We start from the raw sequence: 56,193 nt of genomic DNA, 5'->3' as shown, positions 1-56,193 counted from the left end.
TGCTGCGAACGGCGCCGGGTTGGCTGGCACCGGACGCTTACCGCGACGCCAGAAGAAGAACGTCACCATGCTCAGGTTGACCAGCGCGAAGGCCCAGAACAGGCCGCTTCCACCATGGGCGTTCATCGCCGGCGAAATCAGCAGCGGGCTCATCGCCGAGCCCAGTGAGTTGATCAACAACATGCCTTGAATCATCGGCACCAACGTTTCGACCGGTGCACGGTCGGCAGCGTGGCTGACGGCGACCGGGTACAGCGCGAATACACCGCCGCCCAACAGGAACAGAGCCGCCGCGAGCATGGCCGAGGACAGCGGTACCAGCACGATCACCAGCGACAGCACGGTGCACGCGGCGCACAGCACGGTCAGCACTTGCAGGCGATCCTTGCGGTCGGACCAGCGCCCGACCGGGTATTGCAACAGCATCGCGCCGAGGATCGTCCAGGCCATCATGCTGCCGACTTCGCCGACGTTCAGGCCGATGCGTTGCAGGTACAGCGGCAGCAGGGTGTAGATCGCCGCTATGGTCACGCCGGAGCCGAAGCAGCCGACCAGCCCGGTCGGTGATACGCCGAGCAAGGCCCGTGGCTTGAGCGGTTCGACCTGTTCCAGTAATGGCGACACTCGCGGCAGGATCACAATCGGCAACACCGACAACGTCGCCAGCATGCCGGCGACCATGAACGGTGCGGTATCGCCCAGGCCGGTGATTTTCCCCAGCGTGGCCTGGCCGAGCACCCCGGCGCCGTAGAGGACGATCATGTACAGCGCCAGCAGACGCCCGCGAATCTTCGCGTCGCCGGCCAGCAGCAGCCAGCTCTCGATCACCAGAAACACACCGACCGTGGCCCAACCGTTGATCAGGCGCAGGACGACCCAGCCCCAGGTGTCATAAAACAGCCCTTGCAGCAGGATGGTCGCGGCGATCAGCGAGGCGAAGCTGCTGTAGGCGCGGATGTGGCCGATGCGCAGGATCAGCCGGTCGTTGAAGATCGCCCCCAACGTCAGACCGATGAAATAGGCCGAGGAGACGATGCCGATCATCGTCGCCGATTCGCCGGCAGCGCCCAGGCGCAAGGTGGTCAAAGAAGACAGAAAGCCGTTGCCCAGCGCAACAATGAACAGCCCGAGCAGGGGCGCCAGCGCCATGGCCAGCAAACGCGGTGTCATAAAAACCTCAAGTGATCGAACAGCGGAACGTGCGCCTCTGCGCATGCGAGTGCCAAGCCGAAGTGTGTTGAAGACAAACGACCGCCGAACGGGCAGGACGATTGAGCCTGGCGCACTGTGTGAAAGTGGCCGGCTGTTCAAACCTGAGGGTTGTCATGGCTGCGGGCAGGCGCCGGTCGGGCGACTGCAAGAGGAGGCGCGATTTTAAGCCTTGTGTGGCGTTTGCCAAGGTGCCGGGCCTGCGACGCTGGGACGCAGGCCGGCCGATGTTGCCCCGAATGCCAGTCAGCCCACGGACTTCAACGGAATCGGCCCCTTGAGCCGGTCCGTCATCGTGGCGCAGTACCAGTCATCGAACTGGCAGACGCCGGTCTCCGCTGTTTCCGAGTACGGCCCCGGTTCATAGGACGGAGAGGTCACGCCACGCTGGGTACCTTCGACCAGCGTGCGGTCCTGATCGTTGGTGGCGACCCAGACTCGGGTCAGGCGTTCGAGGTCGTAATCCACACCTTCCACCGCCGTGTCCGGCACCAGCCATTTGGTGGTGACCATGGTTTGCGTGGCGCTGATCGGGAGCACCCGGAAGCTCAGGGCGTGGTCGCCGAGGAAGTGGTTCCAGGTGGACGGGTAGTGGAAGTACAGCAGCGCACCGATGTCCGGTTCGGCGGTCTTGTCCAGACGCCCTGCGACTGCAGGCTTGCCGTCCATGGTGTAGCTGACGGCTCCGGAGGACAACGGGATGCGGGTCATGCGGTACTGGCCGTTGATGTCCATCACCAGTCGGCTCGGCAGCCCGGCTTTCTCGCAGGTGTTCCAGTAGGCCGTCAGGTGCGGATCATCTTCGCCGCCGGCGCCACCCACGGACGGGTTGTCGACGTAGGATTTCAGCAGTTCGGGGTGGGAGCCGTCGCAGTGGTAGCACTCGCGGTTGTTCTCGAACACCAGTTTCCAGTTGCCGTTCTCGATGATGGTCGACTCGAAAGCCACTTTGCAGTTGTCCAGATAATGCGGGGCAATGAACGGGCTGACGGCCTTGCGAAAGCCTTCGAAGTCCGGCGCCCTGGTGGCGACGCAGACATAGATGTAGCTGTGCACGATCTCGCAGTGCACAGGCTTGAGGTTGTACTGGGTCTTGTCGAAATCCTGGCCCATGTTGCCGGCGTACAGCAGGTTGCCGTCCAGCTCGTAGGTCCACTTGTGATAGGGGCAGACCATCTTCGCGACCTTGCCGTGCTCGTGTTCGCAGATCTTGGCGCCGCGATGGCGGCAGGCGTTGTGAAACGCGCGGACTGCGCCGTCCTTGCCGCGCACCACGGCGACCGGGTAATCGCCGATCTGCAGGGTGAAGTACTGGCCGGGCTTGGAAATTTCGAAGGTGTGCCCGGCGAAAATCCAGTCTTTGTGCCAGATCTGTTCGAGGTCCTGGCGGTAGACGTTTTCATCCTTGTAGAGGGCGCCCGGCAGCGAGTGCCAGGGTTTGCGCTGGGCGATCAGGTCAACCACGGTGTCGTTGTTATTCATTGTTATCCTCGTCATGCGCGTAGGGCCGGAACGGGTTCCAGCCTATCTGTGCCAGGAAAGCCGTCACAAACGACATTTCCGGTGGGCAATCGATGCGTTGAGGTTATGGGTGAGGGCGCGCGAAAACCGGCTCGAGCGTGGCGATGGCCGACGCAGACTGATCCAGATTGCGAATGGCCTGTTTCACCGCGAGGCTGCGTTCGCGGCCGAGGCTTGAGGCGAACAGGTCGAACTTCTGCTCCAGCTCTTCGCGGCTCAGGGCCGTTTCGGGATCGCCGCGTGCGGCGGTGATCGGGCTGACGAGCACGTTGCCGTTTTTCAGGGTAACGGTGACGCGCGAGAGGATTTCAGTGGGGAACCGCGCGGAAATATCGGCGGCTTCGACAATCTCGATGCACGCGCTCAAGGCGCGAATGTCGGCGGCGTGAATGGATTCTCCGGTGACTTCGTCCGGCCCGAGTTTGCCCCTGACGATCAGCGCTGCCAGCGGAAAGGCCAGGGCGTATTGCGCCTGATCGGCATCCGCCGGGGCATGACCTTGCAGGCACATCGACTCGTAGAAGGTTTCGACGCGGATCGTTTCGATCACCTCGGCATTGAGCGCTGGATTCTCCTTTTGCAGTTGCAGCATCGCGGTCAGCGCCGGTTGCGCCCAGCGGCACACTGGCCAGGGTTTGAAATACTGGCTGTCGATTTCCCAGCGCTCACCAAGGTCGCGCCAGTGCTCGGCCACCGAGGCGTCCTCGACGGTTTCTGCCGGCGCGCCGGTCACCCCTTCCTTGGCCATCAGCAGGGCATTCAATCCGACAAAGGCGCCGCTGCCGTGGGCATCGCGCAACATGGTCGGAAACGCGATCAGGCGCATCATCGGGCAACGGGCGCTGAAGTACTCGGCGATGCCGAGTGCATGGCGGAACGTCGGCTCGTCAAAACCCAGCAACCGGGCGCCGGCGCAGATCACACCAATCGCCGAAAAACCGCCGGACGCGTGATAAGTCGGGGAGGTCGCCATCAGCGCTGTTCCTGCGCGCAATCCGGTTTCATAACCGAGGCACAACGCGCTCAACAGCTCATGCCCGCTGACGTCTTTGCCTTGGTGATGCAGGGCATCGGTGAGGGCGAGGAGGGCCGGCACCACGGTCGCGCCGGCGTGCCCCTTGGATCGGAAGTGGCCTTCGTGGGCATCGAGGCTGTCGGCGGAAAAGCCACCGGCCCAACCCGCGCCCAGCAGGCTCACACGCTGACCGTCGAACAGCAGGCGGCTGCCGTACTCGCCGGTGGGGTAGTGTGAAACGGCAAAACGGCGCAGCGCCACACTGGTGTCGTTGGACGCGGCACCGGCCATGACACCGATGATATCCAGCAAGCTGTTCTGCAGGATCTCCCGGGTCTTGGCCGGCGCCTGGAGGAAATCAAAGTCGCGGCAGAATTCGTAGAGTGACATTCAACAGTTCCTTCCTGTGAGGGGAACCGGCCAGATCCCGGCCGGCGCCGCTCCACAATGAGTCAGGAAGGTGATGCCGCTCCAACGACATTTTCGTCGGGCAATTGATAACTAAACCGATGGCTAGCGGCGCGGAAACTTCGACAGGATCCAGTCGCGAAACCGGCGCAGGGCGTCTTCGTTGTCCGCCGTCTCTCGGCAGCTCAGGTAGTGCCAGCTGTTGCGCAACTGCACTTCCTGTTCAATCGGGCGCACCAGCAAGCCGCGCTGCAACAGCGGCGCAACCAGGTGATTCCAGCCCAGTGCGATGCCCTGATGGGTCAGCACCATGCTGATCAGCAGGTTGTAGTCGTTGGCATTGAAAATCTGCGGGCTGGTCGCCGGGCGGTCGTCGATGTCGATGGACTGAAACGCCAGCCACACGCCCCAATCGACATGCTCGGCGACTTGCGAGCGACCATAAGGGCTCAGGTTCAGCAGGGCCGAATCGCGCACGCCTTCGATGGTCGAGATTTCCGGGTGCTGCTCCAGGTACTGCGGCGTGCACACCGGGTAGATCAGGTCGTGGCACAGCGGGTAGCTGCGATAGCCTTCGCGGATGCGCGAAATCTTGGTGATGAACACGTCGGGTTGCACGCCCGGTTCCATGGTCAGGAAATTCTGGGTGGTGATCAGGTTCAGTTCGATGCCTTCGCTCTGGGCGAAGAATTCCGGCAGGTGATTCGACAGCCACAGTGCAGAGAACGCCGGGGAACAGCAGATGGTCAGCACTTTCTTGCCGGACTGGCTGCTGCGGATGCGCTCGGCGGCCTGGGCGATGTTCACGAATGACAGCTGCGCGGCGTCGAAAAACAGCGCACCCGCCGAAGTGAGCTCGACGGCCCGCCCGACACGGGTGAACAACTGCGCCCCCAGGTAGCTTTCCAGTTCGCGGATCTGCCGGCTGATGGCGGCTTGCGAAACGCACAATGCTTCGGCGGCACGGGTGAAACTCTGATACTTGGCGGCAGCGACAAATGCCTTTACGGCCCTCAAGGACGGCATCTTCAGCAAGATGGTGTCAGGGTCGACATGCTTGGTCATTCGTACGGCCTCCTCACGATACGGCTCCCCGGCGAAGCGCGACGAGGGTAGCCCAAGCCTGCGCGCAGGGATATGCCGGCGTCGCAGCAAGGATAGTCGCAGTCGCTGGTGGGCGATGCCCGCTGCAAGGGGCGGATGCCGGCGTGATCGATAACCCGACGTTATCAACTTGCCCCTGTAAATGTCGTTGGATTAAGCGCGGGGATGCTAATAAATTTGAAACGTCCCTCGTTCCTGGGGTCCCAAAAATAATAAAAGGAAACCCGTCGTGACGACATATGACTATTACCGCTGCCGCTTAAAACCAGTTTCGCTCGATTGCATGTTGCTTGAACCCGAATATGCACAACGCGATGGAGGCAAGGTATGACTCGCTCCGACGAAATAATCTGCGTCAAGAATGTATATAAAGTCTTCGGCTCACAGCCAGCACTGGCCATGAAGTTGATAAAAGAAGGTGCATCGAAAGCCGAAGTATTCAAAAAGACCGGGCAGGCCATTGGTGTGTTCGATGCCAACTTCTCGGTCAAGCGAGGCGAGATCTTTGTCATCATGGGTTTGTCCGGTTCCGGCAAATCGACCATGGTCCGACTGTTCAATCGCCTGATTGAACCCACCGCCGGCAGCATCTTTCTGAATGGTCGGGAAATCACCGGTCTGGGCGACAAGGACCTGTTGCAGGTGCGCCGCAAAGACATGGGCATGGTCTTCCAGTCGTTTGCCCTGATGCCGCACATGAGCGTCATCGACAACGTCAGCTTCGGCCTGGAAATCAGCGGAGTCGGCGAAAAGGAACGTTACTGCCGGGCCATGGACGCCCTTGAACAGGTCGGGCTTTCCGGGCAGGAAATGTGCTTCCCCCATCAGCTCTCCGGCGGCATGCAACAGCGGGTCGGCCTGGCCCGGGCGCTGGCTAACGATCCGGCCATCCTGCTGATGGACGAAGCGTTCTCCGCGCTCGATCCGATGATCCGCAGCGAGATGCAGGGCGAGCTGATCAAGCTTCAGGCTGAGCAGGATCGCACCATCATTTTCATTTCCCACGACATTGAAGAAGCCGTGCGCATCGGCCATCGCATCGCGATCATGGAGGGCGGGCGCGTGGTGCAGATCGGCACGCCCCGTGAATTGCTGTGCAACCCGGTGAACCAGTATGTCCGGGATTTCTTCAACGGTTTCGACACCAGCCGGATATTGCGGGCAGGCGATATCGCGCAAACCGATTCGGGCATTACGTATGACCCGGCCCGTCAAACCCCGATCAAGGCCGACGCTTCCTTGCGCGAGATCTTTCATATAGTCGCCGCTTCTTCAACACCGATGCCGGTGGTCGATGAAGTTGGACTTTATAAAGGGTCGATCTCGCAGGGGCATCTTTTAAGTTGTCTCGGTAATAACTGAACGCTTGTTTAACAGCGCTTCTGTTTAAAAAGAATGATCACGCAGTACGCAAGTGCGAGGTAGCGTCATGTCCGACTTTAACTTTCTGGATCCCTTCCAGAGTTTGAATATTCCTCTGGGGTCGTGGGTTGAAACCGCCCTTAAATATCTGGTGCATAACTTCCGGGATGTCTTTCGATCGATTCGCTGGCCGGTCGATCAGGTGCTCGATGGCGTCCAGTGGGGACTGCTTTCGTTGCCGCCGACGGTCTTCATCATCATCGCCGGGCTTATCAGCTGGCAGATCGGCGGCAAACGCATCGCGATCTTCAGTGTGGCGACGTTGACCGGGCTCGGACTGATCGGCGTGTGGAGCGACGCGATGGTCACCCTGGCGCTGGTGCTGACCTCGCTGTTGTTCTGCGCGGTGATCGGGATTCCGCTGGGCATCCTCTGTGCCCGCAGCGACCGCACGGAAATGATCATCCGCCCGGTGCTCGACGCCATGCAGACCCTGCCGGCGTTCGTGTACCTGGTGCCGGTGGTGATGCTGTTCGGCATCGGCAACGTGCCCGGTGTGATTGTCACGATCATCTTCTCTGTCGCGCCGCTGGTACGGCTGACCAATCTCGGCATCCGTCAGGTGCCGGCGGACAAGGTCGAGGCGGCGCGGGCCTTTGGCTGCACACCTATGCAGATGCTGATGAAGGTTCAACTGCCGCTGGCCGCGCCGACCATGATGGCCGGGTTGAACCAGACCTTGATGCTGTCGCTGTCGATGGTGGTGGTCGCCTCGATGATTTCGGTCGGCGGGCTGGGGCTGATGGTGCTCAGCGGCATCGGTCGCCTCGACATGGGCCTGGCCAGTGTCGGCGGGGCAGGGCTGGTGTTGCTTGCGGTGTTCCTCGATCGCCTGACCCAGGCCATGGGTGAACGCAGCAGCGATCTGGCCACCGGGCAGCGCTGGTATGAGAGCGGGCCGGTCGGCCTGGTCATGAAGTTGAAGAAAAAGAAGAACGTTGCTCGTGCGGTCATTAACTGAACCTTTCTGCTCACCGATCAAAACTCCAAAGCGTGGTGAAACATGAAACTGGCAAATCTCAAGAAAAGCGTCGTGGCGGGTGTGGTTGCTTCAGTCATGGGCACGATTCTGTGTTCAGCAGCGTACGCGGCTGACGCCAACAAGCCCGGCGCCGGTGTGTCGATCACGCCGATATTCCCGACCATCGCTGAAGAGCGCTTTCGCGGTGAAGTGGTCATGGCCGGGCTCAAGGAACTGGGCTACGACGTCAAGCAGCCTAAGGAGACCGACTACCCGGCGATGTTCCTGGCGCTGTCCTACGGCGACGCGGATTTCACCGTGCATGAATGGGAAAACCTGCACGAAGCCTTTTATGAAAAGGCCGGCGGCGATGACGTGATGGTCAAGGTCGGGCAGATCATGAAAGGCGTACTGCAGGGGTACCTGATCGACAAGAAAACCGCAGACGCCTATCACATCAAGGATCTGTCGGATCTGAAGAAGCCCGAGATCGCCAAACTGTTCGACAGCAACGGTGACGGCAAGGCCGATCTGACCGGTTGCAACCCGGGCTGGGGCTGCGAAGTCATGGTCGAGCACCACATGAAGGCCTATGGCCTGGAGCCCACCGTCGTCGACAACCGCGGCTCGTACTTCGCGTTGATGGCCGACACCATCGCCCGCTACCAGCAAGGCAAGCCCGTGTTGTTCTTCACCTGGGTGCCGCAGTGGATTTCCAGCGTGCTGGTCGAAGGGCGTGACGTGGTCTGGCTGCCGGTGCCGTACACCGATCTGCCTGACGGCAAGGAAAGCAAGGACACCTTCTACGAAGGCAAAAACCTCGGCTTCCCGGTGGACACGATCAATGCCGTCATGAACAAGGAATTCGCCGAGAAGAACCCGGTGGCCCGCAAGTTCCTCTCCGAAGTCAGCATCAGCACCGCCGACGAAAGTGCGCAGAACCTGAAGATGCAGCAGGGCGAGAAGTCCCTCGCCGACATCAAGCGCCACGCCGCCGAATGGATCAAGGCCCACCAGCAAAGCTACGACGGCTGGCTGAGCGATGCGCGCGCGGCGGCCAAGTAAGCCGGTTCGATTTGTCCTCCCTACGATAGACGGTTCAACACTATGAAAGTCAGTTCGCTACCTGCCGATGATGACAGTTGTGGCTGGTTCCACCTGAGCCGCCCACGCAGCCCCGAGCCCGGTCATCGGGGACATCGCTCGGCCCGTTGGGTGATTGTCGGTGCCGGTTTCACCGGGCTGGCCGCTGCACGGCAACTGGCGCTGAGTTTTCCTGATGACGAAGTGGTGCTGGTCGAGGCGCAGGAAGTGGGGTTGGGGCCGTCCGGTCGCAATGCCGGTTTTGCCATCGATCTGCCCCACGACATCGGGGCCGAGGACTACATCGGCGATATCGACCTGGCCCGGACGAGTCTGAAACTCAATCTGGCCGGCCAGTCGATCCTGCGTTGCCTGGTCGACCGGTTCAACATCGAGTGCCAGATGAAAGCTTGCGGCAAGTATCAGGCCGCCGTCGAAGAGCGTGGCATTGCGGTGCTGGAGGCTTATCGCCGGGGGCTCGACAAACTCGGTCAGCCATATCAGATGATCGATGCGGACGAGTTGCCCTCGCACCTGGGGACGCACTTTTATCGCAAGGCCTTGTACACGCCCGGCGCGGTGCTGGTTCAGCCTTCGGCGCTGGTGAAAGGGCTGGCGGACAGTCTGCCGGCGAACGTCACCTTGTACGAACGCACGCCGATTCTGGAAGTGGAGTACGGCCGCCAGACGGTTCTCAAGCACGCTTACGGCAGCATCACCGCCGACAAACTGATCCTCGCCAACAACTCGTTCGGCATGCGTTTCGGCTTTCTGCAGGGGCGAATGCTGCCCATCTACACCTACGCCAGCATCACTCGGCCGCTGACTGAAGAAGAGCAGGCGCGCCTGGGTGGCAAACCGTTCTGGGGCGCGATTCCGGCCGATCCGTTCGGCACCACGGTGCGCCGCACGCCGGACAACCGCTTGCTGATCCGCAACAGCTTCAGCTTCAACCCCGACGGGCGCAGCAACAGCAAATACAACGAGCGGTTCGTGCACCGTCACCGAGCCTCGTTCGATCAGCGCTTTCCGATGCTGCCGGGCGTGCCGTTCGAATACACCTGGGGCGGGGCGCTGGCCATGTCGAGGAACCACAACGGCTTCTTCGGCGAACTGGCACCGAACGTTTACGGCGCGCTGGGTTGCAATGGCCTGGGCGTCACCCGGGGCACGGTCACCGGCAAGTTGCTGGCCGACTGGCTGGCCGGGCAGCGTGACGAACTGATCGATTTCCTGCTGCAAGCGCCGGGGCCCAACGGCAATCCACCGCAACCGTTTCTTTCCCTCGGGGTGAACATGAACCTCAAGTGGGGGCAGTACCGCGCCGGTCGAGAAAGTTGAATGAGGTCTTCGAGTCATCGAGGGCTTAGCGATTGAACACTGCAAACACTGGAGAAAACCCTATGAACTTTGACGGCATCTTTACCCCCGCCATTACGCCTTTGTCCGCCGATGGCCAGATCGATTACTCGGCCTTCGCCGAGGTGCTCGAGTACCTGATCGAGTCGCGGGTTCACGGCATCGTTATCGGTGGTTCGACCGGCGAGTACTACGCCCACACCACCGCCGAGCGGTTGAAAGTGGCCGAGCGCGCCAGGGAAGTGATCAACGGCCGCATTCCGCTGGTGATCGGCACGGGCGGGATTCGCACCGAGGATGCGGTGTCTTTCGCCGAGCATGCGAAGTCGATCGAGGCCGACGCCATTCTGGTGGGCTCGCCGCCGTATGCCTTGCCGACGCAAAAGGAAATCGCCGCGCACGTGCTGGCCGTGGACAAGGCTGCCGGTCTGCCGATCATGCTCTACAACTATCCGGCGCGGATGGGCGTAGCGATGGGCCCTGAGTTCTTCGAAGCGATTGCCGGTTGCAAGAACATCGTCGCGATCAAGGAAAGCTCCGGCGATACCGCCCAGTTGCATCGTCTGGCGCATTCGCATCCCTCGATCCAGCTGTCCTGCGGCTGGGACGACATGGCCCTGGAGTTCTTTGCCTGGGGGGCGCGCAGCTGGGTTTGCGCCGGTTCGAACTTCATTCCGGCCGAGCACATCGCGCTGTACGAAGCCTGCGTTCTGGAGAAGAACTTCGACAAAGGGCGGCGGATCATGTCGGCCCTGTTGCCGCTGATGGACGTGCTGGAAAGCGGCAAGTTCGTCCAGTCGATCAAGCACGGCAGCGAGCTGGTCGGCCTGCATGCCGGTGGCGTGCGCAAGCCGATGCAGCCGCTGGAAGCGTCCGAGAAGGAAGTGCTGGAAAGCGTGATCAAAACCCTCAAACAGAATGTCGCGCGCATCGTCGCGGAGGTTTGAAATGGCCGATCTTCTGAGTCAAGCGCAATACCGCGAACTGGCGGCGAAGCTTGAGTTTCGCAATCAGGCGTTCATCAACGGCACGTTTCGCAGCGCGCTGTCCGGCAAGACGTTCACCACGACCAACCCGGCCACGGAAGCGGTGTTGACCGAGATTACCGCTTGCGGTGCCCAGGACGTGGACGTTGCTGTCGCCGCCGCCAAGGCCGCGTTCGAAGACGGGCGCTGGCAAGGGCTGGCGCCTTCGGCGCGCAAATCGGTGTTGCTGCGGTTCGCCCAATTGCTGGAAGACCACTCTCATGAACTGGCGGTGCTGGAAAGCCTCGACAGCGGCAAACCGATCCGCGAATGTCAGAACATCGACGTGCCCGAAACGATTCATACCCTGCGCTGGCACGCCGAACTGATCGACAAGATCTACGATTCGACCGCGCCGACCGGTAACGGCGCGGTGACCATGGTGGTACGCGAACCGATCGGCGTGGTCGGCCTGGTGTTGCCGTGGAATTTCCCGCTGCTGATGCTCGCGTGGAAGATCGGCCCGTCGCTGGCCGCCGGTTGCTCCATCGTGGTCAAACCGGCCAAGGAAACCACCCTGAGCACCCTTCGCGTGGCCGAGCTGGCGCATCAGGCGGGGCTTCCAGCCGGTGTGTTCAACGTGGTGCCCGGCGGCGGCAAGGAGGCGGGCGAACCGCTGGGCCGTCATCCGGATGTCGCGATGGTCAGCTTCACCGGATCCACCGAAACCGGGCGCTTGTTCCTCAAGTATTCCAGCGAATCCAACCTGAAACGCATCGTGCTGGAGTGCGGAGGCAAGAACCCGGCGGTGGTGATGAACGATGTCGAAGACGTCGATCTGGTCGCCCAGCACGTGGTCAACGGTGCGTTCTGGAACATGGGCGAGAACTGCTCGGCTTCGTCGCGGCTGATCGTGCACACGGACATCAAGGAACAACTGCTCCAGCGCGTTAAGGTGCATCTGGCCGACTGGAAAATGGGCGATCCACTGGACCCGGAAAACCGTCTGGGCTCGATGATCAGCAAGGCGCATTTCGAGAAGGTCCGCTCGTACCTCGACCATGCCCGGGACGAGAATCTTTCGGTGCTGGCGGGGGGCAATACGGCCGACAACATTTTCGTCGAACCGACCATCGTGGATGGCGTCGGCCGTGACAGTCGTCTGTTCCAGGAAGAAATCTTCGGCCCGGTGCTGAGCGTGACCACGTTCACCTCCGTTGACGAAGCGATCAACCTGGCTAACGACACGGCTTATGGCCTGGCAGCCTCGGCCTACACCGGCAGCCTGCGCCATGCGCTGAAACTCTCGCGGGGTATCCGCGCCGGCATCGTCACCGTGAACTGCTTCGGCGAGGGCGACGCTTCGACGCCTTTCGGCGGGTACAAGGAGTCGGGTTTCGGCGGGCGCGACAAGTCGATCTGGGCCCATGACCAATACACCGAGTTGAAAACCATCTGGATCGACGCGTCCTGATCCATCGCGGTTCGCCGCAGGTCACTTTCGCCCCGATCGGCACGCGCGTGCCGGTTGGGGCGAATTGCGTTCATTCCCGAGTATTTTGCCGCCCCGGCGGTTAGCATGGCGCTACAACAATGAAACCGATGGACCACACCTTGATCGAACGACGCCAATTCAGCGGTGGCATGAAGGGCAAGAACCTTCGCTACCTGAACGAGCCTTCCTCCGGGGCGGGGCGCATGACCCGCACGGGTTTTGTGCTGCTGGAGCATTTTTCCCTGCCAGCGTTTACTCAGGCGCTGGACACCATCATTACTTCGAATCTGCTGCGCCCCGGTCTGTTTTCCACGCGAACCTTCGGCCTGAGCGACGGCGAAGTGATCAGCGATCTGGGGCTGGTGATCCGCCCGGATTCACGGCTTGAGGCGAGTGTGTTGCAGGAACTGGATCTGCTGGTGATCTGCGGCGGTTACCGTACGGAATTGAAGGCCAGCGATGAGTTCATCGGTCTGCTGAAAATGGCCGCCGAGGCTGGCGTGTTGCTGGCCGGGTTGTGGAACGGTTCATGGTTTCTGGGGCGGGCAGGGGTGCTGGAAGGGTATCGCTGTGCGATTCACCCGGAGCATCGGCCAGCGCTGGCGGAAATCTCCAAGGCCACCCAGGTCAGCAGCGAGCCCTATGTGATCGACCGTGACCGGTTGACCGCTTCGAGCCCGTCCGGCGCATTCCACATGGCACTGGACTGGATCAAGGGTCTGCACGACAAAGCGCTGGTCGAAGGGATCGAAGACATTCTGGCGTTCGAGGAATCGCGCTACCGGCGGATCAAACCCACCGAAAACATCAGCGTCAGCGCGCCGTTGCGCGAAGTAGTGAAGCTGATGGACGCCAACCTCGAAGAACCGCTGGAGCTGGAGCAACTGGCAGTGTACGCCGGGCGTTCCCGGCGTCAGCTGGAGCGGCTGTTCAAGGAACAACTGGGCACCACGCCGCAGCGTTATTACATGGAACTGCGCATCACCGAGGCCCGGCGTCTGCTGCAACACACCGAGCTGTCGCAGGTCGATGTGCTGGTGGCTTGCGGGTTCGTCTCGCCCAGCCATTTCAGCAAGTGCTACAGCGCCTATTTCGGTTATCGGCCGTCCAAGGAAAAACGGCTCGTCAAATGATAAGAACAAGGTGCATATCGTGGACACCCGAAGTCGCAGCGCTGACACGCTGCCGGAGCTCCACCGGATACAGTTCCGAGACCGGCCCACCGCGGCATGGGCGATAAGCCGGCAACGTTGCACGGTTCAACGCTTGAGCAGATCCAGCGCGACGTCGACGATCATGTCTTCCTGACCGCCGACCATGCGCCGCTTGCCCAGCTCGACAAGAATGTCGAGGGTCTTGAGACCATATTTGGCGGCGGCAATTTCGGCATGCCGCAAGAAGCTTGAATAGACGCCGGCATAACCCAGTGCCAACGTTTCACGGTCGACCCGCACCGGCCGGTCCTGCAGCGGGCGGACGATGTCGTCGGCGGCGTCGAGCAGCGTGTAGAGGTCGGTGCCGTGGTTCCAGCCGAGACGTTCGGCGGCGGCAATAAAAACCTCCAGCGGCGCGTTGCCGGCACCAGCCCCCATTCCGGCCAGACTTGCATCGATCCGGTCGCAGCCTTCCTCGACGGCGGTTATCGAGTTGGCGACGCCCAGCGACAGGTTGTGGTGGGCGTGCATGCCGGTTTCGGTTTCCGGTTTCAGAACGGCTTTGAAAGCCCGGAAGCGCTCGCGAACATCCTGCATGTTCATCGCGCCACCGGAGTCGGCCATGTACACGCAGGTCGCGCCATAGCTTTCCATCAGCCGGGCTTGGGCCGCGAGGTGCTCAGGGGCGATCATGTGGCTCATCATCAGAAAACCGACGGTGTCCATGCCCAGCTCGCGAGCATATTCAATGTGCTGTTTCGAAACGTCGGCTTCCGTACAGTGCGTAGCGATGCGCACCACCCGTGCGCCGGCGTCATAGGCGGCCTTGAGGTCGTGCACCGTGCCGATCCCCGGCAGCAGCAGGGTGGTGATCTTGGCGTGTTTGATGACATCGGCGGCCGCTTCGATCCATTCCAGATCGGTATGGGCGGCAAAGCCATAGTTGAAGCTCGAACCCTGCAGCCCGTCGCCGTGGGCGATTTCGATCGAATCGACCCTGGCCTTGTCCAGTGCGCGCGCAATGTCCTGCACATTCTGCAGCGAGTACTGATGTCGGATGGCATGGCTGCCGTCGCGCAGGGTCACGTCGGAGATGTAGATTTTCTTGCCGGGATTGAATGTCATGTCGGGCCCCTCAGGCGTTGAGCATCGACTGCGCCATGCGCTCGGCGGTGGCCAAGGCAGCGGAGGTCATGATATCGAGATTGCCGGCGTAGGCTGGCAGGTAATGGGCGGCGCCTTCGACCTCAAGGAATACCGAGGTCTTGAGGCCGCTGAAGCGTCCCAGTCCCGGAATGTTCATAGGTGTCGATTCGGCAATGACGTCAAACTGAACCTTCTGTTTCAGGCGATAGCCCGGCACATAGGCCTGGACTGCCGCCACCATCTCCTCGACGGAAGCCTCGATCTGCGCCTGATCGGCGGTTTCGGACAGCACGAATACCGTGTCACGCATCATCAGTGGTGGTTCGGCGGGGTTCATGATGATGATCGCCTTGCCTTTGGAAGCCCCACCCACCGTTTCGATGGCCCTGGAGGTGGTTTCCGTGAACTCGTCGATGTTGGCCCGGGTGCCGGGGCCGGCAGACTTGCTGGCGATCGAGGCGACGATTTCGGCGTAGTGAACCCGGGCAACACGGGATACGGCGGCGACCACTGGAATGGTCGCCTGACCACCACAGGTGACCATGTTGACGTTGAGTCGATCCAGGTTTTGCTCCAGGTTGACCACTGGAATGCAGTAAGGGCCGATAGCCGCCGGAGTGAGGTCGATCAGGCGGATACCCGGCTTGATCGAGCGCAGGCGTTTTTCGTTCTCGATATGGGCGCTAGCCGAGGTGGCGTCGAAGACGAAATCGATGTCCTTGAACGCGTCCATGCGGGCCAGGCCTTCAACCCCCTCGTGGGTGGTCGCGACGCCCATGCGTTCGGCGCGGGCGAGGCCGTCGGATGCAGGGTCGATCCCGACCATCACCGCCATTTCCAGGTGTCTGGCGTTGCGCAGAATCTTGATCATCAGGTCGGTACCGATGTTGCCGGAGCCGATGATGGCGACCTTGAGTTTGGTTTGACTCATGGGAGCAATCTCTCAAATTGGCCAGGCCACGACAGCCTGGCGCAGAAGGACGGGCAGGTCAGATGAAGCGGCAACGGATCTGGCCAAGTCGGGTCAGGTGCAAGTGCAGGCTGTCCCCGGCCACGACAGGCGTCATCGGCCCCAGGGCGCCGGAAAGCAGCACCTCACCGGCCTGCAAGGGACGGCCCATCCGGGCCATGGTGCGAGCCAGCCACAGGCAGGCGTCCACCGGATTGCCGAGGCATGCGGCACCGACACCGATCGAAGCCGTGGCGGCATTTTTTTCCAGCAGCATGCCTTCCAGCCGAAGGTCCAGCGAGGCGAGTGGAGTCGGCTGTTTACCCAGCACATACAACCCTGATGAAGCGTTGTCCGCCACCGTGTCCACCAGCGATATGTTCCAGTTCTCGATGGCCGAGTCGACGATTTCCAGCGCAGGCACCACGTACTCGACCGCCCGCAGCAGTTCCGCGAGGGTCGTATCTTCATACGGAAGATCGCGGCCCAGAACGAACGCAATCTCGCCTTCGGCCTTGGGCTGAATCAACTGACTGATCTGGATCTCACCGCCATCGGCGATTTCCATATCGGCGAACAGCATGCCGAAATCCGGTTGATCGACGCCCAGTTGCTGTTGCACGGCAGCCGAGGTCAGTCCGATTTTACGGCCGACCAGACGCCGCCCCTGGGCCAGGGCCCGTTGGGTGTTGATCTCCTGTACGGCATAGGTGCCGGTCAACGAATCGATACCGAAAGTGGACGAGATCCGTGCACAGGGCTCGCGTTGCTCCCGTGCCCTGGCCAAGGCAGCGGCGGCGTCTTGCAGAGGCTGCAAAGGGAACTGGCTCATGCGATTTTCCTCAGCAGCCGAGGCTCGTCTGCGACGACTTCAGCGCCGGGGCTCCATTGCAGCTGGAACTTGAGTTCGTTGATGGCCCGATCCAGATCCGCAGCCTCGACCATGGCGAAGGTGAATTTGTCCGGGCGCACCACGGCGATGGCTCCGCTGGAGAACCCCGAGCGTTTGAACCAGGCGACCATCTCACCCTGCACATCCTCCAGTTCGACCAACTCTTGGGTATTGGAACGATCGGTACCGGCGCCCTGTGGACGGGTGCCGAACGGGAAGAGGGTGGCGAAGCGTGTGTGCTGGATATCCAGCAGTTTCCGGGACGCCTGACTCAGGTGGACGCGTGGATCGACCTCAAGACCGATCAAGGCAAAACCGTCGCCCAGCAGATCATCGAGCAATACACGCTGGCCCTTGAAGGTGCGGACTTCGGGTTGCGGAATCATCCGGCCTTCCGGCGAGCGCCGATGGCGGCGAGGCATGCCCAGATAGCTGTCAGGGGCATAGGTCGGGGCCGGTTTGAAACGGCCTTCGCGAACATAGCGGCCGAGAAATGGCGTCGCCAGGACGGTCTTGACCAGCAGGTTGCGCATCAGGCTGGAAACCGGGCTGGACATCGAGACGAAGTCCTTCATCTGCACCGAAATATCAATCATCGCCTTGGCATGGTGGAAGCGTTCGCTGCCATAGGTGTCGAGCAGCCGCTCACCGGCTTGCCCCTTGATCACGGCGTCGATTTTCCAGGCGAGGTTGTAGGCGTCACGCACGCCGGAACTCATGCCCTGGCCCATGAACTGCGGCGTCATGTGGGCAGCATCGCCGGCAATCAAAACCCGGCCCTTGCGCCAATCCTTCGCCACCAGCGCGTTGAAGGTGTAGACCAGCTTGCGTTTGACTTCGAACTTGTCCGGATCGACGTAACGGCTGATCAGGTTACGCACCACGGTCGGGTCTTCCATCTGTTCGCGAGTCTGGCCGGGCATCAGCATGAATTCGAAGCGATGGAAACGACCGGGCTGAGGACAGCAGACCGTCGGGCAATCAGGGTCGCAGATGAAGCTGAAGTAGGGCAGATGACGCAAGGCATCCTCGCCTTCCTTCATTTCCAGGTCGACCACAAGCCAGGGTTCGGGAAAGTTCTTGCCGCTCATGCCGATGCCCAAGGCCTCACGGACCGTACTGCGGCCGCCGTCAGCCCCCACCAGATAGCGCCCGCGAATGGTTTGCGGATCCGGATCGATTTCGCAGGCCTGACGGGCATCCGTCGCATCACTGAAACGGAAGGTGCTGGTGGCCTGATGGGTCACGGTCACCCCATGTTCATCCTGGGTGAACTGCGTGAGTTCACGACCACGGGCAACCCGCACATTGGGATAGCGCTCGAGCAGATCGCTCAGCGTGGTTTCCAGCCAGGGCTGGTAAAGGAAGTTGATGATCGGCCAGCCGTAGGGGCGATCGAGGCGCCAGTACTGGCCGAGGATCTTGCCATTGGCCAGCACCCACTGAGCGGGCGTATCGACTTGCATGTTGGCTGAAAGCTCGGAGGCAACGCCGGCCGCCTGCATGACGCGCATGCATTCGTCGTCCGTATAGACCGCCCGGGCGTTGCCATAGAACAGTGGCTCGCGTTCCAGCACAAGCACCGACAGACCACGCTTGCCGAGCAGATGCGCGAGCGTGGCGCCCGTCGGGCCAAGCCCGGAAATAATCACATCGACGCTCGTTACAGACTCGTTTTTGTTATTCATGACGATATCTCTCTTACAGCGGTGAATATTCGGGCTTGAGCAATGAACGTGTGCCGCGGGCGAAGTTGGCCAGGTTGGTGGTCAACGTGTGCCAGGCACCGCTTTTCTCCGGGCGATGCCCCCAAAGGCTGATGCCTTGATAGGAGGTTGTGCGCCACTGCGCCTCATCGACCACCCTGGCGTTGCAACCCAGTTCCAGCTCGAAACCGCTGGGGCTCATCACGTAGAACGATTGCTCACGGTCGTTGGGGTGCTCACCGATTTCGTGGGCCATTTCGAAACCGAGCGTGCGGCAGCGCAAATAGGCGTTGGTCAGTTCGCTGACCGAGGTGGTCAGCATGTTCATGTGCTGCACTCGGGTACGAATCGGATCCATCGGCAGGCCACGCACGCGGGCGATGGCAATCGAGTGGTGACGTTCGTTGACCCGGAAGAAATCAATGTCCAGGGTCACTCCGGCAATCCGCTCGACGATGTGGTCGCTGGCTCGTGCATCAAATATTTCCTGCCAGAAACGCTGCATCTGCTGCGGTTTGCGCGAGGTGATCGCCAGGTGGCCCATCCCGGCGGAGCCGGTGATGAAACCTGCACTGAGCATGTTCAGTGGCTTGTCGCTCAGCAGCGGCTCCCAGAACAGCTCGACGGCCATGCGTTTGGGGCCGAGCACCCGCCAGAACCTTTTCACGCCGCGTTGTGCGGCTTCTTCCGGCTGGCTGGGTTGCGCTTCGATACCGAGGCGTTGCAGGCGCTTGAGCACCTCGTCGAGGGTGGACTGGTCGCGTAATTGCCAGCCGACGGCAAGAAAATCTTCCTGCGGACCGCGCTGGATAATGATCCGCCGCTGGTGCTGATCCATACGAAAAGCCAGGGTTTGCTCGTCCGAGCTGGCCAGGTGCAGGCCGATGCCGTGCTGGAGCAGCTCACGCCAACGCGCCAGGTGGCGGGACTCGATCAACGCATAGCCCATGCTGCTGGCGCCGAAGATGTCCGGTGTTGTTCGACTGATCGTTGCTTGATTGTTCATGACGACAACTCAGCGCGCTGTGCGACTGACGAGGAACGCCAGGGTCACGGAGTTGAATTCGTCCGCACGTTCCCACTGCACCCAATGACCGGTCCGGCTGAACAGGTAGAGGTTGCAATCCGGCATGCGGCTGCGCAGCGCCTCGCCGCCGCTGGGACGATTGACCTTGTCGTCCGCGCCCCAGAGCACCAGGGTCGGAACCTGACAATGCTTGAGGCGTGAATCGCGGGTGAAATCCCAGCGCGAGAAGCGGGGAATACCGGTTGGCCGGCGCAGGGGAGGGGCCGCAATGACCTGCGGGTCGATACTCGCTTCGAAACGCTCGCGGATCATCTCGTCACTGACCTGGCTGCCGTCATACACCAGGTAGTCGCGGATAAAACGCGTGATCTTGGCCAGCGTCGGACCTTCGCCGTTGTAGTAGTCGAGCAACAGCTTGAGACCCGGTGTCGGCAGACTGCGAGTGGTATTGACGCCACCGGGGCCCATCAGCACCAGAGCCGACACCCGGCCGGGTGCATCCAGCGCCATGCGCAAGGCACAGGCACCACCCAACGAGTTGCCCACCACGTGAGCGCTGCTGATGTTCAGGGTGTCGAGCAGGCCGAGCATCGCCCCCGCCAGATCGCCGAAGGGGTCCTTGCGATCCACACCTTTGGTGGATCGGCCGTAACCGGGCATGTCGACCACAATGACGCGGAACTGCCGGGCAAGCGATTCGATATTGCGCGAGTAGTTGGAGAGTCCCGAGGCTCCCGCTCCGCCACCGTGAAGCATCAGCAGGGGATGGCCGACGCCCGTTTCGCTGATGAAAATCTGCCGACTACCCACTTGTACCGTTCGCGAGGTCAGGGCAGGAAGAGGTTCTTTATTGTTCATTGTCAGTTCCTGGCGTAAGGCACTTCGACCCGGGCGGTGGGTCAGTGCTTGCGACAGACTCTAACACTCAAGATTAGAATTGAACAACAGTGTTCAATTGTCTTTTTGCGGGCAATAAAAAAGCCAGATTCCCCAAGGGATCTGGCTCAAGAAAAATCAGCGTAGGACTTCAGGCTGCGAGAAGGGGCAGATCCTGAGTAGCGATGCCGCGCGCTTCATCGGCTGGCACGCCGAGCGCCCTGAGAACGAATTCAGCCATATCGGAACCCGCGTCGCGCCAGGTCTTGTGACCCTGAAGTACCAGCATCGTCGCCCCCAGCACCCCGCCTCCGATCATCGCCATCACCGAAGGCAGTTGCTCCTGTCGAAAGCTGTATTGCTCACTGCTCAGGCCGCTGAGCACATCGTGCATGGGTGGACCGCTCCACATCTGTTGCAGCGTCTCATTGCTGGCGCCGTAGCGCACGATGAAGGCTCCCCAGTGCGGCTCTTCATGGGCGCGGCGGATATACAGGCGGATGCCGGTGGCCAGGCGGACGGCAGGGGACGCATGGGGATCTGTACTGCGCGCGGCCCTGTCGTTCATTTCGGCACTCAGCTGGCTGGCGACATCTTCGAACAGCGTCTCCACCGAGTTGAGGTTGTTGTAGATCGTGCCGCGCGCTACCCCGGCGATCTGTGCCAGTTCGCTGACATTGACCTCTTCGACACGTTTCTCGACAAACAGCCGGATCGCAGCTTCATGGATGCGCTTCTGCACGGGACTGAGTTTCAAAGCAATGAGCTCCAACGGAGAGATTCCGGACATTGAACAAGCGCGTTCAAAATAAAGCAAATCAGCGTTTGCTGATCATTGACATGATTGAACACAAATGTTCAATATTGATCTCGAAAGTTGTACGCCCACCGAGCACGGTTCTTTACCCAGTGGCCGCAGGCGCTCGGTCGAAGCCCAAACAAGAGAGTCAGCATGTCAATCAAGCAAGGCCGTATCGATGTCCACCATCACATCATTCCACCTGCATTCGTCGATGCGATGAATGCCAGAGGGCTGCACTGCGTTGCGGGAGCGCCGCTGCCAGACTGGACGCCGGAAAAATCCATTGAGGTGATGGATGCGAACGGCATCGAACGGGCGATCACCTCGCTGTCTGCGCCCGGCGTCCACTTCGGTGACGGGGTCCAACAGGCCAGCGAGCTGGCGCGACGCTGCAACGAGTTCGCCGCGCAGATGCGCACGCGCTATCCGAGCCGCTTCGGCAACTTCGCGGTGCTGCCGATGCCGTTCACCGAGGCCGCCTGCCGTGAAGCCATTCACGCGCTGGACGTACTCAAGGCCGAGGGCATTGTTTTGCTGGGCAGCACCGACGGGGTATTTCTGGGTGATCCGCGCTTCGACGAACTGATGGCCGAACTCGACCGCCGAAAAGCCGTGGTATTCATCCATCCCAACATGCACCAGACCAGCGAAAGCATCGGTCTGCAGACCCCGGGATTTCTCATTGAGTTTCTCTGCGATACCACGCGCGCGGCGGTCAATCTGATCCTTGGCGGGACCATGGAGCGCTATCCCGGTATTCGCTGGATTCTGTCCCACTCCGGCGGCTTCCTGCCGTTTGTGGCCTGGCGTGTCTCGCTGGCCAACATGTTGCCGGAATTTCAGCAGCACGCACCGCAAGGCGTCATGACCTACATCCGTCGCTTTTACTTCGACACGGCGTTGTCACCATCACCTTATTCCATGGCGGCGCTCAAGGAACTGGTGGAACCGTCACACATTCTTTTCGGCAGTGACTATCCCTTCGCCCCGGCTCCCGCCACGGCGCTGCAGTGCCGGACGCTGGAAAGCCTGGAGATGTGGTCGCCGGCGATCATGCATGGCATCAACCGTGCCCATGCACTCAGTCTGTTTCCGCAGTACAGCCAGCCCAATGAAGTGGTTGCCCCGGCGCCGATTTATGAGGGCGAATCCTTCTCTCAACGCTTGCGACGCAGCATGACCCGACCGATCGGTGCGCTGGCAGAGCGGATGCGCAAACGCTGAACCAAACCCGTCGCCATGGATGGCCGGCGACCTATCTCATCATTGAATCCAACGATCCATCCGCGTGCCTTGGGTGTTCGCGCCCACCAAAAAAATAACAAGAGCCAGATCATGACAATAAGAAATCAGCTTTGTGTGCTGGGGCTTTGCCTCACCTCCACTCAACTCCTGGCCAACGGCCTGCAAATCAACGAACAGAGCATCAGCTCGGGAGGCAAGGCTTATTCCGGTCGGGCTTCTGATGTGCAGGACGCCTCGATCGTTTACGGCAACCCCGCCGGCATGTCCCGCCTGGCGGGTGAACACGTCAGTGGCGGTCTCAGTTTTATTGATGTCAGTTCGCGCATCAGCAACGTCAATACCACGGTGTCGGGCACTTCGCACGGCGATATGGTGCCTGATCCGATCGTCGTGCCATCGGGCTTCTACACGCTGCAACTCAACGAGGACTGGCACGTTGGGTTCGGGGTTTATGCCCCGTTTGGCGGGAGCACGGACTACGAAAGCAACTTCCAGGGACGCTACCGCAGCTCGCAGACTCAGGTGAAGGTCGTCACCTTGCAGCCGACGGTCAGTTACCGGATCAATGATCGACTGTCCGTGGGTTTTGGGCCGACGATCAACCGCATCGACGGGCTGCTCGAAAGCAAGATCGCCAACAACGCGGTGGGCGGGCAGGGCGACGGGACTGTCAAAGTCACCGGCGACGATACGGCCATGGGCTTCAGTCTGGGCATCCTGTTCGACCCGCTCGACGACCTGACCCTGGGGCTAACCTATCACTCCAGAGTCGATTACAAGCTGAGCGGAAAGACCAAGGTCTCAGGTGCCAATGGATTGCTGGCACCGATCCCGGGGCTGGGGCTGCCGGGGCTCAACGGCAAATATGACGCGAGCCTGGATTTCACTTCACCGGAAACGGTCGATGCCTCGGCGACCTGGCGCATCAATGATCGACTGGATGTCTCCGCCGGTGCGTTGTGGAGTCGCTGGAGTCGCGTGCAGGAATTGAGGGTTTTGAACTCCGGTGTGCCACAGGCCTATGGCCCTTTCGATACGATCCTCGAAACCCTGAAGTGGCGTGATACCTGGTCGTTCTCCACCGGCATGTCCTATCGCCTGAACAAGCAATGGAAGGTTCGTGGCGGGATCGCCTATGAGCCGACGCCGATGCCCAATCAGTACACGTCCACCCGTGCACCAACGGGAGACCGGAAGATTTTCACGGTTGGCCTGAACTGGCAGATGACCGATCAGACCTCTCTGGATCTGGGATACGGCTACATCCACGAAGATCCGGTAAAAGTGTCACAGGACACGTCCCAGGGTGGGCTGCGTCCGGGTTACAGCGCCACCTACCAGAACACGATCAACGGACTTGGGCTGCAGTTGAATCACAGCTTCTGATCAGTCTTGCTCGACGACAAGATTGCGCTGGACACCCAGATCGACAATGCCGTCCGCGCTACGGATTCTCGCCTCGACCCTGTCGCCCGGCTTGAGGTAGCGCTCGCGGCTGGCCTGGGCCTTCAGAAACAGTTTCCACTTGAGGGCCTCGGGCAGCAGGGCGGCAATGCGCTGGGTGGCGGGTGATGGAATGGCCAGCGCACAGCCGGCCGGAGTGCCTGTGGCAATCAGGTCTCCGGCCGCGAGGTCTTGCACGGCAGACAGTTCTGTCAGGGTCTGCGCAGGGGTGTAAACCATGTTCGCGGTATTGTCCTCTTGGCGCAGTTGGTCGTTGACGGTCAGGCGCAGCTGCAGGGCCTTGAGGTAATGCATCTGGTTGGCTTCCAAAAGACACAAATAAGGTCCGACCGGACCGAAGGTGCGGAAACTTTTGCCTTTGTAGAACTGCATCTGCGGAATCTGGATGTCCCTCGCCGAATAGTCATTGACGATGACCAGTCCGGCCACGAACTGGTGCAGGTTGCTGTCGTCAATCTGGACCGGGCCGTTGATGTCGCTGCGCATGACCAGGCCCAGTTCAATCTCGTAGTCGATAAAGCGGACATGGCGTGGCTTGATCAGGTCGCTGTCGGCCGGGCAAATGCAACTGGCTGCCTTGGTAAACATCATATTGTACGACTTGGCGTCCGGATCCATCCCGGACTCGATCATGTGCTGACGGTAGTTGGCACCCTGACAGACAAACTGCTGGTTGCGGGTGACCGGGGAGAGCAGCCGCACTTGATTGAGTTCGAGTGTCGGGCTCTTTAGGTCGCGCAACTGCTCGATGCTGACTTGCCGGATGAACTCGCCGGTTGTCGCGTATTGCCCAGAAACGGGCGTGATGCGCTGATTGTGAATACGTCCCCATTGGACGGTGTTCTGATATTCGAAACGGACAACCTGCACAGCCATGACAACGAGTCCTGAGGGGTGAGGAGGTGGCCAGCGCCAACCTCGTGTGGTTTGCGACGCTGCAAAATCAGGCGAACAGGCGTGCCAGTGTGATCAGCTTGCGCACGCTCAGATCCGGACTGCGGCGAAGATGGCGGAACAAGAAAAGAAGATTCGCCGGTGTCAGTTTCGGTTTGGTAAAACTTCTGGGCATGGATTCGCCCCACTGGGACATCGCCGCTGCGCTGACACTGTGCAGACCTGTGGGCTGGTCGGCAGTGAACCGGTCACCATCACAATAGTGCTCGTGCTTGTCGCCGAACGGGTCCTGCCAGTAATCGAAGATCTGGCTTCCAAGAATGTGCCGGCCAATACCCCAGGCATGGCGCCAACCCCGATCCCGAAGAACCTTCTGGCCCATGCCGACGGCGTCCAGATCGACCACCTCATAAGCGCTATGGCTGTAGGCCGGCATGAATCCCTGGGCCAGGGCCAGCGTGTGATGGTCGGCTGGCGTGTCGCCCAGATTCAGACGCAGGAAGGCCACCGCCGGCGAACCGTCAGGCAACAACTGCACATCGCTGGGAATGAATCCGAAGTGTTGTGTGTACCAGGCGCAGGTGCGCTGGAAGTCCGCCACTTCCAGCACGAGATGGCCAAGGCGGATGATCTCCGGTGGAGCAATCGGCGGACGCTGGGTTGCATTGATGCGCACCACGCTATCCCCGAGGTTGAGCGGCAAGGGCGGGCGATGGGGCCTGGAGCCAACCACTGACTGACCATGAAGGGCCTCGACGAGAAAACCGGACGGATCGCGCAAGGTGACTTGTTCGCCACCGCCGGGGTGATCGCACGGCATGATGGATGATGCTTGCGGTAACAAGCTCAGACGCTGCAGGTCGGGACGGGAATCGACGCTCAGACCGAAACCAATAAAACGTGGCTTCTTGCCGCGATGTACGCGATAGCAATAGGGTGCCGTTCCGGTACCACGCAAAAGCAGCAGATCCGCATTGTGCAGAACCGTCAGCAGTCCGAAGTCCTGAAGAAAGCGCTCGGTCCGTTCCAGATCCGGCCGCTCGAAAATCAGATGAGTCAGCGCATGGGCGCGCACGGTGGGTGCCTCGTGGCGTGCTGGTTGCAGGTTTTTTTGTACATTAACGGGCTGCTGTGCGGGATTAAGCTTCACTACGGGAGCCTCCAGACGCAGGAATACGGCACAGCACAAATTGAACATGATTGTTCAATTTGAGTCAAATTTGTAGTTCTGATGGATTTCGGAGTAAGCATAAATTTTCTCGGCCTGGCCGAGATCAGTTTTCTGCAAGCGCCCATGGACATGGTTCATTCATCGTGAATGCCAAGGTCTGCGCAAGTTTCACGCATGTCCATGGGTTGACATCTTTCCTTTACATCGATGAGCCGTTTGGCGTGCTACTTCAAAGGTGATCGGCGTCGATGATCGCTTTGGCGAAGGTCTGCGGACTTTCCTGCGGCAGGTTGTGGCCGATGCCGCCGTTGATCAGACGGAACTCGTACTTGCCGGTGAAGCGTTTGGCGTAATCCTCGGGCGCCGGGTGTGGCGCGCCGTTGGCATCGCCTTCGAGGGTGATGGTCGGCACGCTGATTGACGGCGCAGTGGCGAGTTTCTGCTCCAGCGCTTCGTACTGGCTTTCGCCCTGCACCAGGCCCAGGCGCCAGCGGTAGTTGAACACGGTGATGGCGACGTGATCCGGGTTTTCCAGGGCCTTGGCACTGCGGTCGAAGGTGGCATCGTCCAGCGCCCATTTCGGTGAGGCGGTTTGCCAGATCAGCTTGGCGAAATCGTGGGTGTTCTTGGCGTAACCGGCAGCACCACGGTCGGTGGCGAAGTAGAACTGATACCACCATTGCAGCTCGGCCTTGGGCGGCAGCGGGTTCTTGCCGGCGGCCTGATTGCCGATCAGGTAGCCGCTGACCGACACCAGCGCTTTCACTCGCTCCGGCCACAGCGCCGAGACGATATCCGCCGAACGTGCGCCCCAGTCGTAGCCGCCGAGCACGGCAGTTTTGATCTTCAGCGCGTCCATGAAATCAATCACGTCACTGGCGAGCGCCGCCGGCTGACCGTTGCGCACAGTCTTGTCGGAAAGGAAGTGCGTATCGCCATAACCCCGGGCGTACGGCATCAGCACGCGATAACCCTTGGCCGCCAGAATCGGTGCGACTTCATCGTAGCTGTGAATGTCGTAGGGCCAGCCGTGCAGCAGAATCACCACCGGACCATCGGCCGGGCCGGTTTCGGCGTAGGCCACGTCCAGCACGCCGGCTTTCACATGTTTCAACGGGCCGAAGGGCAGGTCGGCCTCCACGCTGGCGGCTACGGTCTTGACCGGTTCCGGCGCTGTCGATTGAGCGTTGGCGAACGTGCCGAATTGCATCAGGGCGGTGGCGAGAATCGACAGGCCCAGCAGGCGACGACGGGTGTTGCCGGTAGCGGTGGTGTGCAGTGCATGCTTCATGGGAAGACTCCTTTGCAATCGACGGGGGCCGGGTTCGGGGTGAACCCTTCTGAACTGGAGTCCAGTAAAGCCCGGCGATGTATCCGCGCTGTTTCCGGTTTGCGCGCCAGATGCAGGCGGGTGTATCCGGGAGGCGGTCGTACACACTGAGATACAAACCCGTTGCAATGCCCCGGTTGCTGCACAAATCTTCTAAACGCGCTGGCATGAAGCGCGGTAATTTAGCCGTTGAACCCATTTCTCTGGAGCCTTGCGTGGACAAACGCAACTGGATCGACCTGTCCCAGGATGCCGACACCGGGATCGAGTCGATTCGTGCCCATTTCCAGGGCCATGCCTACGATCCGCACTGGCATGACAGTTTCCTGGTGGGCGTGACCGAGCAAGGGGTTCAGCAGTTCGATTGCCGGCGCGTGCGGCATTTCAGTACGCCGGGCAAGGTGATCATGCTGGAGCCGGGGGAAATCCACGATGGGCATGCGCCGACCGAGGAGGGTTTTACTTACTCCATGCTCTATTTCGATCCGCACTGGCTGGAGCGCGAGTTGCTTGCGCTGTTCGAACACGTGCCGGACAACAGTCAGCTCGGGTTCGCCGACACCCTGAGCCAGGATCCACGCCTGGCCACTTCCATCAATCAGGCCTTTCACGCCCTGCATCACGGCGATTTGCGCATCGTCCGGCAGAGCGCGATTGACACCTTGCTCGGATCGCTGACCGCTCATCTCGACTGGCGCAAGCGTCAGGCGTTCGATCCACGCTTGCCGCGAGTGGCGCAAGTCGCGCGGGACTATCTGCATGCCCATGCCTTCGAAGATATCGGGCTCGATGATCTGGCCCGGGCCTGCGGGGTTGACCGTTTTCGCCTGACCCGGGCGTTCAAGTCGGCCTTCGGTCTGGCGCCCCATGGCTACTTGATCCAGCTACGACTGGCTCGGGCTCGGCAAATGCTGGCGCGGGGTGAAACGCCCGCCAATGTCGCCAGTGCGCTCGGGTTTGCCGATCAAAGCCATCTGGGCCGCTGGTTTCGCCGCGCCTATCACCTGACCCCTGCCGACTACCGCAAACGCTGCTCAAACCTTCCAGACTGAACGTCTCGCAACCGCGACCATGGCCTCCTGTTCTGATCCGGAGTTCCTGTCATGGAATCGTTGTTACCCTTTCTGCTGTTTTCCTTCGTTGCCTCGATCACCCCGGGGCCGACCAATATTCTGGTGATGAGCCACAGTTCGCGGCGCGGGATGCTGGCCACGCTGCCGATCATCTTCGGCGCCTGTGTGTCGGCTGCACTGGTGGTGCTGGTTGTCGGGCTCGGCGTGGGTGAAACGCTGCTGCGCTATCCCCGCGTGCAGCAGGCAATGGCCTGGGCCGGGGTGCTGTGGTTGAGCTGGCTGGCGTGGCAGATCTTTCGCAGTACGCCGCCATCGCTGGACTCCTCAACATCGGGTGACGACAGTTTCAGCGTTTTCGGTGCCGCCGGCCTGCAATTGATCAACCCCAAGGTCTGGATGATGGCCGTGGCGGTGGTGAGTGTGTTTGGCGGGAACGGTGACGAGAGTGCGCGGATGGTGCTGTTGGCCTTTGTGTTTCTGCTGGTCTGCTTGCCGTGCATGACGGCGTGGGCGTTGCTGGGGGTGGGCAGTGCGCGGTTCTTTGGTTCACCTCGGGCATTCCGGCGCATGAATGCCGGGCTGGCGTTTTTGCTGTTGTTGTCGGCTTGGTTGACGGTGTTGGTGTAGCCCCCCAGAATCGCGCCCCGTTCCGGCCACTGGTGCCGGACGCTCAAGGTGAAAAGGGGTAGCGGTTGAACGAACAGACATTGTCCATGCGCCTGGAGCGTGTAGCTGCGCACGTACCCGCCGGTGCGCGCCTGGCCGATATCGGCTCGGATCATGGCTACCTGCCGGTGGCGTTGATGCGTCGCGGCGCCATCGAGGCTGCGGTGGCGGGGGAGATGGCGTTGACGCCGTTCCGCTCGGCCGAACGCACCGTGCGTGAAAACGATCTGGGTCAACGGATCACCGTGCGTCTGGCCAATGGCTTGATGGCGATCGAGCCGAAAGACGGGATCACGGCGATTACCGTGTGCGGCATGGGCGGCGAGACCATTCGCGACATTCTCGAGGCAGACAAGGCACGTTTGAGCGGCCGCGAACGCCTGATCCTGCAACCCAACGGCGGCGAGCAACCGTTGCGCCAATGGCTGATGGACAACGACTACCGGATCCTTTGCGAGGAACTCTTGCGGGAAAACCGCTTCGACTACGAAATCATCGTCGCCGAACGCGATGGGCCAGTGGCCTACACCCCTGAGGAACTGTACTTCGGACCGTTGCAGATGCAGGCGCGCAGCCCGGCGTTTGTCAGCAAGTGGCAGCACCGGTTGCGACACAAGCAGCAGACCCTGAGCCACTTCGGGCGTGCGCGGCATGCCGTGTGCGAAGAGAAGGTGCAGGATCTGGCCCGGCAGGTACGGTGGATCACTGAAGTGCTCGCTTGAGCCCGACTCAGGGCTGATATCATTCAACAACTTTCAAGCAGGGCAGAAAACGATGAACCGTCAGAAGAAACTGCAACAGCTCTTCAAGGAAAAATCCAGAAAGGCCAACGCCAAACTGGCGCCGAAAAGCAACAAGCCGAAGTACATCAGCAAGGCTGATCGGTTGAAACTGGAAGCTGAGGCGGCTCAGGTCTCGGTCGTTTCCACTGAGTGAACGAAAAGGGGACAGATTTATTTTCAGAAAATAAATCTGTCCCCTTTTGTCCCTTTTGTCCCTTTTGTCCTTGTTCAGGGCTTGATCATGGGGCGCCATGGGTTGAAGGAGGCGGCCTATCGGCCTTTCTGCCGACAAAGCCCATTTCAATCGGCGTCCTTATGTAAAACACAGAGAAATCTTCCGCTTCCAGGCGCTTGAACAGTCTGTCGCATTCTTCTTCGGTGATCGCCATTCGGATTTCCGTCGGCTGATCCGCCAGCTCAAAAAAGTGCGAGGAATGCAGTCGCCCGGTATGGCCGAAACCTTCAATGGCAGTGGAGAGGGTCGCACCGCGCAGGCCCAGTTCCTTTGCCAGATCGACAATCCAGTCGCCGAGCATCTTTCCTTGATGACGACGGTTTTGTTGAGTGAAGAAAATCACCAGAAAACCTTTCATTTCGGTCTCCTTAACGCGTGCCAATCAATTGATAGGACAACAGTCCCGCCGCAGTCATTGCGAGCGAGCCGACGACGTGCAATGAAATCGAGCCAAGCGCCCAGAGCAGTCTGCCTTCCTGAATCAGGGCAACGGTTTCGGCTGAAAATGTGGAAAAGGTCGTCAGCCCGCCACAGAATCCGGTGATGATCAGCAGCCGCCACTCTGGGCTTAGCGAAGGGGAGGCGGCAAGGAATGCGATAGCCAGGCCGATGATGTAGCCACCGACCATATTGGCAACCACGGTGCCCGGTGGAATCGCGGGGAACAAGGCGTTTAGTTTCATGCCAAGGATCCAGCGCAACCAGGCGCCCAGTGACGCACCCACGGCAATGACCAGAAGTGATTTCAGCATACCGGGCTTACCTCTTCAGACCGTTGCGGCCAAACAGGTAGCGGAGGGGAAAAGCAAAAAACGGCGGGTTGAATAAAGGGAATCATGATCCTGTCCTGTAGTTGGAGGACAGGGGAGCAGACACGCCTACGCACCCTGTCCAGGGTTCACGTAGGCATCATCAGCACGAGGCGGTTTGAGGAGGAATGCCATCTCCTGCAAAGATCCTATAGCAATCAGACACGGCACTTCAACGACCAAAAGAGGACAGATTGATTTTCCAGAAAATAGATCTGTCCCCTTTAAAGAAGAGATTTTTCTGCAAAGTATCGACTGGGCACTTCTCCCAGCAAGTGCTTGAAAGCCGTTGTGAATGCACTCGAGCTGCTATAGCCCAACATCATCGCGACCTGTGTGATCGACTGACCTTTTCCCAACTGTACAACCGCAGAGAGCAGGCAGGCCTGCTGTCGCCATTCGATGTAACTGATGCCCGTGTGCACGCGAAACTGTCGGGTAAAGGTTCGGCGGCTCATGCCTGCACGTTGGGCCATTTCGTCGATACCCACCTCCAGCGAGGGCTGGGTCAGAAATTCGCGGCATACCCGCGCAAGACGCGGTTCTGTCGGCAACGGCGCGTTGAGCGACAGCGCAGGCATCCCGGCAATTTCATGTAGCAGTAATCCCATCAGATGACCGTCGCGCCCCTGAGTGGAATAGCGCGCAGGTACATCGATTGCCTTCAGCAACAACTGGCGCAACAACGGCGATACGTCCAACACCTGACACTGATCCGCCAGCCCGAGACGCTGCGCCGCATGTTTGCGGATATAGGTGTTGTGGAGCGTGACAGGGCCGCGCATCTGCATGGAATGAGGCAGTTGCGCCGGGACCCAGATGCCGCGCTGAGGCGGGACGACCCAGTTGCCGTGATCGGTAAAGACGGTGATGACGCCACTGGCAGCATACGCAAACTGTCCACGCGGGTGGTCGTGCAACGGGAACAGCGTTCCGTCCGCGTAGTCACGTACGGTCACGACGGCATCGCGGGGTGTGTTCTGGTAGGTCGGTACGGTTTTTTCGCGCATGGCCCGATATTAATGAAAGTTGGCCTGTGACTGAAAGCAGGCCAGGTCGATTGCTTGCATATTTCTCCTGGCACGAGCATTTCCGCTATGCGCTGGGGAAACACTGAATATGCAAAAGAAGCACTTTTTACTCGCCGTCCTGGTAACGGCTGTCTGGGGATTGAACTTCCCCGTCACCAAGCTCGGGCTGGCCGGTATCGACCCTCTGCTGTTGACGGCGTTGCGTTTCGCACTGGCAGCGTTGCCCTGGGTGTTTTTCGTCAAGCGTCCGCAGGTTGCCTTCGGATGGATCGCGGCCTATGGACTGATCTTCGGTGTCGCGATGTGGGCGTTGATCAATCAGGGGATCGCATGGGGCGTACCGCCGGGTAGCGCGTCGTTGCTGATCCAGTTCAGCGCGTTTTTCACGCTGGGCTGGGGCGTGCTCTTCTTTGGAGAACGCTTGGGACGGCTTCAGTTGATTGGCAGTGTGTTGGCGGCTGCAGGACTGGTGGGGATCGTCTTGTGCAGTCCCGGCGATGTACCGAGGGCCGGTTTTGCCCTGGTGATTGGCAGCGCAGTGGCCTGGAGCATGGGCAACGTGATCATCAAGGTTTCCAGAGTGCGTGAAATCTTTGCCTTCGTCGTCTGGGCGAGTCTGTTTCCACCCATCCCGCTCTTGCTGTTGACGTGGCTGCTACACGGTTCTGCTCCTTTCAATGCGCTGCCTTCGCAACTGAATGGCATGACGCTGTTTTCACTCGCGTTCCAGGTGTACGCCGCGACGCACTTCAGTTACTGGGGATGGAACCTGCTGTTGCGTGAATACCCGGTTTCGCGCGTGGCACCGTTGTCGCTGCTGATTCCGGTATTTGGCATCGTCAGTTCGACGGTCATTCTCGGCCAACACCCTGGCCCCTTTGATTGGGCGTTTATCTTGCTGGTTCTACTGGCGCTGGCCTTGGGTTCAGTGAAGTTGCCCTTCACTCAACAGCGTTCGGCTGCGCAAGTGTCCACATCCCGCTGAGGATCTGCGCTTTCAGCCGGTTTAACCGCATCAGGCACTCGGCTGCACCGGTTTGGCCAACTCAATCCCCGCCGCCCCCAGCCGCTTGAGAATCTCGAACAACAGATCGCTTTTGGTCTTGCCGACAATCCGCGGGCTGTCGACGTAACCGGTCACGGTCAGGGTGATGCCATCGGGCGACAGTTTGCTGAAACGCACGAACGGCGCCGGTTTGCCGAGGATGGTTTCGTGCTCTTTGTAGGTGTCGAGCAACAGGTTTTTGACCTGTTCGGGATCGATATCCAGCGGGAACATCAGCTCCAGCGTCGCCACGCCCTGGGCACTGCCGCCGAGGGTGACGTTGCGCAGGTTCTGCGAGATCAGTTGCGAGTTGGGGACGATCACGATGGAGCGGTCGCTGAGCTGGATCTCCGTGGCGCGCACGTTGATCCGGCGGATGTCGCCCTCGACGCCGCTGATGCTGATCAGGTCGCCGACCTTGACCGGACGCTCGGTGAGCAGGATCAGGCCGGAGACGAAGTTCTTCACGATCTCCTGCAAACCGAAACCGATCCCCACCGACAGGGCGCTGACGATCCACGCCAGATTGGTCCACTTCACGCCCAGCGAAGACAGCGTCAGCAACACCACCAGCGCATAACCGATATTGGAAAACAGCGTGCTGAGGGAGGCGCACATGCCCGGGTCCATGTCGGTCTTGGGCAGGAATTCGTTGTCCAGCCAGCGGCGCAGGGCACGAATCAGGTAAATGCCGATCAGCAGCGCGAGCACCGCGTTGAGCAAATGCCCGGGAACAATGTTCAGTTTGCGCAGGCCGGCGCCACCGAGAATCGCGCCGATGTTGGTGGCCAACTGGCCAAGGGTGGTGCCGATGCCGCCGACGAACAGAGTGATCACCGCCAGCAGCAACAATGCGGCGCGGCCCACGCCGGCCAGCAGGGTCGAGGCTTGTTCGAGGCGCCGGTCGCCGACCCCCAGCAGTTGCTTCAGTGCCTTGCCGCTGGAGTGGCGGGGCGAGAAGAAGTATTCGCAGCTGTCCTTGAGCAACTGCATCAGCAGGTAGAAACCGGAAAACACGATAAACGCCCACACCAGTTCGTAGGTGATGAACCGGGCCAGCGATACATATCCCGTCAGCAATGCGCCCAGGGAAATGACCATCGCCAGTGTTGCAATGGTGTAGACCACGCCGGCGAACGTGTTGCCCGTCACCTGCGCATCCCCGGCCGCTGCCAGTGCCTTGCGCACCTTGCCGACGCGCATCAGCAGCACCGTGACGATGCCCAGCACCACCAGCGCAATCACGCCCCGGCCGGTGATCACGATCTGGCTGCTCATGCCGGACGCGTTGCTGACCTGCACCGCCGTCACCAGCACCAGCAGCGTGGCGGACAGGATCCGGGCGAACGGCTTGAGCGTCTGTGCCACCGGCTCGGCAATCACCGGCAGCCGCCACGACGGATGCTCGGTGGACAGCAACGCGCGGCTCAGGCCGGTGATCATCACGCAGGCATACACCACTTTCTGGAACTCGTCGGAAAACGTTGCCAGCATCGGTGGCAACGGCACATGCCGCGTGCAGGCGTAATACAGCAGCTCCAGTGCGATGGCCGTGGTCGCGAGGGTGGCCAGCGCCGAGGCAAACGCCAGCGAACTGCGGCGCAGCCGTCCTTCCGGCATGCGATGAATGCACACCCACGCCAGCCAGCGGTCAGCGAGCCGGCGACCCAATGTCCAGATGATGAAGGCCAGCACCACCAGCACACTGGTGTAGAACCGTTGCCCCGGTTGCCAGGCTTCGGTGCCGGTTTCCTGGATCTGATCGACGAATGAACGCAGGCGCTGACGATCGTCAGGGTCGGGATCGACCAACGGTGCCCAGAAGCCGGGGCTCAGGATGCTGTCGGTGCCGAGGGTCAGCTCGCTTTCGAGCAACGTACGGCGAATGCTGGCAATTTGTGTGATCAGGTCGGTGGCGTTCTGCTTGAGTGTCGCCAGGTTCTTCAGGGCGGTGTCGACTTTGGTCTTCTGCTCGATCAGCGTCGCCCGTTGTGCGGCGATATCGGCCTGTTCAGCGGCCACCGTTTCCGCCGGCGTCGCCCCCAATACGCCCAGTTGCACGGTCAGTTGTGCCTGCTGCGGCAGCAGCGACGCCGACAACCGGTCGATGTCCAGAATGAACATCTGCACCCGATCCTGCGGGCCTTCGAGCTGGTTGTAGTTGTTGGCGGACGAGATCTGCTGCTTGAGGCCATCGAGGCGTTGTTGCAACGCTTGCAGATCGTTTTGGCCGACCCCGGGAAGCGGGGCGCCGATGTCGATTGCGCTCGACAAGTCAGCGGCCGACACGCTTGTCAGGCCCGGGCCGAGCAGGGTCAGAGCGACGAATACCAATGACATCAATGCATTGCGCATGGGACTGGCTGATTCCGGTTGATCACACAATCAATGAGGTTAGGTGATCAGGCGCCTGCTGCATCATTTTCTGCTGCTAATCCTGGCTTAATGCGTGTCCGGTGATATCGCCGGGCATCGAATTGAAAGCACTCTTTTTCGCGACTAAACTCCCGGCCATGAAACGCTATCTGCGGTTTTGTCTTATCTTCCTGATCAGCCTGGCGCTTCCCCTCAGCGGGATGGCGGGCGTGCAGGCGCCGACAGAACCCTGCCCGATGCAAGCCATGGGCATGGCGATGATGGACGGCATGAACATGGATTGCTGCAAGGACATGAAAAGTCCTGCCGACCATGGCACTCCCTGCAAGCCAGGCCAGGAGTGCAAGACCGGCGGCGTGCTGCAGGTCTCGATCCTCAAGCCGCCCGTCACTGTGTTCAGCCCCGTGACGCTTTCATTCTTCAGTGATTCCCTGCCTGTAGCGACCCCGTCCGGGGTCTGGCGACCGCCCCGCGTCTGATTCCTGTCTCCCTTCGAAGCTCATTCCGCCCAGGCGGAGTGGATTGGCTGTGCGTGTGTTTTTCACCGCGCGCAGCGGACGATCACAGGAATCGTAAACATGAAATTCAAGTGCAATTGCACGGGATGGCCGTTGGTGGCCAGTTTCGCGGCAAGCGTGCTGGCGTGGCCGGGTTTTGCGGCTGCGTTGACACTCGATGAAGCGCTGCGGCTGGCGGAAACCCATGCGCCGTCGCTGAATGCGCAAGATGCAAAAATCCAGGCCGCCAGCAGCGCCGCCATCCCGGCGGGGGAGCTGCCCGATCCGAAACTGGTGCTGGGCGTGCAGAACTATCCCGTCGGCGGCCCGGATCGCTACAGCCTCGACCAGGACTTCATGACCATGCAAATGGTCGGCTGGCGCCAGGACATGCCCAACGGCGACAAGCGCAAGGCGCGCATCGAGGTCGCCGACGCGGCCATTGAACGTGCGGCGGCGGAGCGTCGCGTCGAGCGCCTGAAAGTCCGTCAGGCCACGGCACTGGCCTGGATCGGCAGTTATTCGGTCGAGCGCAAACAGGGTTTGCTTCAGGACTTCTACAAGGAAAACCGTCTGCTGACCGACACCGTCCGGGCGCAGATCGCCGGCGGCCGCGCGCAACCTGCCGACGCCGTGACGCCGAAGCAGGAGGCCGCCCGACTGGCGGAGCAGGAAGACAACCTGACACTGGAGCGCACCCAGGCCCGAGCGGCCCTCAAACGCTGGATCGGTGCGGCCGCCAACGACAAACCCGAAGGCAACTTGCCGCAATGGTCGGTCGAGCCCGCCACCTTCAACCATCAACTGCAACACCATCCCGAACTGGCCGCGTTTGCGCCCATGACTCGCGAAGCGCAGGCAAAGGTGCAAGAGGCGGTGTCCGAGAAAAAGTCCGACTGGAGCTGGGAAGTGGATTACCAGCACCGTGGCCGAGAGTTTGGCGACATGGTCAGCGTGCAGTTCTCCTGGGATTTGCCGTTGTTTCCCGAGACGCGGCAGAACCCGAAAATCGCCGCCCGACAAGCCGAACTCAGCCAGCTGGAAGCCGAGCGCGAAGCCCTGTCCCGTGAGCACACCGAGCAATTGGAAAACCAGTTGGCCGACTACGCGCGGCTCGACCGGGCGCTACTGCGCAGTCAGCAAAGCCTCGTGCCGCTGGCCAAAGAGAAGGTCGACTTGAGCCTGGCCAGTTATCGCGCGGGCAAGGGCGATCTGAACGCGGTGGTCAGCGCCCGCCGGGAACTCATTGAGGCTCGCTTCAAACAGATCGACGTGGAAGAACAGCGCGCACTGACCGCTGCACGTCTGCATTTCGCTTATGGGGAGACCCGCCTGTGAACCGACCCAATTTCAATGGCTTCTGGCTGGCCGGTCTCGCCCTCGCAGTGGGCGTTGCCGCAGGCTACGGCGTGGCTTATCAGCGCATGAACGGCGAACCCGGCGCAGCTCCGGAGCAGGGCGCCACATCGAAAGCCTTGTACTGGTACGACCCGATGTATCCGCAGCAGAAGTTCGATAAACCGGGCAAGTCGCCCTTCATGGACATGCAACTGGTACCGCGATACGCCAGCGAAGGCGCTGGCAATGCGACGGTCAGCATCGATCCGGGCCTGACCCAGAATCTGGGCTTGCGCACGGCAAAGGTCACGCGCGGGGCCATTGCCTCCAGCCTCGATGTGACGGGCGTACTGGCGTTCAACGAGCGGGATGTGGCGGTGATCCAGACGCGTACCAGCGGGTTTGTCGAACGGGTTTATGCCCGGGCACCGGGGGATGTGTTGGCGGCAGGCGCGCCGTTGGCAGACATTCTCGTACCGGACTGGGCGGCGGCGCAGACCGAGTTTCTCGCCCTCAAGCGCAGCGGCGACCGGGACCTGATCGCAGCGGCGCGCCAGCGTTTGCAACTGACCGGCATGCCATCGAACCTGATTGTCCAGGTGGAGCGCAGTGGCAAGGTCCAGCCGAACCTGACCGTCACCAGCCCGGTGGGCGGCGTGTTGCAGGAGCTCAACGTGCGCACCGGCATGACCGTGGCGAACGGCGAAACACTGGCGCGGATCAACGGCCTGGGCAGTGTCTGGCTCGCCGTGGCAGTGCCGGAATCGCAGACCGGTTCAATCACCGAAGGGCAGTCCATCGAAGCGCGACTGCCGGCGTTTCCCGGCACCGTGTTCAACGGCAAGGTCAGCGCGATTCTGCCGGACACCAACCCCGACAGCCGCACCCTGCGCGTACGGGTCGAACTGGCCAACGCTGATGGACGCTTGCGGCCGGGGATGACCGCACAAGTGCGGCTGAACCACCCAACCGGGCAAGACAACCTGTGGGTGCCGACCGAAGCGGTCATCCGCACCGGCAAGCGCGCGTTGGTCATGCTCGCTGAAGAGGCGGGGCACTACCGCCCGGTAGAGGTACGTCTCGGTCAGGAAAGCGACGGCAAAACGGTGATCCTCAAAGGTCTGGAGGAAGGGCAGGAAGTGGTGACGTCCGGCCAGTTCCTGCTCGATTCCGAGGCCAGTCTCAAGGGCATCGTCGCCGAGCCGCTTGAGGTCGACGGGAACGCCTCGGGGAGCCAGCCATGATCGCCGCGCTGATTCGCTGGTCCGTGGCCAATCGCTTTCTGGTGCTGTTGGCGACGCTATTTGTCACGGCCTGGGGTGTGTGGTCGGTGCAGAGCACGCCGATCGATGCGCTGCCGGATCTGTCCGACGTGCAGGTGATCATCCGCACGCCGTACCCCGGACAGGCGCCGCAGATCGTCGAGAACCAGGTGACCTATCCGCTGACGACCACCATGCTCTCGGTGCCGGGGGCGAAAACCGTACGCGGTTATTCGTTTTTCGGTGACAGCTTCGTGTACGTGCTGTTCGAGGACGGCACCGATCAGTACTGGGCGCGCTCGCGGGTGCTGGAATACCTGAGCCAGATCCAGAGTCGCCTGCCGGCCAGTGCCAAACCGGCGTTGGGACCGGACGCCACCGGGGTCGGCTGGATCTATCAGTACGCGTTGGTGGATCGCAGTGGCCAGCACGATCTGGCGCAGTTGCGCGCGTTGCAGGACTGGTTCCTCAAATTCGAGCTCAAGACCCTGCCCAACGTCGCCGAAGTCGCCACCCTCGGCGGCATGGTCAAGCAGTATCAGGTGCAGCCCGACCCGGTGCGGCTGGCCAGTCTCGGCATCACCCTGGCGCAGGTGCGTGAGGCCATCGGCAAAGCCAATCAGGAAACCGGCGGTGCCGTGCTGGAAATGGCCGAGACCGAGTTCATCGTGCGGGCCTCCGGCTACCTGAAGAGCCTCGACGATTTCCGGGCGATCCCCCTCAAACTCGGCGCCAGTGGAGTGCCGGTGACTTTGGGCGATGTCGCGACGATCCAGACCGGGCCGGACATGCGCCGCGGCATCACCGAGCTGGACGGCCAGGGCGAGACCGTCGGTGGCGTGGTGATCCTGCGCAGCGGCAAGAACGCCCGCGAGACCATCGCGGCGGTCAAGGCCAAGCTCGACGACATGAAAAACAGCCTGCCGCCCGGCGTGGAGATCGTCACCACTTACGATCGCAGCAAGCTGATCGACCGCGCCGTCGATAACCTCAGCCACAAACTGCTCGAAGAGTTCATCGTCGTCGCGCTGGTTTGCGGGATCTTCCTCTGGCATTTGCGCTCTTCATTGGTGGCGATCATCTCGTTGCCGGTGGGTGTGCTGATCGCTTTTATCGTGATGCGCCATCAGGGGCTGAACGCCAACATCATGTCGTTGGGCGGGATTGCCATCGCCATCGGCGCGATGGTCGATGCGGCCGTGGTGATGATCGAGAATGCCCACAAGAAAATCGAAGCGTGGCACGCGGCCAATCCGGGACAGGAACTCAAGGGCGAGCGCCATTGGCAGGTGATGACAGACGCGGCAGCGGAAGTGGGGCCGGCGCTGTTTTTTTGCCTGTTGATCATCACGCTGTCGTTCATTCCGGTGTTTACCTTGCAGGCGCAGGAAGGGCGGCTGTTCGGTCCGCTGGCGTTCACCAAGACTTACGCCATGGCGGCGGCAGCGGGGTTGTCGGTGACGCTGGTGCCGGTGCTGATGGGCTACTGGATCCGTGGACGGATTCCGGATGAGCGACGCAACCCGCTCAACCGCTGGCTGATCCGGATCTACCAGCCGGCGCTGGATGCGGTGTTGCGCCGACCGAAATTCACCTTGCTGGTGGCGCTGCTGGTGTTCATCAGCGCGGTGTGGCCGATCTCCAGGCTCGGTGGCGAGTTTCTCCCGCCGCTGGACGAGGGCGATCTGCTGTACATGCCATCGGCCTTACCGGGACTGTCGGCGCAAAAAGCCTCGCAGTTGCTGCAGCAGACTGATCGGCTGATCAAGACCGTGCCCGAAGTCGAGCATGTGTTCGGCAAGGCCGGCCGTGCCGAAACCGCCACCGATCCGGCACCGCTGGAAATGTTCGAAACCACGATCCAGTTCAAGCCCCACGAGCAATGGCGCCCGGGCATGACCCCGGAAAAACTCGTGGAAGAACTGGACCGCGTGGTGAAGGTGCCGGGCCTGACCAACATCTGGATTCCGCCGATCCGTAACCGCATCGACATGCTCGCCACCGGGATCAAAAGTCCCATCGGCGTGAAAGTCGCCGGCAACGATCTGGCCCAGATCGACGCGGCGACTCAAGCCGTCGAACGCGTGGCCAAAGAGGTGCCCGGTGTCAGCTCAGCGCTGGCCGAACGCCTGACCGGTGGCCGCTACATCGACGTCGATATCGATCGCAACGCCGCAGGTCGCTATGGGCTGAACATCAGTGATGTGCAGTCGATCGTCGCCGGTGCCATTGGCGGCGAGAACATCGGGGAAACCATCGAAGGACTGGCACGCTTCCCGATCAACATCCGTTACCCGCGAGAGTGGCGTGACTCGCCCGGTGCTCTGGAGCAACTGCCGATCTACACGCCTTCGGGCAGTCAGGTCACCCTCGGCATGCTGGCGAAGATCAAGGTCACGGACGGCCCGCCGATGCTCAAGAGCGAAAACGCCCGACCGTCCGGCTGGGTGTACATCGACGTGCGGGGCCGGGACATCGCTTCGGTGGTGGCTGATCTGCGCCGCGCGGTCAGCGAACAGGTCAAGTTGCAGCCGGGCATGAGCCTGAGCTACTCGGGGCAGTTCGAGTTTCTCGAACGGGCCAACGCTCGCCTGAAACTCGTGGTGCCGGCCACGCTGCTGATCATCTTTGTGCTGCTCTACCTGACCTTCGCCCGCTTCGATGAGGCGCTGCTGATCATGGCCACGTTGCCATTCGCCCTGAGCGGCGGTGCGTGGTTTCTCTACCTGCTGGGCTACAACCTGTCGGTCGCCACCGGGGTTGGCTTCATTGCGCTGGCCGGTGTTTCTACCGAGTTCGGCGTGATCATGTTGCTCTACCTGAAAAACGCTTGGGCTGAACGCGAAGACCTCGGCGATCGCACCGAGCGCGGACTGGTCGCAGCGATTCGCGAAGGCGCCGTGCAGCGCGTACGCCCCAAAGCCATGACCGTGGCCGTGATCATCGCCGGTCTGTTGCCGATTTTACTGGGCAGCGGCACCGGCAGCGAAGTCATGAGCCGCATCGCCGCGCCCATGGTCGGCGGCATGGTCACGGCGCCCTTGTTGTCCCTGTTCGTCATCCCGGCGGCGTATCGGTTGATGCGCCGCCGTCACTTGTCCGTTGAAACCCTCCAACCTGAAGGAAAAACCTCATGAAACTGATCCCGATCACTGTTGCCGGCACGCTGGTTGCGTTTGCATTGACTGCCCACGCCGACGACATGCCCGGCATGAAGATGGACGACATGCAGGGCATGCAGATGCAGCCCGCCACTCAACAGGCTCCGGCCGCGAATGCCGAAGGCACGATCAAGGCCATCGATGCCACGAAGCACACTGTGACCATCGCTCATGGTGCGGTTGCGGCGTTGCAGTGGCCGCCGATGACCATGGGGTTTGCGGCAACTGAGGAACAGTTGGCCGGGTTGGCGGTGGGGGACCGGGTGAAGTTTTCGTTCCGGATGGAGGGCAGCAAAGCGACGCTGGTTTCGATCAGCCAGTAAGGCTGTGAAGTAAAAAAAACCGGCGCGAATCATCGCGCCGGTTTTTATTCAGGTTTTCAGATCGAGCGCTGATTGACCCGCTGCATCAGTTCCTCCGCCGACTCCTTGCGCTCCGAGTAGCGATCCACCAGGTCCGGGCGATCACGCAGCAACAGCGTGAATTTCACCAGTTCCTCCATCACGTCGACCACCCGGTCGTACAGCGCCGAAGGCTTCATGCGATTGCCTTCGTCAAACTCCAGATACGCCTTGGGCACCGACGACTGATTGGGGATGGTGAACATGCGCATCCAGCGGCCCAGCACGCGCAGTTGATTGACCACGTTGAACGATTGCGAACCGCCGCAGACCTGCATCACCGCCAGGGTCTTGCCCTGGGTCGGGCGCACCGCACCGAGCGCCAGCGGCACCCAATCGATCTGCGCCTTGAACACCGCCGACATCGCACCGTGCCGTTCGGGCGAACACCAGACCTGGCCTTCGGACCATTGCATCAGCTCGAGCAGTTCCTGGACTTTCGGATGGTCGCCGGGCGCATCGTCCGGCAGCGGCAAGCCCGAGGGGTTGAAGATCCGCGTCTCGGCTCCGAAGTGCTCCAGCAGTCGCGCGGCTTCTTCCACCAGCAAACGACTGAAGGAACGTGGGCGGGTCGAGCCGTACAACAACAGAATGCGTGGCTTGTGGAGGCCGTCGTCGCGGGTGGTTTTCTGAATCAGTGATGGATCGAGGTTGGGCAGGTCGGTCATGACGGCTCCGGTCACAGCGTGCTGATGCGGTCGAGCTCGCGCTTGAGGGCATCGCGGTCGAGTTGGGCGAAGGGCAGGGCGAGGAAGGCCCGGCAGCGGGTTTCGATCCGGGCGAGGGTCCCGTGGAAGGCTGCGTTGACGGCGGCTTCATCGCCGCGCACCTCCGACGGATCCTCCAGCCCCCAATGGGCCTTCAAGGCCGGGCCGAAGTAGACGGGGCAGGCTTCGCCGGCAGCCTTGTCGCACACGGTGATGACAATGTCCGGCGGGTTGTCTTCGAAGGCGTCGTTGCCCTTGCTGCTCAACCCGGCGATGGAAATGCCGGCCTCCTGCAGCGTGGTCAGGCTGCGCGGCAGCACCTGGCCCTTGGGGAAACTGCCGGCGCTGACCGCTTCGAAACCTTGCGGCGCAAGGTGATTGAACATCGCTTCGGACAGAATGCTGCGGCAGCTGTTGGCGGTGCACATGAATAGAACGCGCATGTTCGGTCCTCAGCAGCAGGCGGATGTATTGAGCGGGCGGTCACCCATGGCATCGAGCCGGGCGCTGTTTTCTTCCAGCCACTCGGTGTTGGCGGCCAGGGTGGTTTCAAGCAGTGTGCGGATCCACGCTGGCAGGTCAGGGTTGAGCCGGTAATAAACCCACTGGCCCTGACGGCGATCCAGCAGCAAGCCGCAGGTGCGCAACTGCGCGAGATGGCGGGAAATCTTTGGCTGACTGTCGTCCAGCGCGCAGACCAGTTCGCAGACACACAGCTCACCTTCACGGGTGATCAGCAGCGTGGCCCGGGCGCGGGTTTCGTCGGCGAGGCATTTGAAAACGGAGGCGGGATTGAACATGACAATGCCTTCAATACATATGGTTGTCCGAATATACGGATTTCCATATGTATTGGGCAAGCCTCTTGTTTAATGAACTCTGCGGAAACGCTGTCAGAGAGGATCACGCAAGGTAAGGGGCCAGGATGTCGTGCAGTGGACGGGCAAGGGCGAGCGTCCGTTTGACTGTTGTCAGTTCCGAACCTGCCAGACGCTTGCTGCCCAGTCTGCAGAAAACACCGCCCGGATCGATGTGCAGCGAAAACAGTCCGATGACCTCGTTCCCAATGACTTTTACGATCAACTCCATGAAGGCTTCATGCGGTGTGCTGGCGGTCAGGTAGGTGAACTCCTCAACGGTAGCGCTGCCCGCCCAAGACACCTCATCCCAGGCCAGACGATCCAGGTGTATGAAGTTTTGCTGCGTCTGCAAATCCTCCACAAGCGCTCGCAATACATTCACAAACCGCTCACAGGTAAGGATTTCGAGTTCGTATCGATAAAGGCCTGAGGGGGCAGTGCCGACGACTTTGGCGGTCAGGAGGTAGCTCTGCGCAATTTCCGAAGGCTGTCCATCCCAGCCATTCAGGTCGGATACCGGCGGGCACCAAATGACCTGAATTGTTTCGCTGGTGCGGATCAGTTCGCTTTGATCAAAACGGGCCGATGTGGTTTGGCCAACACGTGGCAATAAGTCGTGGAGGTGGAGTACCGGGGCACTGTAATCGATGCCGGAGTCCTGTGACCAGAATGTGGGGAAGTGGATTTTCATGGGGTGATCGTAGTCCATCATGTGGCTCTCGGGTCTTCATCAGCCGGTAAAACGCTTACCAGGTTATCGCCAGCCCAGGCGCTGGCTGAAGGCCAGATGCTCGCCAATCCACAACCCGCGAGGGTGACTTTTTCGGGGTGAGTGATAGCATGTGGCCTTCATTGCGAAACAACGCGTGCTTTGACTTGGTCGACTGCCAGGACATCAAGTTTTCATCTTCAATCAATGCAGATTTATCAATGATCAAGATTGCGATACCGACGTTTATCCTGCTGCTGTGCCTGCAGGGTTGTGCAGAGATGCCTGCGTATTCGAACGTACAGTCCGGTGAGCCGAGCGACGAAACCCGTTACACCGTCGTCGAAACCGATACCTATGCCGGAAGGCCTCAGCGCTCCTGGGGGGACGGCGAGCCAAACCTGAACATCATTAGAATCAACGACAAGAAAGTGGGGAACATTCCATTCTCCACTTACTATTACAAGAATGACTCGCCTCAGCGTGCTGTGCTGATCCCGGGGAAGTACACGATTCAACTGGAATACAATCTGCCGTTGCAGTTCCTGTTTGCCGATCTGGAGTTCGAAGGCAAACCCGGTCAAAAGATCATCGCCCGTTCGCAATATGTGGGTCTCAACCGATTGGAAATATGGTTGGAAGACGCGGCTACCGGTGAAATCGTTGGTAAGCGTGTGCACTGACAAGGTTAAAGCGATGGCTGTGAAATAACGCGCTTTCAGCGATTGAACGAAGAGGGGGATTTTGAATACTTATTCAAAATCCCCTTCTTGTTTTTTGACCCCGTAAGTTCGGGCGACTCAGCGCTTGCTGAAGGCCAGTCGCGCCGCAAACAGCACGAAAATCATCCCGGTGGTGCGATCCATCCAGCGAATCACTTTCTCCCGTCGCAGAAAACCGGACAGCGGTTGCGTCGCGCCGATCAACACCAGCGACCAGATCAGCCCGAGCACCACATGAATGCTCACCAGCCCGAACGTCCAGGGCACAAGCGGCTGCCCTTGCGGAATGAACTGCGGCAGAAACGACACGTAGAAAATCCCGATCTTCGGATTGAGCACATTCCCCAGCATGCCCTTCAGAAACCAGTTGGCCCCCGGCTTGCCGTTGGCTTCGGCGGGAGCCAGCGAGCGGCGAGGGCGCAACAACATGTTCAACCCGAGCCACGCCAGATACGCCGCACCGCAGTACTTCAACAGGTTGTAGGCCAGCTCCGACACCGCAATCAACGCCCCGAGGCCGAACGCCACCGCCGCACCCCACAACAGGCAACCGGCGTTGATGCCCAACGCAGCGCGCAAGGCCTGTTGCTTGCCTTCGACGGTGGCGGTGCGCAGGACAAGTGCGGTGTCGAGACCGGGTGTCAGCGTCAGCAGTGTGGCGGCGAAAGTGAAGGCGAGGAGGTTGTCGGCGATGGACATGGCACGTGGGTTTCCTGTTCTGGATGGGGGAACGGTAGCGGTTTCAGGCGGGGGGATCCAGCAGGGAGATGAGGCGGGGTTCGATGGCGTCAGGTTGTATCTCAAGGATTGCCAGGGTGACCGGCCGTTTGAAACGCCGGGGACCGGCGCTGCCCGGATTGACGTAGAGCCGGTCGCCGCGCCATTCGATTCGGGGTTTGTGGGAGTGGCCGGTGATGATGAGTTTCACGTTGGGGTCGAGGTCAGTGGGGACGTCGGCGATGTCGTGGATGAGGAGGGTTGACCAGCCGTTGAGGTTTACGCTCAGGAGGTCGGGGAGGTCTTGGGCCCACGGACTGTTCAGATCGTTGTTGCCGCGCACTGCGTGGACGGGGGCGATTTCGGTCAGTTGCGCGAGGATGTCCGCGTTACCGATGTCGCCGGCATGGATGATCTGATCGCAGCCTTGCAACGCGGCCAGGGCTTCGGGGCGCAGGAGGTTGTGGGTGTCGGAGATGAGGCCGATCTTCATACGGAGCTCCGGGTTGAGTAGGGCCGGGATGCTGGCTTCCACCGAATTCAGCCTTTCGGCTCAGCGGGTTTCGCTATCTGTTCGCTTGTCAGATCACCTTGCAGTTCCCTGAGACCCGCTGGGCTTGAGTAGAGTTTTTCCATAGCCAGCACCTCGGTCAGTTGCTCCGGGGAAAGTGTCTTCTCTTCATTCTCAAGCTGCACGCGCATGGGGCCTGCCATGTCGTCAGGCAGCGTCTGTTTGAGCGCTACACGCAATAACCCGCAAGCCTTGCGCTTGTTCTTCTCGAAGCCTTGCCCGTTATCGAGATGAACTGCAAGGGTAACGAGCGAAACAGCATGTCCTTGAAGGGCCGCCTGCAACAACCAGCGATTCGCCAGTGGGTAGTTAACCGGCACATCAGTGCCACTGCTGTAGAGGTTGCCGAGGACGAACTGTGCCTTGGCGTCACCCTGTTCGGCCGCGCGGGTATACCAATGCAATGCGGCAGGCAGATCTTTGGGGATGCCTGTGCCAACGCCGTTGAAATAAGCCGCTCCCAGCATTCCGGATGCCTGGCTGTCGCCGGCAGTGGCCGCTTGGGTAAGTAGTTTCACGGCTTGTTGAGGGTCTGCTGAAACGCCGTGACCAAACAAGTAGAGGTTACCCAGTAATGTCAGAGCCTCGTTATCGCCTTGGGCGGCTGCTTTGCTGGCCCAGTTGAAAGCCTGCCGAGGGTCTGCTTCGACACCACTACCTCTGTAATACAGGGTAGCGAGTTGACGTTGAGATTTGGCATGACCTTGTTCTGCGGCCTTGCGAAACCATGTAGCGGCCTGGGTAAAGTCCCTCGGTATTTCCAGGCCCGCAATGCTCGAAAACCCCATGAAATATTGGGCGTCTGCGTTCCCGTGCTCTGCCGATTCGCTTATCAACTGCAGGCCCTTGGGTCGATCAACGTCTACACCACGACCGTAATATTCAATGAGGCCGAGCTTGAATTGTGCGACAGGTTCTCCCTTTGCTGCTCCTCTCAAGTACCACTCTGCGGCTTTCCCAGGGTTGCGGCCACCGACCAGGCCTTCCTCATAGGCTGAGGCGATCAAGGTAGTGACGCTGTAAGGGCTTCGCCACAGCGTGATAAAGAAGGACACAACAATGAATGCAAGGATGCTGAAGAATAGAGCAATTGAAAACCGGCGCAATTTCGAATCCGTTCATAACGTGGTAAGCGGGGAGTGTATCGATGCTTTTTCGTACTGCCCAGTCTTACGGGTTCTAACCTGTTCTCCTCCATAGACAATATTTGGCGTTCACACTTTTCACTCATCCTGGACGTTGTGAACCGGTCATAAGCCTGAGAGGCTAGCGTGAGGTTTACCATCAGGACATACGGACATGAGCACGCCAAAAATTTTGATCACGGGGGCTTCGGGCCAGATCGGCAGAGCTTTCTGGACCGCGCGGGACGATAAATCCGATTTGCGCCTGGCCGATATAGACGTAGCAACACTTCCGGACTCGGCACAACGTTTCGCTCTCGATATCAGGGATCAGGCCAGTTGTCTCGAAGCCTGTGAAGGCATACACACCGTGATCCATCTCGCTGCTGATCCGAACCCGGACGCCGACTTCACGTCTTCTCTGCTGCCTGTGAATATTATCGGCACCTACAACATGCTGTTCGCCGCAAAAGCTCAAGGCTGCAAGCGTTTCATATTCGCGAGCAGTGCCCAGGCTATTGAGGGTTATCCGAAAGATGTCCAGATACATGAAGGGATGGCACCGAAACCAGGCAACCTTTACGGGGTCAGCAAAGCGTTTGGCGAAGCGCTGGCTTCGATGCATGCAAACGATGGTCAAATGACGACAATCGCGGTCCGTATTGCGAACGTAGCCAGATTTCACGCCGGAGAAACCCACAGCCCCCGGGACGTGGCCGCGTTTATCAGCTTCAGGGATGTCGTTGCGTTACTGGAGCGATGCGTCGAGGCCGAGCTGAGCGGATTCCATGTTGTCCATGGCGTCTCGGATAACCGCTACAAACGCCTTTCAATTGATCAGACCAAGAAAACCCTTGGGTACGCGCCGCTTGATGATTCATTCGAGATTCTGGAAGGGCGCGCTTGATCGAATTGGGTGCAGTGCTTGCGAGTTCGCCTGAGTGAATCAGGAACACATCTGACTGATGCGAAAGGAGTAAAAGGGTGGGGGGATTATTAAAAAAATATATCAACCCCCTTTTTCTTGTTGCCCGGCCGAGAGGTTATGTTATCTGACGAAACCCGCTGGCAAATACGTTGTGCTTACTGAAGGCCTTCTATGCAGACTGACCAAACCCGATTGCTCGCACTCACATTGCTTGAGATCAAGACGTTGCTGGGTGATTACCTGGGAAGTGATGTGGACGCACCAATGAGCGTTCGTATCGCGGCCCACCTTGCCTATGCCGTTCACAATGAAGCTGAGGCGGTGTACGGGCATGAGGATTTTCGGCTCGAATGCGCGGTCCGGAAAATCGCTGCGGTCGATGGGATTCTTGGGGTTTCGGAGGGGGCTGCATTGCTTGGCAGGTTTGGCGCCGAGGCCAAAAATACGATGGGTTAAATTCAGTTTGAATGATCGCTTGCGGCCAGAAACGGGATTCGATTTTGCTATTCACTCACTCATTCACTCCCGAGCGTGCGAAATTACCAGACCTTCAATTGCTCACAGAGGCAGGCTCATGACCTCCACCCTGGCAGTCTCGGATATCGCTGGTCCATGGAGTGGGGATGCCCCCACAGGACTCATTCAGCGTTGCAAGGAGGCCTGGGATACGCCTTTGGAGAGATTGAATGATCTTATGGTTGCTACTTTTTTGAATCAGAACATTGCCACCGAACAGATGCTCATCGAGGCGAAACGCCGCCTGAAAGACCAGGAACGAGATGAAACCGAGTACTTCGACGGCCAGCTCCTCGAAGCAATCGAACGTTTGAAACCCGGGAAGTAATTCTTCCCGACGGTTTGTTGTGTTCGACATCGGCTATTTATTTGGGGTTTTCTGAGTCACGCGACTGGCAGAGAACGGCCAAAAGCAGACGTTCGCGAGTGACTGGTTTCGACCCGAAACTGACAAAGGCTCGCCACTCACAGAGTCCGAAGTCCTCAAGATCCGTGACCAAGCCACGTGTGTTGCAGTTCCATTCGATGTCGCCTTTGACATGGAGAACGAACGTGGTTTCCGGGACTTAGTGGCCGAGGACTGCTGGAATGAATGGCAACGAGTACGGCTCTCAATGAAGAAACCCCTCTGACTTGCACTGAAATGAAAGGGACTGATTCTGAGAATTCCCCGCTTTTTCTTACAACAGATCAAGATGTCGGGAATTGAAGAGACCTGCATGGGTCGGCAGCTTGTATTGCGCCACACAAAAACAAGATTCCGATCCCATGCAGGCCATCCGATTCTGACACAACGCGCTCACCCAAGCGCTTTCGCCAGAACCAGGTTAAACGCCGCTGGCGTACCCCAGAGTACATCGGCCCAGGCACCGCTGCCGGGCGTCAGCAACTGGCGCAGGTGCTGCTCATGGAACGCCTTGCCCAGCGAATCGACGCGAAACGCCGCCACCCACTGCTCGCGCCCCAGCTGGTAGGCCTTGCCGAAATCTTCCCAACTGTCGAAACAGTCCTGCGCCCGCTGTGCATTGAGCAGCAGCACACGCCAGGCTAGGTCGGGCTCGAGCCAACGCATCAGCAGCGCACAACGGACCAGAAACGCCACCCGCACACAGGCAAAGGCCATGGCCGCACGCGGCTCATCGCCAACCTTCAGTGCCTGCAGATCGAGGCCGTACCATCGCTGTTCGAGGGTCGCATTGAAATGCGACCGCACCGCTTCGTCATTGCAATCGCTGCGTATCCCGGCCTGGTGCAGCAGCGCTGCCCGCACGATTGTCTGCGCTTGCTCGGTGAAGTGATCGCACGCCGGCGAGTAGAAGCCCTCGACGTCCATCGCATCGGCCATGGGCCTGGCCAGCAGCAGCGACCAGTGCCTGCGTTGGCTGAACAACTGGGCGCCACGCGGTCTGAATGCTCGCCACAACATCCAGGCTGAAACAACAACTGCGATAAGCAAAAACATGCCGCTCTCCTTACCTTGCCCGGGCCTGCCAGGCCTGGATTTCCTCGGCCATTGGCGAGGTCATTTCCGGCCACGGCACACCTTCGGTGAGGTACAACGGGTCTTTGGGCTGACGCTCGATGTGTGTGCTGAAAATATGCCGGATGGCGTACTTGACCGACACCGTCTTCGGGGCAGCCTGCAGGAATTGCTGCGGCTGACGCCCGGCGACCAGCCATTCGACCATGGCGGACGGTGCATCGAGGCGCTCGTAAAGTTGCGGATATCGGGCAACCAGGCGAGTCTGGGCGGTCGGGTCGTTGACCTCCTCGATACGCAGCCAGCCTGCTTCGGTACGCACGATGCCGATGGCGATACAGTCGGGGGGTGTCTGCTGGTCGGTGCCCAGGGCATTCAGGCACTGCAGCAGGTCCTGGTAATAGCGCTCGACCGGAGGCCGGTTTTGCTTACCCTTGACCTGCTCGACCGTCAAGGTGCCGTCGGCCTGGACGATCAGGCTGATGGTGATGTGTGGCTGGCCCTGGCTGTCACGCAAACTGAACACGCGCATGCGCTGCTGTTCCACCGCTTCGGCATAGCGTTCGCCGTAGCCACCAGTCAAGGCGCGGCGATCGGCGAACTGGCCCAGACAGTGGCGCATCACGTAGCTTTCAAAGGCCATTTCCGCGCGCAGCAAGGAACTTTCGGGACGCAGTTCCTGCAATAGGTGCTCAGCGGTGGTCACCCGCGCAAGCAAGGCCTCGGGCTGGCTCTGGCGCCAGCCTTGTTCGACCCGCGCCGCCATCTGCGCGTGTTCCTTTTGCCACAGCAACAACGCCTGGGGGCAGTTGATGCGTTCGAGCTTGCCCGCGAGCGCTGTGCCCTGGCGCGAGGTCAGGAACTCCACCAGCAAGGCCTCCTGGGCCAGCAGTGGGGCCTGCTGCGGATCGATCCACACCAGCGGTGCAAGTGAATCTCTGCCGGCCTCGCTCAAATGCCTGACTACCCAGGATGGCGGCTCGGCTCCCAATGCCTCGATAGCCTGCCCCATGCTCAGGATTCGTCGCGCAGGCTCGAAATTGCCGACCAGATGACGGTAGAAATGGTTGAGCAACCATTTGCCCACCTCTGGCGCATCACCTCGGGCCTTGCTGCGCTCGGCAATGCCACGCTTGAGTTGATCGGCATTGAGTGCATTGCGCGGGGCGTAACCGGACGTTCGCAGCTCCAGTGTCACTTCCATATCTGCCACCAGGCCTTGCCGGCCGGTTTTGCCGGCGCCTGCAGCTCGGCGATCCACTGGCGGATCATTTCATTGTTTCCCCGATCAACTTCGTTGTTCGGATCACTGCGCAGAATGGAGCGCTGATAATAGGCCACGGCCTCTGCCTTGCGCTCGAGCCTCTTGAGCACATCGCCGGCACAAGCCAGCAGAGAGGGTTCGGCGAGTTCATCAATGACCGGCGCGTAACGTAGCAACAGGCTAGTGGCCGCCTCCGGCAGGCTGTATGACAGGTACAGGGCAATTTTCATTCGTGCGAACAGTGGCGAATATTCCAGGTCCTTGTCGCTGATTTCGCGATCTTCCTGCCATTTGAGAACGCGCTCCAGCCAGATCAGAATCTCGCGCTCGCGGTCCAGTTGAAACAGGGCGCGGGTGACGTCCTGTACGTAATCTTCCGGGTCGTGGCGGCCGTAGCCATAGTCGGCTGCGTAGTGCCAGAGTTGTTCGGCGGCTTCGGCGATGCCCGGGTTATCGTTCAGCAGAATGCGGTTGTCGAGGATGCCCTGATAGTGCTCGGCGAACGGGCTGGCGGCGATGCCACGGCTATGCAACTCAAGGGCCAGACCCATCAGTTTGTCGTTGTAGCATTGGTAATTGAGCGCAAGGTTGTTGCACAGCATCGAGTACAGGTGCGCGCAGGCATCGTAGCGGTGCCCGTGGCCGTTGGCGAAGCATTGCTCCATACGGGCCTGGCCCTGTTCGTAAGCAGCCTTTTGTACTTCTCGCAGCCGCCACCAGGCCGAATCTGTCTCCTCGCTTGAAAGGTTCTCGACATGCGCTTCGACCACGCTTTCAAGGGAAGTCGCAAAATTGTAGTAGTACATGCCACTGGCCAATGGCGGCAAGGGTTGGCGCAAGGCATCGGATATGCCGAACACATTGGCGTGGGCGCTGAACAGGCTGTAGACGCTGCGGTAGTCCTGCAGATCGCCGGCCGAAACCGCCTCGCGCAGCATCGTCAGTTCGGTGTTGGCGTCGATGCGCCCGGCCTGACGTTCACGCACCGCCACCAGGCGAGTGATCCACGGGTGATTCGGCGCGCGTCGCCGGGCTTCTGCAAGGGCCAGAGTGAAGACGTTGTCGATTTGCTCAAGGTCATCGCGCGCGTCATGCAGTGCATCGAGCAGCGGGCCCATGGACGGGGTCGACTCGTCCCGCCACGGCAGGCCGGACGTGAATCGCTCCAGCACCCTCTGATCATCACAGGCACGCATCACGCACAACGGCCACCACGCTGACTGATCCTCGGCATCGAGCAGGCGATCTTGTACCCAGTAGGCCGTGCCCGGCCACATTTTGCCGCGCATTTCATAGGTTTCCATGAATGCACGTTGCCCGGCGTCGTCGATCTGGCCGTTTTCAAGCAGCCAAGGCAAATGGAAGTCAACGAAGTTGTCACCGCCGCCGGAATCCAGACTCAGGGTCGCCACTTCACAGATTTTCAAAGCACCGGCCAGGTCGTCCTGGGCCTGCAATGAGCGGGCGGCCAGACGTGCCAGGCGCACTTCCCATTCTCGACGCTGGGGCAGCGACAATTCGGCGATCAATCGCACAACCGGCTGTTCGAACATCGCCAGGCGCAACGGAACGATTTCGATGAGCGCATCGCCCAGCCACAGCCAGTCGTTACCGTCGACATCCTGATCTTCGCCAGCGGTGCGTAATGCGGCAATTGCCGCCAGCGCGGCTTCGCGAGCTTCTTCGTCGCGTTCATGGGCGGCCAGCGCCTGGGCCCGTCGCTGGTGTTGATCGGCATCGTCCCAGGCCCGCAGTGCATGACGGTCGGGGTTGATCAGGGCGAGGGTGTGACGCACTTCGATGGTCTTCAGGGCGACGTCGAGTGTGGCGTGTTGGAGATCTTCGAAAATGCGGTAGCGCCGGTACTGCTCGATATCGAACGGCAGCGGCTCGTTGGTCAATTGCTGAAGGGTGTCGAGCGCCTGAAGCAGGCCCTGCTCATCTTTGAGGTAGTTGTCCAGCCGCAGTTGGTAGATCAGCAGGTTGACCTTGAGTTCGTTGCGCTCATCATCAGGCGTAGCTTCGATCAGTGCCTGGCCGTCGTCGGCCAGTACCGCCCTGGCCGCGTCTGCATCACCCGCGTTGACCCACAGCACGTGTAGCCGTCCGATCGATTCCAGCGAGGTTGCCTTGAGCGGTTGGCCGCGCAGCTGGCCCAACAGGTAGTCGACACCATGTTCCTGATGCTCGACCTCAAGACGATCCATGAATTGATCCAGCTGGATGCCGGACAGCACGGTGCTGTTTTGCGTCATTGTGAACTCCATTTGCGAATGACTGTGCATCGCCCGATGCGTCCTGCGTCGGTGCCCTCGAGTGGGGCAACGGTACTCGTGCACGTCTGCCTTTTACAGGTCACGAATGACGAAAGGGATCGGGCAATACAGCGAGGTGCCGCACGCTACCAGTTGGCGTTTGAAAAACCAAGAGTGCGCCGGGAGGCAACGCCAAATGATTGACCTGCACACAGCGAATCAGAGGAAGTGGAGCATCACAACTCAATCGCCCAGGTCTGACTTACAAGCTCTTTTCCAAAGCTCTGAATTGACTCTTCTTCCATTAATTGAAACCCCGCTCGCTGATACAGACGGCGAGCCTCTACCAGATTGCTGGTGGTCCACAAAATCATCTTTTCGTACCCGACATCCCGGGCAAAGCGCAGGCACTCTTCAACCAGTCGGTTGCCGATCCCCAGCCCCCGAGCACTGGCGTCGACAAACAGCATGCGCAGTTTTGCCGTGGTTGCATCGTGCCGGATGACAAACACAGAGCCCACCACCTTGCCGTCCTTTTCCGCGATCCAGCAGCGTTCGCTGGCAGGCTCGAACTCACGAAGGTACTTGGCGACGATCTCGGCGACCAGCGCTTCGAACTCCCAGTTCCAGCCGTATTCGCGGGTATAGATCACGGTTTGTTGCTGCACCACCAGCCCCATGTCGCCGGGTTGCGGGTCGCGCAACAGGTAAGTCGGCTGTTGGCGGCCCTCGAGCAAGGTCTGGATCTGCTTCATGGACTCGATCAATTGCAGTTGCTGCGGCTCGGCCATGCGTTCGAGCAGGGTGATGACTTCCTGCCGCGACGCTTGTTCCAGCGGGGCGAGTATTTCGCGGCCGAGGTCGGTGATGTGCAACTGGCTGGCGCGGGCGTCGGTGGCGGAGGGGACTTTCTGGATCAGGCCTTTTTTGTCGAAGCCGCTGATGATCCGGCTCATGTAGCCCGCGTCCAGGCTCAGCATCTGGCGCAGGTCGGCGCTGGTCAGATCGCCGCCGGAGGCCAGTTCGTAGAGGATGCGCAGCTCGGTCAACGAGTAGTCGCTTTGCAGCAGGTGTTCCTGCAGAACGCCGATCTGGTGGGTGTAGAAGCGGTTGAATTGCCGGACGATGTCGGCCCGTTCGATGAGAGGGTTCGTGGACATGGCAGATGCTCTTATGTTTGCCTTAGGCAACTATATAGTTGCCCAAGGCAATCAAGTCAAATGAATTGCTGACCAACGGCAGCCTCCCTTATCCTGCGTGTTCATGGAGCCACACTCACAAGGAAAGAACGTGAAATTACTGATTGCTGCGTCTGTATTGGCCCTTCTGGCCGGTTGTGCATCCCACGGCAAGAGCGACGACGCCATTTACCGGGAAGCCGCCGACGCCCATGTCATGACCCTTCCTGCCGGGCAGAACAAGGTCAGCCTGCCCGCAACCAAAATCCAGAGTCACGGCCTGATCGCCGACAATCTGGCGATTGCAGCCGGCGGCGGGGCCAACGCCACGCTGCTCAAGCAACAACTGCTGATCGCCAAGTCTGCCGGCGAAAGCGGCTTCTTGATCATCGGTGCGGGGACGTCACTTGACGTGGCCATCATCAAGAATGCGTTTGAGTCGCTCGATCTGAATGGCATGCGCATCTATTACGCGGGCGGTGAAGGTCAGAAGGATGCGGCGCGCAGTGCTGTAGAAAAAGCCCAGGCGAAATTCCAGTACATCAGCGTGCAATGAGCGAGGCTGCGTCACGACGTGCGCATTGAGAATGCACACGTCGTGGCGCGGACGGCGTTGATCACGCCGGGGACAAACGCATGCCCATATCGACGGTGCGGCTCTCGAAGCCGAACTCTGCATACATCCGTGCCGCGCGTTCATTGAACGGCCAGACCGATAATCTCAACTCTTGGGCGTTGTGTTCGATGGCCCAGCCTTTGACCCGCTCCATTAATTGACGGCCGATGCCTTTGCTCCAGAAGGCTTCGGCGACGCACACCGATCCGATGCGCACGATGTTCAGGGGTTGCATCAGCGGGCTGGTGCTGGCCGAGAGGCTGGCAGCGATGAAGCCTGCGGGCTGCTGACCGGCGTGTGCAATGAAGACAACCTGACCCGGTTTGTCGAAGTAGTTCATCCAGTGCGGCAGGTCACGCGCGAAGTCCTCGGTGGTGGCAGTGTAGATGTCGGGGCGGGCTGCGTGGTGGACGGCGTTGAGAATCTGGCCCAGTTCGCAAACGATCAATGCATCTTCAGCGGTGGCAATTCTGTACTGCGTGGTGTCGTCCATGGGGCGTCACGTTCCTTCAGTGGCGGGTGGCTGCTTCAGTTCAGGGGCTCGAGGACGAAGTCCGCCGGATCGAACCGCTCGGTCGTGTCCATTTGTATGTTTCTGAGGCTCACTGTTTCCAGGTGTGTGGCGTAGAGAGATTCAGAAAACCAGGTGATCAATAGAGTGCGGCGGCGTGT

The 56,193-nt window shown here is 60.3% G+C and carries 55 protein-coding genes and 1 riboswitch (2 of these 56 running past the window's edge); of the genes, 24 read left to right on the top strand and 31 right to left on the bottom strand.

What is annotated here, in order from left to right:
• The 4 genes from AC1RR7_RS07625 to AC1RR7_RS07610 all read right to left on the bottom strand — a co-directional run.
• Window positions 1–1,170, bottom strand: the 5' portion of a protein-coding gene (locus AC1RR7_RS07625) for an MFS transporter (RefSeq protein WP_493156940.1). Its footprint begins 141 nt before the window's first position; 1,170 of the gene's 1,311 nt are visible here — the first part of the coding sequence; its start codon is at window positions 1,168–1,170; its stop codon lies beyond the left edge, outside the window.
• 285 nt (window positions 1,171–1,455) lie between these two features.
• A complete protein-coding gene (locus AC1RR7_RS07620; RefSeq protein ID WP_493156938.1) occupies window positions 1,456–2,691 on the bottom strand; it encodes an aromatic ring-hydroxylating oxygenase subunit alpha in 1,236 nt (411 codons plus the stop codon).
• Between the two features lie 103 nt (window positions 2,692–2,794).
• Window positions 2,795–4,135 (bottom strand): MmgE/PrpD family protein, encoded by a 1,341-nt coding sequence (locus AC1RR7_RS07615; protein ID WP_493156936.1) that lies wholly within the window; start codon window positions 4,133–4,135, stop codon window positions 2,795–2,797.
• A 123-nt stretch (window positions 4,136–4,258) separates the two neighbouring features.
• A complete protein-coding gene (locus tag AC1RR7_RS07610) occupies window positions 4,259–5,218 on the bottom strand; it encodes a LysR family transcriptional regulator (RefSeq protein ID WP_096821679.1) in 960 nt (319 codons plus the stop codon).
• 366 nt (window positions 5,219–5,584) lie between these two features.
• On the opposite strand from AC1RR7_RS07610, the gene AC1RR7_RS07605 reads away from it, so the two are divergent.
• The 7 genes from AC1RR7_RS07605 (at window position 5,585) to AC1RR7_RS07575 (ending at window position 13,675) form a co-directional block, all read left to right on the top strand.
• Window positions 5,585–6,619, top strand: a complete 1,035-nt coding sequence (locus tag AC1RR7_RS07605; protein WP_102621644.1) for a quaternary amine ABC transporter ATP-binding protein — start codon at window positions 5,585–5,587, stop codon at window positions 6,617–6,619.
• Window positions 6,620–6,686: 67 nt separating this feature from the next.
• The gene (proW, locus tag AC1RR7_RS07600) at window positions 6,687–7,640 is read left to right on the top strand and encodes a glycine betaine/L-proline ABC transporter permease ProW (protein ID WP_102621643.1); all 954 of its coding nucleotides are present in this window, start codon (window positions 6,687–6,689) and stop codon (window positions 7,638–7,640) included.
• A gap of 42 nt (window positions 7,641–7,682) precedes the next feature.
• A complete protein-coding gene (proX, locus tag AC1RR7_RS07595) occupies window positions 7,683–8,705 on the top strand; it encodes a glycine betaine/L-proline ABC transporter substrate-binding protein ProX (protein ID WP_173861380.1) in 1,023 nt (340 codons plus the stop codon).
• Window positions 8,706–8,747: 42 nt separating this feature from the next.
• A complete protein-coding gene (locus AC1RR7_RS07590; protein WP_096821682.1) occupies window positions 8,748–10,064 on the top strand; it encodes an NAD(P)/FAD-dependent oxidoreductase in 1,317 nt (438 codons plus the stop codon).
• Window positions 10,065–10,126: 62 nt separating this feature from the next.
• A complete protein-coding gene (locus tag AC1RR7_RS07585) occupies window positions 10,127–11,029 on the top strand; it encodes a dihydrodipicolinate synthase family protein (RefSeq protein WP_493156933.1) in 903 nt (300 codons plus the stop codon).
• A gap of 1 nt (window position 11,030) precedes the next feature.
• Window positions 11,031–12,521 (top strand): aldehyde dehydrogenase, encoded by a 1,491-nt coding sequence (locus AC1RR7_RS07580; protein WP_493156931.1) that lies wholly within the window; start codon window positions 11,031–11,033, stop codon window positions 12,519–12,521.
• Between the two features lie 128 nt (window positions 12,522–12,649).
• Complete coding sequence (locus AC1RR7_RS07575; protein ID WP_493156999.1) at window positions 12,650–13,675, top strand: GlxA family transcriptional regulator; 1,026 nt, start codon at window positions 12,650–12,652, stop codon at window positions 13,673–13,675.
• Between the two features lie 126 nt (window positions 13,676–13,801).
• Here the strand turns inward: AC1RR7_RS07575 and dmpG are convergent, their stop codons facing one another.
• From dmpG to AC1RR7_RS07540, 7 genes are all read right to left on the bottom strand, one after another.
• Window positions 13,802–14,821 (bottom strand): 4-hydroxy-2-oxovalerate aldolase, encoded by a 1,020-nt coding sequence (gene dmpG, locus AC1RR7_RS07570; RefSeq protein WP_273536383.1) that lies wholly within the window; start codon window positions 14,819–14,821, stop codon window positions 13,802–13,804.
• Window positions 14,822–14,831: 10 nt separating this feature from the next.
• On the bottom strand, window positions 14,832–15,773 hold the full coding sequence (locus AC1RR7_RS07565; protein WP_273536381.1) for an acetaldehyde dehydrogenase (acetylating): 942 nt from the start codon (window positions 15,771–15,773) through the stop codon (window positions 14,832–14,834).
• Window positions 15,774–15,831: 58 nt separating this feature from the next.
• A complete protein-coding gene (locus AC1RR7_RS07560) occupies window positions 15,832–16,623 on the bottom strand; it encodes a 2-keto-4-pentenoate hydratase (RefSeq protein WP_493156929.1) in 792 nt (263 codons plus the stop codon).
• Window positions 16,620–18,371: a bifunctional 3-(3-hydroxy-phenyl)propionate/3-hydroxycinnamic acid hydroxylase MhpA gene (gene mhpA, locus AC1RR7_RS07555; RefSeq protein WP_493156927.1), complete on the bottom strand. Its 1,752-nt coding sequence runs from the start codon at window positions 18,369–18,371 to the stop codon at window positions 16,620–16,622. Before mhpA ends, AC1RR7_RS07560 begins: the two co-directional genes overlap by 4 nt.
• A 13-nt stretch (window positions 18,372–18,384) precedes the next feature.
• The gene (locus AC1RR7_RS07550) at window positions 18,385–19,395 is read right to left on the bottom strand and encodes a VOC family protein (RefSeq protein WP_493156925.1); all 1,011 of its coding nucleotides are present in this window, start codon (window positions 19,393–19,395) and stop codon (window positions 18,385–18,387) included.
• Window positions 19,396–19,404: 9 nt separating this feature from the next.
• On the bottom strand, window positions 19,405–20,274 hold the full coding sequence (locus tag AC1RR7_RS07545; protein ID WP_493156923.1) for an alpha/beta fold hydrolase: 870 nt from the start codon (window positions 20,272–20,274) through the stop codon (window positions 19,405–19,407).
• A 169-nt stretch (window positions 20,275–20,443) separates the two neighbouring features.
• A complete protein-coding gene (locus tag AC1RR7_RS07540) occupies window positions 20,444–21,082 on the bottom strand; it encodes a TetR/AcrR family transcriptional regulator (protein WP_167748762.1) in 639 nt (212 codons plus the stop codon).
• A gap of 162 nt (window positions 21,083–21,244) precedes the next feature.
• On the opposite strand from AC1RR7_RS07540, the gene AC1RR7_RS07535 reads away from it, so the two are divergent.
• Together AC1RR7_RS07535 and AC1RR7_RS07530 are read left to right on the top strand one after the other, a co-directional pair.
• On the top strand, window positions 21,245–22,318 hold the full coding sequence (locus tag AC1RR7_RS07535; protein ID WP_493156921.1) for an amidohydrolase family protein: 1,074 nt from the start codon (window positions 21,245–21,247) through the stop codon (window positions 22,316–22,318).
• 111 nt (window positions 22,319–22,429) lie between these two features.
• Window positions 22,430–23,725 (top strand): OmpP1/FadL family transporter, encoded by a 1,296-nt coding sequence (locus AC1RR7_RS07530; RefSeq protein ID WP_493064668.1) that lies wholly within the window; start codon window positions 22,430–22,432, stop codon window positions 23,723–23,725.
• Here the strand turns inward: AC1RR7_RS07530 and AC1RR7_RS07525 are convergent, their stop codons facing one another.
• From AC1RR7_RS07525 to AC1RR7_RS07515, 3 genes are all read right to left on the bottom strand, one after another.
• Entirely contained in the window at window positions 23,726–24,679 is a 954-nt protein-coding gene (locus tag AC1RR7_RS07525) for a fumarylacetoacetate hydrolase family protein (protein ID WP_493156919.1), read from the bottom strand. It abuts the gene before it with no gap.
• A 67-nt stretch (window positions 24,680–24,746) separates the two neighbouring features.
• Window positions 24,747–25,895 carry a VOC family protein gene (locus tag AC1RR7_RS07520; RefSeq protein WP_493156918.1) on the bottom strand — a complete coding sequence of 383 codons (1,149 nt, stop codon included), beginning with the start codon at window positions 25,893–25,895 and terminating at the stop codon, window positions 24,747–24,749.
• Between the two features lie 202 nt (window positions 25,896–26,097).
• A complete protein-coding gene (locus AC1RR7_RS07515) occupies window positions 26,098–27,159 on the bottom strand; it encodes an alpha/beta fold hydrolase (RefSeq protein ID WP_493156916.1) in 1,062 nt (353 codons plus the stop codon).
• Between the two features lie 254 nt (window positions 27,160–27,413).
• Between AC1RR7_RS07515 and AC1RR7_RS07510 the strand changes: the two genes are divergently transcribed.
• The 4 genes from AC1RR7_RS07510 (at window position 27,414) to AC1RR7_RS07495 (ending at window position 29,873) form a co-directional block, all read left to right on the top strand.
• Window positions 27,414–28,250 (top strand): AraC family transcriptional regulator, encoded by an 837-nt coding sequence (locus AC1RR7_RS07510; protein ID WP_102621639.1) that lies wholly within the window; start codon window positions 27,414–27,416, stop codon window positions 28,248–28,250.
• 51 nt (window positions 28,251–28,301) lie between these two features.
• Window positions 28,302–28,898 carry a LysE family translocator gene (locus tag AC1RR7_RS07505; RefSeq protein ID WP_273536368.1) on the top strand — a complete coding sequence of 199 codons (597 nt, stop codon included), beginning with the start codon at window positions 28,302–28,304 and terminating at the stop codon, window positions 28,896–28,898.
• A gap of 65 nt (window positions 28,899–28,963) precedes the next feature.
• Window positions 28,964–29,659 (top strand): tRNA (adenine(22)-N(1))-methyltransferase TrmK, encoded by a 696-nt coding sequence (locus AC1RR7_RS07500; RefSeq protein ID WP_273536367.1) that lies wholly within the window; start codon window positions 28,964–28,966, stop codon window positions 29,657–29,659.
• 52 nt (window positions 29,660–29,711) lie between these two features.
• Window positions 29,712–29,873: a DUF2986 domain-containing protein gene (locus AC1RR7_RS07495; protein WP_273536366.1), complete on the top strand. Its 162-nt coding sequence runs from the start codon at window positions 29,712–29,714 to the stop codon at window positions 29,871–29,873.
• Window positions 29,874–29,958: 85 nt separating this feature from the next.
• On the opposite strand, the gene AC1RR7_RS07490 is transcribed toward AC1RR7_RS07495, so the two are convergent.
• From AC1RR7_RS07490 to AC1RR7_RS07480, 3 genes are all read right to left on the bottom strand, one after another.
• Window positions 29,959–30,312 (bottom strand): DUF190 domain-containing protein, encoded by a 354-nt coding sequence (locus tag AC1RR7_RS07490; protein WP_273536365.1) that lies wholly within the window; start codon window positions 30,310–30,312, stop codon window positions 29,959–29,961.
• 10 nt (window positions 30,313–30,322) lie between these two features.
• Window positions 30,323–30,706: a fluoride efflux transporter CrcB gene (gene crcB, locus AC1RR7_RS07485; protein WP_096821701.1), complete on the bottom strand. Its 384-nt coding sequence runs from the start codon at window positions 30,704–30,706 to the stop codon at window positions 30,323–30,325.
• A gap of 144 nt (window positions 30,707–30,850) precedes the next feature.
• Window positions 30,851–30,911, bottom strand: a riboswitch (Fluoride riboswitch).
• A gap of 76 nt (window positions 30,912–30,987) precedes the next feature.
• Window positions 30,988–31,773, bottom strand: coding sequence for an AraC family transcriptional regulator (locus AC1RR7_RS07480; RefSeq protein WP_493156912.1), 786 nt, complete (start codon window positions 31,771–31,773; stop codon window positions 30,988–30,990).
• A 109-nt stretch (window positions 31,774–31,882) separates the two neighbouring features.
• Here AC1RR7_RS07480 and AC1RR7_RS07475 point away from each other — a divergent pair, with 109 nt between their 5' ends.
• Window positions 31,883–32,779: an EamA family transporter gene (locus AC1RR7_RS07475; protein WP_493156911.1), complete on the top strand. Its 897-nt coding sequence runs from the start codon at window positions 31,883–31,885 to the stop codon at window positions 32,777–32,779.
• Between the two features lie 30 nt (window positions 32,780–32,809).
• On the opposite strand, the gene AC1RR7_RS07470 is transcribed toward AC1RR7_RS07475, so the two are convergent.
• Window positions 32,810–35,194, bottom strand: a complete 2,385-nt coding sequence (locus AC1RR7_RS07470; RefSeq protein WP_493156909.1) for a DUF3772 domain-containing protein — start codon at window positions 35,192–35,194, stop codon at window positions 32,810–32,812.
• A gap of 158 nt (window positions 35,195–35,352) precedes the next feature.
• Here AC1RR7_RS07470 and AC1RR7_RS07465 point away from each other — a divergent pair, with 158 nt between their 5' ends.
• From AC1RR7_RS07465 to AC1RR7_RS07445, 5 genes are all read left to right on the top strand, one after another.
• Window positions 35,353–35,694 carry a hypothetical protein gene (locus AC1RR7_RS07465; protein ID WP_096821826.1) on the top strand — a complete coding sequence of 114 codons (342 nt, stop codon included), beginning with the start codon at window positions 35,353–35,355 and terminating at the stop codon, window positions 35,692–35,694.
• A gap of 99 nt (window positions 35,695–35,793) precedes the next feature.
• The gene (locus AC1RR7_RS07460) at window positions 35,794–37,050 is read left to right on the top strand and encodes a TolC family protein (RefSeq protein ID WP_493156907.1); all 1,257 of its coding nucleotides are present in this window, start codon (window positions 35,794–35,796) and stop codon (window positions 37,048–37,050) included.
• Complete coding sequence (locus AC1RR7_RS07455) at window positions 37,047–38,294, top strand: efflux RND transporter periplasmic adaptor subunit (protein WP_493156905.1); 1,248 nt, start codon at window positions 37,047–37,049, stop codon at window positions 38,292–38,294. The genes AC1RR7_RS07460 and AC1RR7_RS07455 overlap by 4 nt, the downstream gene beginning before the upstream one ends.
• Complete coding sequence (locus tag AC1RR7_RS07450) at window positions 38,291–41,449, top strand: efflux RND transporter permease subunit (protein WP_493156903.1); 3,159 nt, start codon at window positions 38,291–38,293, stop codon at window positions 41,447–41,449. The genes AC1RR7_RS07455 and AC1RR7_RS07450 overlap by 4 nt, the downstream gene beginning before the upstream one ends.
• Window positions 41,446–41,796, top strand: coding sequence for a copper-binding protein (locus AC1RR7_RS07445; protein WP_493156901.1), 351 nt, complete (start codon window positions 41,446–41,448; stop codon window positions 41,794–41,796). Before AC1RR7_RS07450 ends, AC1RR7_RS07445 begins: the two co-directional genes overlap by 4 nt.
• A gap of 56 nt (window positions 41,797–41,852) precedes the next feature.
• Here the strand turns inward: AC1RR7_RS07445 and arsH are convergent, their stop codons facing one another.
• From arsH to AC1RR7_RS07425, 4 genes are all read right to left on the bottom strand, one after another.
• Window positions 41,853–42,542, bottom strand: coding sequence for an arsenical resistance protein ArsH (gene arsH, locus AC1RR7_RS07440; protein ID WP_102621627.1), 690 nt, complete (start codon window positions 42,540–42,542; stop codon window positions 41,853–41,855).
• Window positions 42,543–42,553: 11 nt separating this feature from the next.
• Window positions 42,554–43,024 carry an arsenate reductase ArsC gene (locus AC1RR7_RS07435; protein ID WP_493156899.1) on the bottom strand — a complete coding sequence of 157 codons (471 nt, stop codon included), beginning with the start codon at window positions 43,022–43,024 and terminating at the stop codon, window positions 42,554–42,556.
• A 9-nt stretch (window positions 43,025–43,033) separates the two neighbouring features.
• Window positions 43,034–43,381, bottom strand: coding sequence for a metalloregulator ArsR/SmtB family transcription factor (locus AC1RR7_RS07430; RefSeq protein ID WP_493156897.1), 348 nt, complete (start codon window positions 43,379–43,381; stop codon window positions 43,034–43,036).
• Between the two features lie 103 nt (window positions 43,382–43,484).
• Window positions 43,485–44,153: a hypothetical protein gene (locus AC1RR7_RS07425; protein ID WP_493156895.1), complete on the bottom strand. Its 669-nt coding sequence runs from the start codon at window positions 44,151–44,153 to the stop codon at window positions 43,485–43,487.
• A gap of 218 nt (window positions 44,154–44,371) precedes the next feature.
• Between AC1RR7_RS07425 and AC1RR7_RS07420 the strand changes: the two genes are divergently transcribed.
• Complete coding sequence (locus tag AC1RR7_RS07420) at window positions 44,372–44,833, top strand: hypothetical protein (RefSeq protein ID WP_096821712.1); 462 nt, start codon at window positions 44,372–44,374, stop codon at window positions 44,831–44,833.
• 117 nt (window positions 44,834–44,950) lie between these two features.
• Here the strand turns inward: AC1RR7_RS07420 and AC1RR7_RS07415 are convergent, their stop codons facing one another.
• From AC1RR7_RS07415 to AC1RR7_RS07405, 3 genes are read right to left on the bottom strand one after another with little or no spacing between them, the layout of a single operon-like run.
• Window positions 44,951–45,571, bottom strand: a complete 621-nt coding sequence (locus AC1RR7_RS07415) for a LysE family translocator (RefSeq protein WP_096821713.1) — start codon at window positions 45,569–45,571, stop codon at window positions 44,951–44,953.
• Window positions 45,572–45,614: 43 nt separating this feature from the next.
• A complete protein-coding gene (locus AC1RR7_RS07410) occupies window positions 45,615–46,082 on the bottom strand; it encodes a metallophosphoesterase family protein (RefSeq protein WP_493156893.1) in 468 nt (155 codons plus the stop codon).
• A 47-nt stretch (window positions 46,083–46,129) separates the two neighbouring features.
• Window positions 46,130–47,266, bottom strand: a complete 1,137-nt coding sequence (locus AC1RR7_RS07405) for a tetratricopeptide repeat protein (RefSeq protein WP_493156891.1) — start codon at window positions 47,264–47,266, stop codon at window positions 46,130–46,132.
• Between the two features lie 193 nt (window positions 47,267–47,459).
• On the opposite strand from AC1RR7_RS07405, the gene AC1RR7_RS07400 reads away from it, so the two are divergent.
• The 3 genes from AC1RR7_RS07400 (at window position 47,460) to AC1RR7_RS07390 (ending at window position 49,056) form a co-directional block, all read left to right on the top strand.
• Window positions 47,460–48,191, top strand: a complete 732-nt coding sequence (locus tag AC1RR7_RS07400; protein ID WP_493156889.1) for an NAD-dependent epimerase/dehydratase family protein — start codon at window positions 47,460–47,462, stop codon at window positions 48,189–48,191.
• Between the two features lie 192 nt (window positions 48,192–48,383).
• Window positions 48,384–48,668 (top strand): hypothetical protein, encoded by a 285-nt coding sequence (locus tag AC1RR7_RS07395; protein WP_102621621.1) that lies wholly within the window; start codon window positions 48,384–48,386, stop codon window positions 48,666–48,668.
• Window positions 48,669–48,786: 118 nt separating this feature from the next.
• Window positions 48,787–49,056 carry a hypothetical protein gene (locus AC1RR7_RS07390; RefSeq protein WP_493073567.1) on the top strand — a complete coding sequence of 90 codons (270 nt, stop codon included), beginning with the start codon at window positions 48,787–48,789 and terminating at the stop codon, window positions 49,054–49,056.
• Between the two features lie 471 nt (window positions 49,057–49,527).
• Here AC1RR7_RS07390 and AC1RR7_RS07385 read toward each other — a convergent pair whose 3' ends face one another.
• From AC1RR7_RS07385 to AC1RR7_RS07370, 4 genes are all read right to left on the bottom strand, one after another.
• Window positions 49,528–50,190: a DUF1266 domain-containing protein gene (locus tag AC1RR7_RS07385; RefSeq protein ID WP_102621618.1), complete on the bottom strand. Its 663-nt coding sequence runs from the start codon at window positions 50,188–50,190 to the stop codon at window positions 49,528–49,530.
• Window positions 50,191–50,200: 10 nt separating this feature from the next.
• Window positions 50,201–51,412, bottom strand: coding sequence for a hypothetical protein (locus AC1RR7_RS07380; RefSeq protein ID WP_493156887.1), 1,212 nt, complete (start codon window positions 51,410–51,412; stop codon window positions 50,201–50,203).
• Entirely contained in the window at window positions 51,403–53,727 is a 2,325-nt protein-coding gene (locus tag AC1RR7_RS07375; protein ID WP_493156885.1) for a hypothetical protein, read from the bottom strand. The genes AC1RR7_RS07380 and AC1RR7_RS07375 overlap by 10 nt, the downstream gene beginning before the upstream one ends.
• Before the next feature lie 236 nt (window positions 53,728–53,963).
• A complete protein-coding gene (locus AC1RR7_RS07370) occupies window positions 53,964–54,887 on the bottom strand; it encodes a bifunctional helix-turn-helix transcriptional regulator/GNAT family N-acetyltransferase (protein ID WP_493156883.1) in 924 nt (307 codons plus the stop codon).
• Window positions 54,888–55,017: 130 nt separating this feature from the next.
• Here AC1RR7_RS07370 and AC1RR7_RS07365 point away from each other — a divergent pair, with 130 nt between their 5' ends.
• Entirely contained in the window at window positions 55,018–55,461 is a 444-nt protein-coding gene (locus AC1RR7_RS07365; protein WP_192560699.1) for a hypothetical protein, read from the top strand.
• Between the two features lie 61 nt (window positions 55,462–55,522).
• On the opposite strand, the gene AC1RR7_RS07360 is transcribed toward AC1RR7_RS07365, so the two are convergent.
• Entirely contained in the window at window positions 55,523–56,014 is a 492-nt protein-coding gene (locus AC1RR7_RS07360; RefSeq protein WP_493156881.1) for a GNAT family N-acetyltransferase, read from the bottom strand.
• A 35-nt stretch (window positions 56,015–56,049) separates the two neighbouring features.
• Window positions 56,050–56,193, bottom strand: the final stretch of a protein-coding gene (locus AC1RR7_RS07355; protein WP_493156997.1) for a phytanoyl-CoA dioxygenase family protein. It continues 546 nt past the right edge of the window; only the last 144 of its 690 coding nucleotides appear in the window; its start codon lies beyond the right edge, outside the window; its stop codon occupies window positions 56,050–56,052.

The sequence above is a fragment of the Pseudomonas sp. GW821-FHT11G12 genome (assembly GCF_058808055.1).
Note: the sequence above shows the minus strand (reverse complement) of the source record. Positions and strands in the feature narration are given on the sequence as shown.

Coding starts and splice junctions, on each gene's coding strand:
- AC1RR7_RS07620 (WP_493156938.1), bottom strand. CDS start 2,691: ATGAATAACAACGACACCGTGGTTGACCTGATCGCCCAGCGCAAACCC.
- AC1RR7_RS07615 (WP_493156936.1), bottom strand. CDS start 4,135: ATGTCACTCTACGAATTCTGCCGCGACTTTGATTTCCTCCAGGCGCCG.
- AC1RR7_RS07610 (WP_096821679.1), bottom strand. CDS start 5,218: ATGACCAAGCATGTCGACCCTGACACCATCTTGCTGAAGATGCCGTCC.
- AC1RR7_RS07605 (WP_102621644.1), top strand. CDS start 5,585: ATGACTCGCTCCGACGAAATAATCTGCGTCAAGAATGTATATAAAGTC.
- proW (WP_102621643.1), top strand. CDS start 6,687: ATGTCCGACTTTAACTTTCTGGATCCCTTCCAGAGTTTGAATATTCCT.
- proX (WP_173861380.1), top strand. CDS start 7,683: ATGAAACTGGCAAATCTCAAGAAAAGCGTCGTGGCGGGTGTGGTTGCT.
- AC1RR7_RS07590 (WP_096821682.1), top strand. CDS start 8,748: ATGAAAGTCAGTTCGCTACCTGCCGATGATGACAGTTGTGGCTGGTTC.
- AC1RR7_RS07585 (WP_493156933.1), top strand. CDS start 10,127: ATGAACTTTGACGGCATCTTTACCCCCGCCATTACGCCTTTGTCCGCC.
- AC1RR7_RS07580 (WP_493156931.1), top strand. CDS start 11,031: ATGGCCGATCTTCTGAGTCAAGCGCAATACCGCGAACTGGCGGCGAAG.
- AC1RR7_RS07575 (WP_493156999.1), top strand. CDS start 12,650: ATGGACCACACCTTGATCGAACGACGCCAATTCAGCGGTGGCATGAAG.
- dmpG (WP_273536383.1), bottom strand. CDS start 14,821: ATGACATTCAATCCCGGCAAGAAAATCTACATCTCCGACGTGACCCTG.
- AC1RR7_RS07565 (WP_273536381.1), bottom strand. CDS start 15,773: ATGAGTCAAACCAAACTCAAGGTCGCCATCATCGGCTCCGGCAACATC.
- AC1RR7_RS07560 (WP_493156929.1), bottom strand. CDS start 16,623: ATGAGCCAGTTCCCTTTGCAGCCTCTGCAAGACGCCGCCGCTGCCTTG.
- mhpA (WP_493156927.1), bottom strand. CDS start 18,371: ATGAATAACAAAAACGAGTCTGTAACGAGCGTCGATGTGATTATTTCC.
- AC1RR7_RS07550 (WP_493156925.1), bottom strand. CDS start 19,395: ATGAACAATCAAGCAACGATCAGTCGAACAACACCGGACATCTTCGGC.
- AC1RR7_RS07545 (WP_493156923.1), bottom strand. CDS start 20,274: ATGAACAATAAAGAACCTCTTCCTGCCCTGACCTCGCGAACGGTACAA.
- AC1RR7_RS07540 (WP_167748762.1), bottom strand. CDS start 21,082: ATGTCCGGAATCTCTCCGTTGGAGCTCATTGCTTTGAAACTCAGTCCC.
- AC1RR7_RS07535 (WP_493156921.1), top strand. CDS start 21,245: ATGTCAATCAAGCAAGGCCGTATCGATGTCCACCATCACATCATTCCA.
- AC1RR7_RS07530 (WP_493064668.1), top strand. CDS start 22,430: ATGACAATAAGAAATCAGCTTTGTGTGCTGGGGCTTTGCCTCACCTCC.
- AC1RR7_RS07525 (WP_493156919.1), bottom strand. CDS start 24,679: ATGGCTGTGCAGGTTGTCCGTTTCGAATATCAGAACACCGTCCAATGG.
- AC1RR7_RS07520 (WP_493156918.1), bottom strand. CDS start 25,895: ATGTTCAATTTGTGCTGTGCCGTATTCCTGCGTCTGGAGGCTCCCGTA.
- AC1RR7_RS07515 (WP_493156916.1), bottom strand. CDS start 27,159: ATGAAGCATGCACTGCACACCACCGCTACCGGCAACACCCGTCGTCGC.
- AC1RR7_RS07505 (WP_273536368.1), top strand. CDS start 28,302: ATGGAATCGTTGTTACCCTTTCTGCTGTTTTCCTTCGTTGCCTCGATC.
- AC1RR7_RS07495 (WP_273536366.1), top strand. CDS start 29,712: ATGAACCGTCAGAAGAAACTGCAACAGCTCTTCAAGGAAAAATCCAGA.
- AC1RR7_RS07490 (WP_273536365.1), bottom strand. CDS start 30,312: ATGAAAGGTTTTCTGGTGATTTTCTTCACTCAACAAAACCGTCGTCAT.
- crcB (WP_096821701.1), bottom strand. CDS start 30,706: ATGCTGAAATCACTTCTGGTCATTGCCGTGGGTGCGTCACTGGGCGCC.
- AC1RR7_RS07480 (WP_493156912.1), bottom strand. CDS start 31,773: ATGCGCGAAAAAACCGTACCGACCTACCAGAACACACCCCGCGATGCC.
- AC1RR7_RS07475 (WP_493156911.1), top strand. CDS start 31,883: ATGCAAAAGAAGCACTTTTTACTCGCCGTCCTGGTAACGGCTGTCTGG.
- AC1RR7_RS07470 (WP_493156909.1), bottom strand. CDS start 35,194: ATGCGCAATGCATTGATGTCATTGGTATTCGTCGCTCTGACCCTGCTC.
- AC1RR7_RS07465 (WP_096821826.1), top strand. CDS start 35,353: ATGAAACGCTATCTGCGGTTTTGTCTTATCTTCCTGATCAGCCTGGCG.
- AC1RR7_RS07460 (WP_493156907.1), top strand. CDS start 35,794: ATGAAATTCAAGTGCAATTGCACGGGATGGCCGTTGGTGGCCAGTTTC.
- AC1RR7_RS07450 (WP_493156903.1), top strand. CDS start 38,291: ATGATCGCCGCGCTGATTCGCTGGTCCGTGGCCAATCGCTTTCTGGTG.
- AC1RR7_RS07445 (WP_493156901.1), top strand. CDS start 41,446: ATGAAACTGATCCCGATCACTGTTGCCGGCACGCTGGTTGCGTTTGCA.
- arsH (WP_102621627.1), bottom strand. CDS start 42,542: ATGACCGACCTGCCCAACCTCGATCCATCACTGATTCAGAAAACCACC.
- AC1RR7_RS07435 (WP_493156899.1), bottom strand. CDS start 43,024: ATGCGCGTTCTATTCATGTGCACCGCCAACAGCTGCCGCAGCATTCTG.
- AC1RR7_RS07430 (WP_493156897.1), bottom strand. CDS start 43,381: ATGTTCAATCCCGCCTCCGTTTTCAAATGCCTCGCCGACGAAACCCGC.
- AC1RR7_RS07425 (WP_493156895.1), bottom strand. CDS start 44,153: ATGATGGACTACGATCACCCCATGAAAATCCACTTCCCCACATTCTGG.
- AC1RR7_RS07420 (WP_096821712.1), top strand. CDS start 44,372: ATGATCAAGATTGCGATACCGACGTTTATCCTGCTGCTGTGCCTGCAG.
- AC1RR7_RS07415 (WP_096821713.1), bottom strand. CDS start 45,571: ATGTCCATCGCCGACAACCTCCTCGCCTTCACTTTCGCCGCCACACTG.
- AC1RR7_RS07410 (WP_493156893.1), bottom strand. CDS start 46,082: ATGAAGATCGGCCTCATCTCCGACACCCACAACCTCCTGCGCCCCGAA.
- AC1RR7_RS07400 (WP_493156889.1), top strand. CDS start 47,460: ATGAGCACGCCAAAAATTTTGATCACGGGGGCTTCGGGCCAGATCGGC.
- AC1RR7_RS07395 (WP_102621621.1), top strand. CDS start 48,384: ATGCAGACTGACCAAACCCGATTGCTCGCACTCACATTGCTTGAGATC.
- AC1RR7_RS07390 (WP_493073567.1), top strand. CDS start 48,787: ATGACCTCCACCCTGGCAGTCTCGGATATCGCTGGTCCATGGAGTGGG.
- AC1RR7_RS07385 (WP_102621618.1), bottom strand. CDS start 50,190: ATGTTTTTGCTTATCGCAGTTGTTGTTTCAGCCTGGATGTTGTGGCGA.
- AC1RR7_RS07380 (WP_493156887.1), bottom strand. CDS start 51,412: ATGGAAGTGACACTGGAGCTGCGAACGTCCGGTTACGCCCCGCGCAAT.
- AC1RR7_RS07375 (WP_493156885.1), bottom strand. CDS start 53,727: ATGACGCAAAACAGCACCGTGCTGTCCGGCATCCAGCTGGATCAATTC.
- AC1RR7_RS07370 (WP_493156883.1), bottom strand. CDS start 54,887: ATGTCCACGAACCCTCTCATCGAACGGGCCGACATCGTCCGGCAATTC.
- AC1RR7_RS07360 (WP_493156881.1), bottom strand. CDS start 56,014: ATGGACGACACCACGCAGTACAGAATTGCCACCGCTGAAGATGCATTG.